We start from the raw sequence: 57,671 nt of genomic DNA, 5'->3' as shown, positions 1-57,671 counted from the left end.
TTGGGTCTTATGAATGAGTTTGTAGCCGTAGATTGCGATAATAATCGAGATTAATGAAAATAAGATAACGACCCAGTTGCTTGAAATTGGGACCACACTTTGTAGTGTTTGGGTCATGAGTAATGTGTTGGCGACACCGAATCCCAGATAGACGCACATGACAAAAGCCATTGGAATGATCGCACCGAATACGCCAAATTGTGCGCGACTCTGGATCATCTGCGGAATGCCTAATTGAGGGCCTTGTACTGAATGGGATGCAACAAATATTGTTCCAATGAGTGTACCGACAATAATTGCAATCAGGCTCCAGACTAAATTAAGCCCCATTGCGACCATGACGGCCCCGGTAACAATGGTTGTTAAATTTAAGTTAGCCCCGAACCAGACGGCAAATAAATCTTTTGGTTTTCCATAGCGTTGTGATTCAGGAATATAATTAATACTGTTTTGCTCGATAGCCATTGACCACCTCCATTTGATTAGCCAGAGTAATAAACAATTTATTTTTAGATATTATGTGATGTTGTGTTTTTATGGTTACCACTAAGATAGTAACCCCTGTTTATTTTTTGTCAATATCCAGATTTTACAGAAAAATAAGATGATAGAATTATTTTTTGGAGAGCGTTAAATGATTGAAAAATTTGGTTTTTCTAAGAATGAAAGCCAGGTGTATGAGACCATCTTGGTTTCTGATGAGGCACTGGATGCAGCCGCTGTGGCTAAACATTCCGGGGTTCCTAAAGCAAAGGTGTATGAGGTGATCACTAAATTGCTCGATAAGGGGATGTTGTTAGATTCAATGGTTGAGAAGAAGAAGCTTTATCGAGCTATTTCTATTGAACAGGTGGTACAAAAGTTAACGACGCAGTTTGAGTCAGATATTGAGCAATTAAAACAAACACAATGGAAAAAAGCGAAACCCGACAATCGGGTTTGGAATTTAAATACTGGAAATTCGATTCATGCGTATGGCATGACATTGTTGGATAATGCGCAGCATTCTATTCAAATATCGACTTGGAGCGATATCTTTTTTTCGTATTTGCCCATGTTAGAACACAAAGAACAGCAAGGTGTTCAGGTTGAAGCTCATGTGGTAGGCGCCGTTGAATCGAATTTGAAACAGATGAAGTTTTTTATTCCGGCTGAGAGCCAGACGAAACTCAAAAAATATCAAAATATTATTGTCGATGGGAAAGAGTTATTGTTTGCCGTAGAAAATGAGGAAGAGTCGAACTCAATTATTACACAATCGGAACAATTGATTGATGTATTTAGGGACTTCTTTTATCGGGACTTGATCCTTACTTATTTGGATGAGAATTATCATGATACTCTCTATAACGATCGGGCTTATGTCGAGTTAATCAACAACCTGAGTTATTAATTATTAGCGCATATTGAATGGGATTGCGTCCTGCTTGCTTAATCGATTAAGTATCACAGGTCGCATCATCCGCAAGTGAGTTTAATTTGTACAGTGCAACCATGAACGATCGGCCATCGCTAAGATCTGAATCGGTTGCCACATCACGTTGAATAAATTAACAATTTTCCAAGTTGAATAAAGATTCAACTTTCTGTACAGCTTGCTCCGGTTGACTGGTTTTAATTCCAAGCATGGGAATGACAATGTTTTCTTGTTGCAGTCGTGTTATCAATTGCTGCATAAATACCCCTTGCCCCGATTGTTCCTGATTTTCATCAGAGGTGGTTTCCACACCACAACTAGGGGAGCGATTTACACCGATAATACCGATAATCATGAATCCATTATTTAAATACTCGCGGATTTGATACATAAGAGAGTCAATTAAATTTGAGATCTTATTTTGGCTGTGATGGGTCAATAGCTGATGTCGGATCCGGGTATTTTCAACGATTACTTCTCGTGTGCAGCCTTGTTGATCGCCACGATCTAAACCCAGGCAGATTAATTCCGGACACGGTAATTGAATAATTCCAACGTTATATTTCATCAATACCTGAATGACATCAGAAAACGTTCCCGGGAGATCCGCTGTGCCATCTGAGATTGCGTTCTGATTTAATAGGCAATGGGAAACAAGAACTAATTTTTTACTGCGGTGATCTTCAAACATAAATGGATATCCATTATTCATTGAATATTGGCTAACAACCAATAATCCCGAAATTAAATTTAGATTTAAACGATTGATAAAATAATTTTAAATTAATTCAAATAGGCTGATATGACTCATCAGGCGGTATCCCGGATGACTAATGTATGGCTGATCGTTTTGATTTGAACATTCTCACCGTTGATCCGATGGATCAACATTTTCATAGCTTTCTGGCCGATTTCAAAAGAGGGTTGTGCGATCGTTGTGAGCGATGGTTCAAACATATTCGCAATAGGAATATCATCAAATCCAATCACGGCAATATCTTCCGGAATGCGAAGTTTGGCTCGGAAAATAGCTTTCATGACGCCGATGGCTAAGGTATCGGATACGGCAAAAATAGCCGTGGGTGGCTCATTCAACGTTAGCAAACGATGAGCGCCAAGTTCTCCTAGAGGATAGTCCAGACCGCCTACCGCCTGAATATAATCCGGACGAATCGCTATTCCAGCGCTTCGCAGCGCGTCTTCATATCCGGCGCGTCGACGTTGTGCGTAAAGATAGCTTTCATCGGAGGTGACAAAGGCAATTTTTTTATGTCCCTGAGAAATAAGATAAAGCACGGCATCTTTAGCGGCCTGATGGTGATCAATACTGACATAGGCCATCGGGGAATGCGGCACATATTCTGAACAGGCAATCCAAGGGAGCAGCGCAATATCCTGAGGGAGCGTTGATTGAGCCGTCATTGGATCGAGACTAATCACGCCACAGATTTGATGTTGTTGCAACTGCTGTAAATAACGTTGCATCGAGTCATTTGTCCCCTGAGTATTGGTGAGCATGACCGAAAAATTCTGTTCTTTCGCTGTATTTTCGATGCCGTGGACGACACCGCTATAGAAGGGGTTCTCGATGTCTGGAACGAGGATCATGACCGTTTTGGTCAGCTTGTCTTTTTCTGCAGAGTTTGAGACGGGCAGTTGATATCCCAAGGTCTGAATGGCTTGTTGAACTCGGTTACGAGTCGACGGGCGCAGCGAAGCACTACCATTTAATACTCGGGAAACAGTTGCAGTAGAAACTCCTGCTAGTTTAGCAACATCAGCTACAGATGGACGCATTTTACCTATCTAATCAATTATATGAAATACAGTTTCAGCCTAACATGCCAGCATTTTTTATCTATTAACGGTGATCAAGCAAATTTGAAAGAGAACCGACTTAATAAAAATCATTAATGTGATTTAGCTCGTAATTATAACCAAAATCTGACGGCATTTCTTTTCAATATTCTTCGCTAAGCGTACGTTAATGTAATTATAAATGTAACGTTACATTTTTTGTTACATCAAGTCGTAGGAGTAAATATGCGTAAGAACATAAATGCCGCCATTATCGGAACAGGCATGATCGCTCAGGTACATTGTCGGGCGATTAAAGCAGTGGGTGGCCGGGTATTGGGCGTTGTGGATACGAGTCCGGAGCGGGCCAAACAGATGGCCGATCACTGGCAGGTCGGTGTGTTTGAAAGTGCAGAACAGGCGCTTTCAGATCCTGAAGTCGATGTCATTCATGTTTGCACGCCCAATGCGTTTCATGCGGATTTAGCTCGAAAAGCGTTATTGGCCAATAAGCATGTGATTTGCGAAAAACCACTGGCTACGACCCTTGCCGATGCGACGGAATTAAGTGAATTAGCACGTCAGCGTGGGTTAATTGCGGCGGTGCCATTTGTGTATCGCTACCATCCGATGGTGCGAGAAGCTAAAGCATTGATTGAAGCTGGCGATCTGGGACCTTTACATTTAATTCACGGCAGTTATTTACAGGATTGGTTGCTGGGAATGTCGGATAACAATTGGCGAGTCGATCCGAAACAGGGCGGGGCATCGCGGGCCTTTGCTGATATCGGCTCACATTGGTGTGACTTGATTGAATGGCTGGCGGGTGAACGATTTGTAGAACTGATCGCGCGTTTTTCTACAGCACAAAAAGAGCGTTCGGCCGATGCGGCAGAAACCTTTAGTGAACACAGTGCCGTTGTCACCAACAAAGTCGCTGTGACTACGGAAGATATTGCTACGGTGATGTTTTCGACGCAGTCAGATATCCCGGTTTCTTTAACGATCAGTCAGGTTTCGGCAGGCCGTAAAAATCGGTTGTGGTTTGAAATCGACGGTGAACAAAAGAGCGTGGTATTTGATCAAGAACTGCCTGAACAGCTTTGGCTTAATAGCCGAGATGCTCAGACTTTATTGGTGCGGGATCCCAGCCGCGGTAGTGCGGAGCAAAAACGGTTATCTATCACACCAGCCGGGCATGCTCAAGGATTTAGCCACTGTTTTGAGGCTTTCGTGGGGGATGTCTATCAGGCCATACAGGGAGCACAGCCTATCGGATTACCGACATTTAGCGATGGTCTGCGGGCCGCTCAGATTATCGATGCTGTTTTGAAATCCAAAGAGAGCAAAACATGGATGCCGATTGAAACACTATAGGTGCAAGGTTCGGCAATAGGTTAACTCAGAGAACACGACAGGATCGCTGTCACCCTACACAACTATAAAATGGACACTAACGATGAATAGTAAACGATTAATCATTCCGCGTTTAAGTATCATGATGTTCCTTCAATTCTTTATCTGGGGGGCTTGGTATACCTCAATTGCGGTGTATATGTCAGAAGTAGGTATGGGTTCTTTGACCCATTGGCCTTTTACCGTAAACCCAATCGCGGCAGTCATTGCCCCATTTTTTGTGGGGCTGATTGCCGATAAATATTTCGCAACTCAGAAAGTTCTAGGCATTTTACATTTGGTTGGTGCGGTGATCTTATTTATTACGCCAATGACCACATCCAATCATGCTGGATTTATTGTCTTGTTATTGATTTATAACTTATGTTACATGCCTACGTTAGCACTCTCGAATTCGCTGGCTTTCCGTAATATTGCCGATCAAGAAAAACAGTTCCCGATGATCCGCGTGTGTGGCACCGTGGGCTGGATTGTCGCTGGGTTATTCATCAGTTTTGTCCTGAGTAATATGTTCCACATTGTTGCAGAAAAAACAGCGATGCCAATGTATGCAGCAGCGATAGCCAGTGTCATTCTAGGATTCTACTGCTTTAGCTTGCCGGATACCCGTCCGGATGCTGCGAACATGAAAGTGAGCTGGCGTGAGATTTCCGGGATTAGTGTGATTCGCGAATTAGCGAGCCCAGCGTTTATCATATTTATTGTCTGTTCTTTCTTGATCTGTATCCCTTTGGCCGCTTATTACAACTTTACCCAATTATTCCTTAACTTTGAGCAGGTTAAAAATATTGCCGGGATCCAAACGATTGGGCAATGTTCTGAATTCTTCTTCATGCTGATGATGCCTATTTTCTTCCGGCGCTTGGGCGTGAAATGGATGCTGTTGGTAGGTATGTTGGCATGGGTGGCTCGCTATGCATTGTTTGCGATGAGTGTGCCTGATTCGGTGATGTGGATGATTATTGCCGGGATTGCTTTACACGGTATCTGTTATGACTTCTTCTTTGTTACCGGTCAGATTTATGTAGATAAACAGTGTAATGATCAGAACCGAGGCCAAGCTCAAGGGCTGTTAGTTCTGATTACCTATGGTATCGGGATGTTGGTCGGTGCTCAGATCGCGGGTGTTCTTTATGACCGTTTGTTGGCCGGTGCGCCTTCATTGACTGCCGAAAACTGGGTCAAATTCTGGTGGATCCCTTCGATTTTCGCGCTGGTGATTGCCGTGATCTTCTTCCTTCTTTTCAAAGAGAAAAAATCAGCCGCAACACTCAATCAAACTCAAGTCTCACAATCACATTGATGTATCGGGGCTGCGGCCCCGAATAAATGGAGTCCAAAATGAATTTAATGAAAGGTCCAGCCATCTTTTTGGCGCAGTTTATTAGTGACCAGGCGCCGTTCAACAGTTTAGCCGGCATTGCCCAGTGGGCAAGTGATAAAGGCTATAAAGCCGTGCAGATCCCGACCTTAAATCCAGAGATCTTTGATCTGGAAAAAGCAGCGGAAAGCCCAGATTACTGCCAAGAGGTGATCGATACGCTAGCGGCCTATGGCGTTGAGATTAGCGAATTGTCAACGCATATCCAGGGGCAGTTAGTGGCAGTACACCCCGCTTATGATTTATTGATGGATCAATTTGCTCCGGAATCCGTCCAGGGCGATAGTCGTGCACGCAGTGAATGGGCGACGCAGCAGCTGTATTTAGCCGCACGTGCCAGTGCTAATTTAGGGTTAACAACCCACGTTAGTTTTTCCGGTTCTTTGCTTTGGCCTTATATGTATCCGTGGCCACAACGCCCCCAGAATCTGGTGGAAGATGGGGTTGCTGAGTTGGCCAGCCGATGGTTACCAATTTTAGATGAATTTGATCGCTATGGCATCGATGTCTGTTATGAGCTCCATCCGGGAGAGGATTTATTTGACGGCGCGACATTTGAACGATTCTTAGCCGCAGTTCACGATCATCCCCGGGCGAACATTCTCTATGATCCAAGCCATATGGTTCTGCAAGGGATGGATTACTTAGGGTTTATCGATCGTTACCACACCCGCATCAAAGCCTTCCATGTCAAGGATGCTGAATTTCGCCCCAGTGCTTCACAAGGCGTTTATAGCGGTTATTCCGGTTGGAAAGAGCGCGCCGGACGGTTTCGTTCTCTTGGCGATGGACAAATCGATTTTACCCAGATTTTTAGCAAGTTAACTCAATATGGCTTTGATGGTTGGGCAGTACTTGAATGGGAATGTTGTCTGAAACATCCCGAACAAGGCGCCAGCGAAGGCAGTGTATTTATTCAGAATCATTTAATTCAAACTACTGAAAAAGCATTTGATGATTTTGCGGCGGGCTCTCAAGTGGTGGACTTAAACGCAAAATTATTAGGCTTGATGAACCCCTGATATAAGGATACTCAAATATGCTGAAACTCCTCAAACAAATGATCTGGTTACCTTTATTGGTAAGTTGTCTATTTACCGTACAGGCTAATCCGAATCCATTTTTTAACCACCATAAACCGGGGGCCAGCCCGGTTACGATTGCCGTGCAAATGTTTACACTGCGTAATGTTGGAAGTTTAGATGAACAGTTGGCGATGGCACATGAAGGCGGATACAACGCTGTGGAATTAGTGGGAACACATGGTGTAGATGCACAACAGATGAATCAGTTATTGGCAAAATATCAGATTAAAGCGATCTCTGATCATGTGCAGTTGGTTGATCTGGAAAATAATTTGGATTCGGTGATCAGTTTTAACCGGGCCATCGGAAATCATGTGATCGTGATGCCTTATTTAGCACCGGAAGCTCGGCCGACGAATGCGCGGGGGTGGATGGCATTGGGACAGGAGTTAAATGGCATCGGTGCTAAATTACGGGCGGCCGGGATGACTCTGGCGTACCACAATCATAACTTCGAGATGAAAAAATATAATGGACATCTGGCGTTAGATTGGATTGCTAAAGGCGCTTCGGCCAATAATCTGAAATTTGAGTTTGATGTGGCCTGGATTTCACGTGGGGGGCAAGATCCGGCTCATTTATTAAACCGTTTTGGTAAACGTGTGATCGCTATTCATGTGAAAGATAATGCTGGAGTTGGTGTTCATAGTGATGAAGGGGACTTTGCAGTTGCCGGGCAAGGGTTACTCGCTTGGAATGAAATTATGCCAGCGGCGCAGCATGATGATATCGATCTTTATATTGTAGAGCATGATGCAGCGTTGGACCCGCTTACAATTATTACTCAGGCCCATGAATTTTTAGATAATTATTTTTCATCCGAACGTCTTTTCCCTGCTCCTCGATAACGTTATCTGCCGTTTCACTACGGGTTATAACGATGTCCGTTTCGTCTGGAAATCTAGGACTGATTTCCAGACGCTTTTTGAGTTTTGGGTATAGCCTTAATCAGATGAAGATCTTTAAGTCGGCCCTCACTACATCTTAAGATCATGGACCCGTGTTCATTGATGAGGCGCGTGGGTGCTAACCGAATCTCACTCTGAAAATTTTTTCATATCTATTCGCGATCGTGTTAACACTTGATATAGCGGTGTTATTCAGTGTCACAATCTGATCCAGATATTCTTTTCCCGCTATGCCGTTGCGGTTCTTTACGGTTGTCAGGTCGAAGGGAGTACACTGAAGTGATAAGCCGGATATGTGAGTACGACAGGCGTCAAGCCAGGAGGGCCACGAACCATGAATGATCTGATGCAGTTATATAATCAGCATGAGCGCATCCAGTTGAATTTACCTGATTTTCAAAAAATCGAATCGCCTGAAATTGTAAAGTTTGTATCTTCGCAAGGCGGGGGGAGCTTTATTAGTTATTATAATTTTCCGAAAGTAAAAGCCGAGACATTGATTGCTGAAGAGGTTCGTTTTTTTAAGCGGTTAGCCCAGCCTTTTGAATGGAAAGTCTATAGCAATGAACCCCCGGTTGGTCTTGCTGGTGAGCTCCTGCATTTTGGTTTTCGAGCGGGTACGGCAGAAACATTGATGGTCTGCGATTTGAGCAACTATTCCATCGAGCCGAAAAATGATAACCCGCATGTGGTTAATATTCGAGACTCGCAAGGTATCCGGCTCATGTTTTCGCTGTTATCACAGGTTTGGCATGTGAATTTTGAGCATCAGCAGGCTCAGCTTATTCAGGCAAAACGGACCCATCCTGAAGATGTTCAAATTTATGTGGCGTATGCCGCGCATGTCCCGGCTGCTTGTGGCTGGATAGTGTTTAATCGAGAGAGTGCATTTGCCTCGTTATGGGGAGGTACTACGCTCCCTCAATACCGTGGGCGCGGTTTATACCGGGCGATTTTGCGACAGCGTCTTCATGATGCGGCTATTCGGGGGATTCGTTATGTGGCTATTGAAGCTTCAGCAATGAGCCGACCGATAGTTGAAGATTTTGGATTTAAACCACTGTCATTTGTAACCCCTTATTTTTTCTATGCTTAATGAGTTATCTTGGTATTTATGATGCCAGTCGCAGGCGCGACGGCATAGCTATGTCTGCCCCATCATCATGATTTCGATCATGATGATGGATGCTCCTATCATTGATATACCGCCTTTAACGAGATGTCGTTAAGGCGCAACTCTACTTAATTTCTTCATATGGCCCGGTGTGATGGCGTTTCTGGAATGCATATCGTCATCAGGGCGTTCGACGTCATAGGGTTATTTTAGCCTTTTATTCGATTCGATCGGTTTGAAGATCCCGGAACGAAAGCTTCTTTAGATGGCTCATTTAATAAAAACACGAATGATCTGAATCAGATAGATACATCCACTGCGTAGCTTAAACATTAACGATGAGGCCCGAGTCAGTGCCTATTGTGATTGTTTTGAATGCTAAGAATGACTGGCGTGTCGCAAATCGACATTACCGGGGCGTTGCCAAGCATCATGGCCAGCGGCACAGCCGATACCATCATATTAAAGTCGTTTCGGTTTGCTGAGGACTGATTCGCAATCAGTTGCAACAGGAGAAGAGAATGTTTGCACAGGATGACAAGATACAAGGTTTTGATGATGAACTGTGGCATGCCATGGAGCATGAACAGACTCGCCAGCAGCAGCATATTGAGCTGATTGCTTCTGAAAATTATACCAGCCCTCGGGTGATGCAGGCACAAGGTAGTGTACTGACCAATAAATATGCCGAAGGCTATCCGGGCAAACGCTATTACGGCGGTTGCGAATATGTGGATATTGTTGAAAAACTGGCCATAGAACGCGCTTGCCAACTGTTTTCCGCTGATTACGCCAATGTCCAACCGCATTCCGGTTCGCAGGCCAACGCCGCTGTTTACATGGCGCTTTGTGAACCGGGCGACACCATCCTCGGTATGAGTTTGGCTCACGGTGGGCATTTGACCCATGGGGCTCATGTCAGCTTTTCCGGCAAAATGTACCATGCCGTGCAGTATGGCCTCAATGAGCAAACGGGGGAAATCGACTATGAACAGGTTGAAGCGCTGGCACTGGAACATCATCCCAAGATGATCGTAGCTGGTTTCTCGGCTTATTCACGTGTTGTGGATTGGGCTCGTTTTCGTCAGATCGCCGATCAAGTTGGAGCTTATCTATTCGTTGACATGGCGCATGTGGCTGGTTTGGTTGCGGCTGGACTCTATCCGAATCCGCTGCCTTGGGCCGATGTCGTCACCACCACCACGCATAAAACACTGCGTGGTCCTCGGGGCGGTTTGATCCTAGCACGTAGTAATCCTGAGTTAGAGAAAAAACTGAACTCGGCGGTTTTCCCCGGAGGTCAAGGTGGACCATTGATGCATGTGATCGCGGCGAAAGCGGTTGCCTTTAAAGAAGCACTGGATCCAGCTTTTACTGATTATCAAACGCAGGTGCTGAAAAATGCTCAGGCAATGGCTCGGGTCTTTATCGAACGCGGTTATGACGTTGTTTCCGGAGGCACCGATAACCATCTATTCCTGCTCAGCCTGATCAAGCAGGGGTTGACCGGTAAAGAAGCCGATGCCGCATTAGGGCAAGCCAACATTACTGTGAACAAAAATGCCGTTCCAAATGATCCGCAATCACCTTTTGTAACTTCCGGGTTGCGGATTGGATCACCGGTCGTCACTACGCGCGGTTTTGGCGAATATGAATGTAGCCAGTTGGCTGGCTGGATTGCCGATATCCTCGATGTGCTGGGTGAACCGACCCGACTGAAAGTGAGAATTGCTGAAGTGAAAGAGAAGGTGCTTGGTCTTTGCGCTGAACACCCGGTCTATCGTTAATGGTTTATTTTAACCCGCGCAAGCGGCTACTGTGGAGCTGATGTTATGCAGCGTTATTCAGGATTTGGACTGTTCAAACACAGCCTGAGCTATCATGAAAATTGGCAGCGGGCGTGGCGCAGCCCGCAACCGAAAAAGAAATATGACGTCATCATTATTGGTGGCGGCGGCCATGGACTGGCGACTGCCTACTATCTGGCCAAAGAACACGGCATCACCAATGTCGCCGTGTTGGAAAAAGGCCGATTAGGCGGCGGTAACGCTTGTCGTAACACCACCATCGTGCGTTCGAATTACTTGTGGGATGAGTCAGCAAATCTGTTCGAACATTCACTCAAATTATGGGAAGGATTGTCGCAGGATCTGAACTATAACGTGATGTTCTCCCAGCGAGGTTGTTATCACCTTTGCCATACCTTACAGGATCTGCGTGATGGTGAGCGGCTGGTCAACGCCAATCGTCTTAATGGGATCGACAACGAACTGATCGATGCTGCGCAGTTGAGCCGCGAGATCCCGATCCTTGATTGTGGTAACCAGACCCGTTATCCAGTCTTTGGGGCAACAGTACAACGCCGAGCAGGTAATGCTCGCCATGATGCGGTTGCTTGGGGATATGCCCGTGGCGCCGATAGCTTGGGGGTTGATCTGATCCAAAACTGTGAGGTCATCGATTTAATCATCAATGACAACCGGATCACGGGCGTAAAAACCAAACAGCACGGCAATATCATGGCTGACCGAGTCGGTTGCGTGGTCGCGGGGCATTCCGGCGTGCTGGCGAAAATGGCTGGCTTTGAACTGCCGGTTGAATCTCATCCTTTGCAGGCATACGTTTCCGAGCCGATTAAACCGGTGCTGGATACGGTCGTGATGTCCAACCATGTACACGGCTATATGAGCCAGTCGGATAAAGGGGACTTGGTCATCGGTGCCGGGATTGACGGTTATATTGGTTATGGTCAGCGCGGTTCTTACCCGATCATTGAACATACCATGCAGGCGATTGTAGAGATGTTCCCGGTGGTTAGCCGAGTACGGATGAACCGCCAGTGGGGTGGGATCGTGGATACCACACCGGATGCCAGCCCGATCATTTCCGATACCCCGGTCAAAGAATTGTTCTTTAACTGTGGTTGGGGAACCGGGGGTTTCAAAGGGACTCCAGGCTCAGGTCATCTGTTTGCAGCGACCTTGGCTAATGGTAAGGCCCATCCGATTGCTGAACCGTTTTCTATGTTCCGCTTCCATAGCGGTAAATTGATCGATGAGCACGGCGCTGCTGCCGTCGCCCACTGAGGAGATAATCCATGTTACACATTTATTGTCCGCATTGTGGCGAATATCGTGAAGAGGATGAATTTCACTGCAAAGGGCAGGCCCATATTCAGCGTCCGCTCGACCCGGATAATTGCAGCGATGAAGAGTGGGGAAATTATATGTATTTTCGTAGTAATCCTCGCGGGCTGCATCATGAGATCTGGTTTCATTCGGCGGGGTGTCACAAATTTTTTAATGTGACTCGCGATACCGTCAGCTATCAGATCAAAGAAGTTTACAAAATGGGAGAGCAGCCATCGCTGGCTGCTATCAAGGGGTAAGGAGTGTTGCCCATGAGCCAGAAAAATCGTCTTCGTTCAGGCGGTCGCATCGACCGCTCTAAACAGTTTTCATTTCGCTTTAATAACCGTCAGTATCAAGGCTATCAGGGCGATACCATCGCCTCTGCGCTGCTTGCTAACGGCGTTTCTATCCTCGGTCGTAGTTTCAAATACAGCCGAGTACGCGGCATTGTGGCTAGTGGTGCCGAAGAACCCAATGCGGTACTACAGATCGGCAGTCACCCGGCGACGCAGGTCCCGAACGTGCGGGCCACTCAACAGAGCCTTTATGATGGGCTGGTTTGCCGTTCCACCAACGGTTGGCCGAGTGTCGATACTGATATTATGGGAATTATTGGTAAAGTCGGCGGTAAAATGATGCCTCCGGGTTTTTACTATAAAACCTTCATGTTTCCACAATCAATGTGGAAAACCTATGAGAAATTTATCCGTAAAGCGGCGGGTCTTGGCGCTGCACCAGAAGAACACGATCCAGATAAATATGACAAAATGAATCAGCACTGTGATCTGTTGGTCGTCGGTGCCGGTCCCGCTGGGTTAGTGGCGGCCTTGACCGCAGCACGTAGTGGGGCTCGGGTGATTCTGGCTGATGAGCAAAACGAATTCGGCGGTCACCTACTGGATACTCAGCAACAACTTGACGGAAAACCAGCCAGCGAATGGGTGGCTAACGTTGTGGCTGAATTGGCGACTTATCCGGAAGTGACTTTGCTCTCGTATGCGACGGTCAACGGTTATCACGATCAAAACTTCCTGACGATTCATCAGCAATTAACTGACCATCTAGGTGAAACCGGGAACGGTCAGATCCGTGCTCGGTTGCATCGTGTACGAGCCCGTTGGGTCGTATTGGCGACTGGGGCGCATGAGCGGCCATTGGTATTTTCTAATAACGATCTGCCGGGTTGTATGTTGCCTTCGGCAATCTCTGCTTATATCAACCGCTATGCGGTGACTCCAGGCCAGAAATTGGTGTTAATGACGACCAATGATGATGCTTATCAGTGTGCTTTAGACTGGCATGGCAGTGGCCGTGAAGTAGTGGCTATTGTTGATACGCGAGCCAATCCACAGGGAACCTTGATCGAGAAGGCTCACCAACAGGGGATCCGAATCATCACCGGTAGTGCAGTCATCGAGGCCAAAGGCAGCAAATGCATCGATGGTGTGTGGGTCTCGAGTATTGATGCCAAAGGTGAACAACTGACCGGTCGTGCGAAATTTTTAACCTGTGATACGGTGGCGAGCTCTGGGGGATGGAGTCCTGTGGTTCATCTTTCCTGTCATACCGGCTGCCTGCCTGTATGGAACGATGAAGTGATTGGTTTTCTTCCTGGCAAAACGCAGCAGAACCAACTAACCGCTGGGGGCATTAACGGCACTTATTCTCTCAAGGAAGTATTGCTAGAAGGGGCGCAGGCCGCACAGCAAGCCTTGACTGATTTAGGTCTGTCGCATGAGGCCATTGAACTACCGAAAACGGAAAACATCGTGAGTGGTCAGCCGATGGCGCTGTTCCATATTCCCCACACCAAACCGACGTCACGGGCACCGAAGCAGTTTGTGGATTTGCAGAACGATGTGACTGCGGCGGCGATTGAACTGGCAGTGCGTGAAGGCTTCGAAGCGATCGAACACGTTAAACGTTATACCGCGCTGGGCTTTGGAACTGATCAGGGCAAATTGGGTAACATCAACGGGATGGCTATTGCCGCGAAAGCACAGGGGAAAACGATTCCTGAAACCGGCACTACGGTATTTCGTCCTAACTATACTCCGGTGACCTTTGGTGCGGTGGTCGGACGGGATTGTGGTGAACTGTTTGATCCGAAACGATTAACGGCGATGCATCGCTGGCATGAGGCGCACGGAGCCAAATTTGAAGATGTTGGTCAGTGGAAACGTCCTTGGTATTACCCTAAAGGGGGCGAATCGATGCGCGATGCCACCAATCGGGAATGTCAGGCGGCTCGCAATGGTGTGGCGATTCTGGATGCATCGACCCTTGGTAAGATTGATATTCAGGGTAAAGATGCCCGCGAATTTATCAGCCGTATTTATACCAATGCTTGGGCTAAATTAGGTGTAGGCAAATGTCGTTATGGCTTGATGTGTCATGAAGACGGCATGGTCTTTGATGATGGGGTGACCTCTTGTCTGGGCGAAAATCACTTCTTAATGACCACCACCACCGGTGGGGCCGCTGGCGTGCTGGAATGGTTGGAACTGTATCATCAGACCGAATGGCCAGAGCTGGAAGTCTATTTCACCAGTGTCACCGATCAGTGGGCAACATTGACCTTGAGTGGTCCGAAGAGTCGTCAATTGCTAAGTGAGCTGACCGATATGGATCTCAGCCATGAGAACTTCAGCTTTATGAGCTGGCAGCAGGGCGTGATCGCTGGGGTCCCGGCACGGATCTTCCGGATCTCCTTCACGGGTGAGTTGTCGTTTGAAATCAATGTTCAGGCCAACTATGGCATGTACTTGTGGGAAAAACTGTTTGAACACGGTGCTAAATACGATCTGACTCCGTATGGCACTGAAACTATGCACATTCTGCGGGCAGAAAAAGGCTTTGTGATTACCGGACAGGATACCGATGGTACTGTCACCCCGCATGACTTAGGCATGAGTTGGTGTGTCTCGAATGCTAAGCCGTTTAGCTATGTGGGTAAACGCGGCATGATGCGTGAGGATAACCAACGCGCCGCCCGTAAACAGTTGGTTGGATTAAAAACCCGTGATCCGCAGGTGATTTTGCCGGAAGGCGCGCAGGCGGTCAAAGATCCGAAGCAACCGTTACCGATGACCATGTTAGGACATGTCAGCTCCAGTTATTGGAGTCACACCTTAGGTCGTAGTATCGCCCTTGGCTTTATCCGTGGCGGACACGATCGCAGCGGCGAAACTGTCTATTATCCACTGGCCGATGGCCGGGTGATCGAGGCCGAAATTTGCAGCCCGATCTTCTTCGATCCTAAAGGAGAACGTCAGAATGTCTGAGACTCTAGTTATGCAAGAAAGTACCGAGAGCGCAGTTAAACGAGTTGCCTTTATGGATCAACTAGCGGATGGCTCCGTGCGCATTGAATCACCGCTGTATAACGCAGGTGTCTATCGCAAAAACGTCAGCTCTGCAGCCAGTGCCGGTGTGGTTTTATGCGAGAAGCCGTTGATGGGGCATCTGACCCTGCGCGGCTCGCAGCAAGATGACTCATTTCTGAGTGGCGCCGCTGAAGTTTTGGGAGGGCCATTGCCGACCCAACCGTTGACTTCGGCCAACTATGAGGATGTGACGATCCGTTGGATCAGCCCTGACCAATGGTTGCTGCTGGTTGACTTTAAACGCGCTAGTGAAGTGGAACAGCAGTTACACCAAAGCTTGAGCGGCCATTATAGTGTGGTGAATGTCAGTGGCGGTCAGACTCTGCTTGAGTTATCGGGGAGCCATGCCAGTGATGTGCTGAAAAAAGGCACGTCATTGGATATTCACCCCAGCCACTTCCCGGTGGGCAAAGTGGCTGGCTCGACGCTGGCTAAAAGTAGTGCACTATTTTGCCGTACCGGCGAGCAGAGCTGGGAGTTGGTGGTCAGACGCAGTTTTGCCGATTACCTCTGGTTGTGGTTGCAAGATGCCGCGGAAGAATATGGCCTTGTTGTTCAGCGTTAGTCGTGGAGGCGTACCGATGCGGTACGCCTTTTTCATTTGTTTACAGGAGTTTTTATGAGTCGTCAGCCCGATGCCTGGATCTTTACCGCCAGTTGCCCCAGTAAAGTGGGCACCGTTGATGTCGTGACCCGATTTATGGCGCAATCGCAGCACTATATTAATGAACTCCATTCGTTTGATGACCGATTTAGTCAACGATTTTTTATTCGTATCGAATTTTTGCCCGGTAGTGATCCGTTTGATCCAGAGCAGTTCGCTAAGCAGTTTGTCACTCGTGCTGAGCCATTCGGCATGCAATGGCAGCTAACCTCGCCACTGCATCGGGAGCGAATTGCCATTTTGGTCTCTAAATTTGACCATTGCCTCAATGACTTGTTGTTTCGCCATCGTACCGGGCAGTTGTTGATTGATGTGCCGGTGATCATCTCCAATCATCCCGATCTGGAACAGCTGGCTAACTGGCATAACATTCCTTATTACCATCTGCCGATTACCGCCGAGACTAAACCGCAGCAGGAAGCACAGATCCTTGCCTTGTTAGACCAATATCAAATTGATCTGGTGGTGTTAGCGCGCTACATGCAAATCCTTTCCCCCGAGATGAGCAAACAGCTTAGTGGTCGGGCGATCAATATTCATCACTCGTTATTGCCCGGTTTTAAAGGGGCTCGGCCCTATCATCAAGCATGGGCAAAAGGGGTGAAAATGGTTGGTGCCACGGCGCATTATGTGAATGATGATCTGGATGAAGGACCGATTATTACCCAAGGGATCCAGACCGTGGATCATGCTTGTTATCCAGAAGATTTGGTGGCTAAGGGCCAGGATATCGAACGGGTGACTTTATTTAATGCGGTGCGTTATCACGTTGAAAAGCGCGTGTTCTTAAATGGCAACCGCACGGTCGTTTTTAGCAACTAAACAAATATTCTAGATAGCACTCTCAATATAGGTTAGGGAAGGCGTAGGTCGCTTTCTCTACTGTTTTTAATTCCGTCATCAGTGCCATTTTACCCTCCAATCAAAGTCGTCAGACGGCGAAGGAATATCGGTAGATGTCGTTTCATGACATGCGAGCCATTTTAGTTAACCCGATAATGAATCCATATCTACCTTGGAGAGCATTATGGGTATCAGTATTTTTGATCTGTTTAAAGTCGGCATTGGCCCTTCTAGTTCCCATACAGTTGGACCGATGCGGGCTGCAAAAATGTTTGCCACAGAACTAACTGACATCGGGATCCGCACCGCTGTTGAACGGATTCAGATCGAGTTGTTCGGCTCGCTCAGCGCCACAGGGGTCGGCCACGGCACCGATAAATCGGTGGTGGTCGGTTTGATGGGCGAATCTCCTGATACCGTGGACCCACGTTCTATCGATCCCGCCGTCAAGGCCATCTGCGAAACCGGTTATCTGGCGCTGGCTGGCGGCCCGGGAATTGCTTTTGACTGGAATCACGATCTGCAGTTTATCGATGAAGTGTTGCCCTATCATCCTAATGCCATGCGCCTGAGTGCTTTTGGTAAGGAGACATTGCTACACAGCAATTGCTATTACTCCATTGGTGGTGGTTTTGTGCTTGATGAAAGCGAAGCGACTGCCGGAGCTCATCTGGTGCCCCAGCATGACCTGCCTTATGATTTCAATACGGCCAAGCAATTGCTCGACCTCTGTGTTGAGAATAAATTTCGGATCAGTGATCTGATGTTAGCGAATGAGCGCGTTTGGCGGAGTGAGGCTGCGATTCATAGTGGTGTGGATGAGATCTGGCGAGTGATGCAGGAGTGCATTGCCAATGGCTTGGAAAGTGAGGGCATTTTACCCGGAGGGCTGCGAGTACAGCGGCGGGCGCCTTCACTGTATCGTTCATTAGTTCAGGTGTCATCGGAGAATGTCATTTGTGCCACTTTAAGTGGCATGGATTGGGTCAATCTCTATGCGCTGGCCGTTAATGAAGAAAACGCCGCCGGAGGGCGGATGGTGACCGCACCGACCAACGGTGCCGCCGGGATCGTACCAGCCGTGTTGATGTATTACATGCGCTTTGGCAAGGACACCGGCAGTAACGATGTGCTGCGCTTTTTGCTGGCGGCCGGAGCCATTGGAGCTTTGTGTAAAAAGAATGCTTCTATCTCCGGTGCTGAAGTAGGGTGCCAGGGAGAAGTCGGTTCCGCTTGTGCCATGGCGGCGGCCGGATTGGCCGAAGTGATGGGCGCGACCCCGGAACAGGTCGAGAATGCAGCTGAAATTGCCTTGGAACATAATCTGGGCCTCACCTGTGATCCGGTCGGTGGGTTGGTGCAGGTGCCTTGCATCGAACGTAATGCCATCGCGGCGATGAAGGCCATCAATGCGGCGCAGATGGCACTGCGCGGTAACGGCACCCATTTTGTCACTTTGGATCAGGTGATTATGACCATGCGGGATACCGGGCGAGATATGCAGGATAAATATAAAGAAACCTCTCGGGGTGGTCTGGCGGTCAATACTATCGAATGTTAATGCGGTGTGCTGATGTCAAAGGTCGTTCAGAGAACCGTCTATTCAGTTGATTTACCGACATCAGCAGCCCTGTGATCCGCAATGAAGCAATCATGTAGCAAGAGCCCTGATGCATGATTTGCTGGCATTGACCGGTATTTATGGGTCTTTTGGGTTACTTTTCTGGACTCTGACACGGGTTAAAATCATGACAACTGATTACAAAATCTCCAAGACAGGGCAAACATGTTAAAAAATGGGGCAAACTTGTAAAAAAACTGAAAATAAAATTTCAAATTAATGAATAAAATATGTGCTAAGTTCCGCTTTTTCATTTTTTCCCTAGTGTAGACTCGCTTCAACTATCGTAAATCAGGCATCGACATGTCTATTTGCGCCATTCTTAACTATTAATTTTATTAATATCAATATGAGGCATAGAAGTTGCTGTTGTAAATGTTGCCAAGTTGATAAATATCTGTTTGTTTTGGGATCGGCCCTTTGGTGTTTTCTTGTATAGATATGTGCCGTGTAATCATGAGAAAGATAAGCTCATACCGATACCCAAATGACTTTAAATCTTGCTTTTAAGACCGTCAGTAAAGGATGTGTGAGAAGAGCGAGTCACTAAAGTTTCAGAAAATCCTTGGCGATACATAACATTAATATTACGCCAAAATTTGGAAACAAATTGGAAACGCGTTTGTGAAGTGCAGGAACATATTGCTTGTCCAATGGTTTTGGAGCGAGCCATAATACATGAGGTTAGCGCAATGTCTGAATTTAACATTTCACTTCAAGAGAATGCAGTAAGAGGCAAGACCCATCGCATTGGCTTCTTGTTACTCAATAATTTTACCATGATCGCGTTGGCATCCGCTGTCGATCCGCTACGAATGGCTAATCAGTTAAGCGGCAAAGAACTCTATGACTGGTACACGATTAGTGAAGATGGTGAGGCGATTAAAGCCAGTGACGGGATCAATATCGTCCCCGATTGTTCGATCAAAAACGTGCCGGAATTGGACGCTTTAATTGTTGTGGGGGGCGTCAATATTACGCGTAGTTATAGTCGGGCTCAGGTGTCTTGGTTGAAATCGCTGGCTCGTAAACAGATCCAACTGGGTGGGGTGTGTACGGGCCCTTATCTATTGGCGGAAGCCGGGCTGTTGGATGGTTATGATTGTAGTGCTCATTGGGAGTGTATTGCCTCGCTGCAGGAAGCTTATCCGAAAGTGCGTTGCACCAATCATCTGTTCGTTGTTGATCGGGATCGAATGACTTGTAGTGGTGGTTCGGTACCGATGGATATGATGCTGTATATGATCAAACGTGATTTTGGCTATCAGTTAACCGCTAGTATTTCCGAGATGTTTATTTGTGACCGAGTGCGTAATGAATCGGACTATCAGCGGATCCCGCTACGCCATGTGCTCGGCACTGCGCAACCCAAACTGGTAGAAGCGATTACGTTAATGGAAGCGAACATCGAAGAGACCATCGAATTGGATGAATTGGCGAGTTATGTCGATTTGTCACGGCGTCAATTAGAACGCTTGTTCCAAAAATATCTGCAGTGTTCACCCTCGAAATATTATCTGAAACTACGTTTGTTCCGCGCTCGGCAGTTGTTGAAACAAACTTCAATGTCGATCATTGAGATCGCTACCGCCTGCGGTTTTGTATCATCCCCTCATTTTAGCAAATGTTATCGGGTTCATATCGGGATTCCCCCTCGGGAAGAACGCAGCGGTATGCGCGATAGTCTGAGTTTGCAAGAACAAACCGTGGTGCCATTAAACGTCAACAACAAAGTGATGTCGGAATTAAACTATCAGAGTAGTTACGTCAATCCGATACAACAACAATCGATTCGGGCGTTGGCAAACGCTCAATACGAACCGACTTACGGCTCGGTCGCCCTTTAGATTGCCTTCTTTCTGAATGCCGCTGTAGCCTTGAATTGGGCTCGGCGGCATGCATATTCATCTGCTTTTTACCTCTGTTTATCTTTTGGATCTTAGTCAACATTTTTCATGAAGCTGCGTTTTCGGGGGAGTGTACCCTCGATTAAAAGGGCTTGTTACTTGAGGATTGGCACGGCCTGAACTCGTACTGCGCTCAGGGTCTTTTGGGTGACGTTTTCAGAACAATGTGAGTGACCGATTCTTCCTATTCTGGAGTAACTCGAAAATCTTTAGATAGGTGAAATAATGAATTCAGTCCAACTGCATGATGATGCCATTGTTATCGACGGTTTGGTCATCGCCAAATGGGATCGCGATCTGTTTGAGGATATGCGTCGTGGTGGTTTGACGGCTGTCAACTGTACAGTATCAGTCTGGGAAGGGTTTCAAAACACCGTCAACAATATTGTGGCGATGAAAGCGCTGATCGAACAAAACGCCGATTTAGTGATGCAAGTCCGCACCACGGCCGATATCCGCCGCGCCAAAGAGCTGGGTAAAACCGGTATTTTAATGGGGTTTCAGAATGCCCATGCCTTTGAAGACCAGCTGGGTTATGTGCAGATTTTTAAAGAACTGGGCGTTGGGGTGGTGCAGATGTGCTACAACACTCAGAATCTGGTCGGGACCGGCTGTTATGAACGGGATGGCGGGTTGTCCGACTTTGGCCGTGAAATTATCGCTAAGATGAATCAGCATGGGGTGATGTGCGACCTATCTCATGTCGGCGGTAAAACCTCCGAAGAGGTTATTTTAGAATCGAAAAAACCGGTCTGTTATTCCCACTGTTTACCTAGCGGTCTGAAAGATCATCCGCGCAATAAGTCCGATGAAGAACTGAAGTTTATCGCCGATCATGGCGGCTTTGTCGGAGTGACCATGTTTGCGCCATTCCTGAAAAACGGCATTCATTCCACTATCGAGGATTATGTCGAAGCGATCCAATACATCTTCAACCTGGTGGGCGAGGACCAGATCGGTATCGGTACCGACTTCACTCAAGGTCATGGTCAACCATTCTTTGAATGGCTCACTCACGATAAAGGCTATGCCCGCCGTCTGACTAACTTTGGCGAGATCATTAACCCGGAAGGGATCCGTACCCTTGGGGAATTCCCTAATCTGACCGATGCACTACTGCGCAACGGCTTCAGTGAAACTCAGGTTCGTAAAATTATGGGTGAAAACTGGATGCGCGTGTTGGCGGATGTTTGGGGCGAATAATTACAATTTTTAAAATTTTTATGGAGTAAAGACTATGGGCGTACATGCACCCGAACTGCCGATCAATGTGGACGATGAGACCGGCGTATGGACTACCGACGCACTTCCTATGCTGTATGTGCCACGGCATTTTTTTGTCAACAATCACATGGCTATCGAAGAAGAGATCGGAGCTGAACGTTATGCCGAAATCCTCTATAAGGCGGGTTATAAATCGGCACATTACTGGTGTGAAAAAGAAGCCGAAGCCCACGGTATTAGCGGGGCGGCGGTATTCGAACACTATCTGAACCGACTGTCACAACGGGGTTGGGGACTGTTTATCATTGAACATCTCGATCTGGAAAGTGGCCGGGCACGGATCCGTTTAGAACATTCGTGTTTTGTCTATCAGTACGGCCAGGTAGAACGCAAAGTCGATTACATGTTTACCGGCTGGTTTGCCGGTGCGATGGATCAGATTGCCGAAAGTCTGGGTTACTCGGTACGGACCCAATCGCAGCAGTTGCAAAGTGAGGCGCAGGCCGGTTGCGACTATGGCATTTTTGAAGTATCGCCACTTTAGCTAAGCATGAGCCAATAAGTTTTATTGCACAGTATTGCCGAATTAGATTGATTGAGGTGACCTATGTCGCAGTTCGATATCCTGTTTCAGCCGTTGAAGATCAACAAGCTGACAATCCGTAACCGCATCGTGAGTACGGCCCATGCCGAAGTCTACGCCACCGATGGTGGGATGACGACGGATCGTTACGTTAAATATTATGAAGAAAAAGCCAAAGGCGGATGTGGCCTTTGTATTTGTGGGGGATCTAGCGTGGTGTCGATCGACAGTCCACAAAGCTGGTGGAGTTCGGTGAATTTATCGACGGATCGGATCATCCCTCACTTTCAAAATCTTGCGGATGCAGTTCACAAACATGGGGGCCGGATCATGATCCAAATTACCCACATGGGACGGCGTTCTCGTTGGGATGGTGAGAACTGGCCAAACCTGATGTCACCATCAGGGCTTCGTGAGCCGGTGCATCGGGCCACCTGTAAAATCATAGAAGAGGAAGAGATCTGGCGCGTGATCGGTGACTTTGCCAAAGCGGCGGTTCGCGCTAAAGAGGGCGGTCTGGATGGCGTTGAAATTTCGGCCGTGCATCAGCATTTGATTGACCAGTTTTGGTCACCACGCGTCAACAAACGGACCGACCAATGGGGCGGCAGCTTTGAAAATCGGATGCGCTTCGGGATGGAAGCGTTGAAAGCGGTACGCGCAGCCGTCGGTCCAGATTTTGTGGTTGGCATGCGTATTACCGGTGATGAATTCCATCCGGATGGTCTCTCTCATGAAGACATGAAACAGATCGCAGCCTATTACGATGCCACGTCAATGGTCGATTATTTCGGGGTCGTGGGTTCCGGTTGTGATACCCACAATACGCTGGCGAATGTGATCCCCAACATGAGTTACCCACCGGAGCCGTTCCTGCATTTGGCGGCAGGTATTAAAGAAGTGGTCAGTGTGCCGGTGATCCATGCTCAGAACATTAAAGATCCTAATCAGGCGAAACGAATCCTTGAGGCAGGGTATGTTGACTTTGTCGGCATGACCCGAGCGCATATTGCCGATCCGCATTTTATAGCCAAGATTAAAATGAATCAGGTCGATCAGATCCGGCAGTGCGTCGGAGCTAACTATTGCATCGACCGCCAATATATGGGGCTGGATGTGCTCTGTATCCAGAATGCTGCAACCTCCCGCGAATACATGGGAATGCCGCATATTATTGAAAAAACTACCGGTCCTATTCGCAACGTGGTCATTATCGGTGGTGGGCCGGGTGGTATGGAAGCGGCACGCGTGTCGGCCGAACGTGGCCATAAGGTCACACTGCTGGAGAAAGCCGAGCAGCTCGGCGGTCAGGTCAATATTGCTGCCAAAGCCCCGCAACGTGATCAGATGGCTGGGATCACCCGCTGGCTGGCGATGGAACTGGATCGGTTAGGTGTTGAAGTGTTACTCGGTCAAGAGGCAAGCGCCGAGATGATCCGGGAACTGAAGCCGGATGTGTGTATTCTGGCCACCGGTGGTCGGCCTTTCTTAGAGCAAAACCCAGCTTGGGGTGCTGAAGAGGGATTAGTGGTTTCCACTTGGGATATTCTTAACGGTACGGTTGAACCGGGTAAAAACGTGCTGATTTTTGACACGATTTGTGAATTCTCGGGGATGTCGGCTGCAGATTATTTGACTTCGAAAGGGTCATTGGTTGAGTTGGTCACAGACGATATCAAACCGGGGGTGGGTATCGGAGGTACTACCTTCCCAACCTATTACCGCAGCCTGTATGAGAAAGAGGTGATCATGACCTCCGATCTCAGTCTGGAAAAAGTCTACCGCGAAGGAGACAAGTTGGTTGCAGTATTGGAAAACGAATACACCGGGCAAAAAGAGGAGCGGGTAGTCGATCAGGTTGTCGTCGAAAATGGTACCCGGCCGAACGAAGCGCTTTACTATGAACTCAAAGCTGAATCGGTGAACAAAGGGCAAATCGATGTCGAAACCCTGTTTGCTGCCAAAGCGCAACCCGTGCTGAGTGAAGCGGCGGATGGCATGATCCTGTGGCGCTTAGGGGATTGTGTGTCGCAACGGAATACCCATGCAGCCATTTATGATGCATTACGCCTGTGTAAAGATCTGTAGGAGGTCATGATGATCCTCGATTGGCTCCTGCCGTTATTACTGGGGATAGTTTTGGTGCTATCCCTAGTTGGCATGTTGAAACGGGTCCGCTTGTGGCGGGCCGGACAGCCGGAATCGGTCCATTTGATTCGAGGCATGTTGGCAATGCCGCGCCGCTATCTGGTGGATTTGCACCATGTGGCTTCTCGCGACAAATACATGGCTCATACCCATATTGCCACGGCGGGTGGCTTTGTGTTGTCAATGGTATTGATTCTGGCGGTCCATTTGTTTGGCTTTCATAATCGAATCCTCGCTTGGGGGCTGTTGGCCGCTTTAGTGTTGATGTTCAGTGGTGCGGTGCTGGTTTGGAAACGGCGCCGCAACCCACCGGCTCGGTTATCTAAAGGGCCGTGGATGCGCTTGCCGAAGAGTTTGCTGGCGTTTACCGTCAGTTTCATTCTGGTGACACTTCCCGCCGCGGGGATCTTACCCGCTGGGACCGGCGGGTGGTTACTGGCCACGCTGTTGACGCTGGGCATCATCTGGGGTTTAGGTGAACTGGTGTTCGGGATGGCTTGGGGCGGACCGATGAAACATGCTTTTGCTGGCGCGTTGCATCTGGCCTTCCATCGCCGTCCGGAACGTTTTGGCGGGGGGCGTTCGACCGGTTTGAAATTGCTGGATCTGGATGCACCTAAGTTGGGCGTTGAGAAACCGGTCGATTTTAAATGGAATCAACTGTTAGGTTTTGATGCTTGTGTCCAATGTGGCCGCTGTGAAGCGGTTTGTCCGGCTTTTGCTGCCGGTCAGCCACTTAACCCGAAAAAATTAATTCAGGATATGGTGGTCGGTTTAGCCGGTGGCAGCGATGCTGGTTATCACGGAAGCCCTTATCCGGGCAAAACGGCTGGACAGGCGCAAGGTGCCCCCACACAACCGATTGTCGGGGCGCTCCTGAATACCGATACCTTGTGGTCCTGTACGACTTGCCGCGCCTGCGTGGAAGAGTGTCCAATGATGATCGAGCACGTCGATGCCATCGTCGATATGCGCCGTTTTCAAACGTTGGAAAAAGGCCAGACCCCCAATAAAGGGGCCGAAGTGCTGGATAATTTGATCGTTACCGATAACCCCAATGGCTTTAATCCACAGCATCGAACCAACTGGGCCGCAGACCAGAATTTGCAATTCATGCGTGACGTGAAGCAGGCTGATGTGTTGTTCTGGGTGTCGGATGGTGCCTTTGATATGCGCAGTCAGCGGATCCTCAAGTCTTTGGTTAAGATCCTGAAAACCGCCGGGGTGAATTTCGCCATCCTCGGTGATGAGGAACTCGATAGCGGTGATCTGGCCCGGCGCTTGGGGGATGATGCCACCTTCCAACGTTTGGCTAAACGCAATATCGCAACCTTGCAAAAATATCAGTTCAATACCATCGTCACTACCGACCCGCATGCTTTTCATTGCCTGAAAAATGAGTATCCGGATCTCTATCCGGCGGATGCCCGTCCTGATTATCAGGTCATGCATCACAGCACTTTCATCAACGAATTGGTGAAAAAAGGCAAGCTGAGCTTCAAAGCCTATCAGGGTAGTGACACGGTGACCTATCACGATCCGTGCTATCTGGGCCGCTATAACGGTGAATATGAAGCGCCACGTGAAGTCTTGGCGGCATTGGGGATTACCGTCGTCGAGATGGAACGTTCGAAGTTCCGTTCTCGTTGCTGTGGCGGTGGCGGTGGTGCGCCAATCACCGATATTCCCGGTGAACGACGCATCGCTGATATGCGCATGGACGATATTCGCGAAACTGGAGCTGAGCTGGTTGCTGTCGGCTGTCAACAGTGTACGGCAATGCTGGAAGGGGTCGTGGGTGAGCGCGCCGAAGTGAAAGATATTGGTGAACTGGTGGCCGAAGCACTGATCGAACAGCCTCAAACCAGCGCTCCGGCCGCAGATGATTCAGTCAAAATAGTACAACCGGAGGTAGCCTGATGAGTGATTCGATTATTCGCCGTGATCCTCGTTTAGAGTGGATTGCCCGCAATCGATTGCATCCGCTGCATCAGTCGATGACCGAGACCGGTCCGGTACGTGGACCGAGCGGATTGATTCGGCGTAATCCGCATCAGGTCGGTTTCATCGGCCCCAATGGGATTAAACGGATTGATAGATTAGGTGGCAATGGAACCATTGCTATGAGTGGTCGTCGTCAGAGTCAGGCTACGAAAGAGGCCGTGTTGCCGCTGCACCGAGTCGAACAGCCGGATTACTACATCGCGGTGGTGCCGGATATGGTCGGTGGTCAGTTAAGCTCCCATGATCGGGATGTACTCGGTATGGCGCATCAACTGATCCGTGAACTTGGCGGCAGTGGCGCGGTGTTGGCCATTGTCTTTGGTGAACACCGTGAGAGCGCCTTTGACCGGGCCGGAGTCGACCGGTTGCTACAGCTTGAGGATGATATTTTCGCTCACTACACGCCTGAGGTTAAGATCCATGCCTTAGCGCAGGTGGACGAGCAGTTTGCGCCGCGCCATTGGTTATTGCCCGACAGCATGGCCGGTGGGTTCGAGCTAGGACGACGCTTGGCGGCGCGGTTGGGACAACGTCCGGCGACTCAGGCTTGGCAAGTGTCGCCCGATGAGAGCCTCTGCCGTGGTGGTGGCGGTGCATTCGATCTGCGCCGTAGCACACCGAAGCTGCTATTACTTGCCGAAGAGTGTGCTGAACCGATTGATGAAACACGCCATGAGGTGTTGCCGCTCACCCTTGACGGGAATCTCGACAGCGCAACCACGATCGCCGATGAAGGTCAGGTGGCGGTCGATCCGAATGCGATTGCGCTGGGTGAAGCCGAGTTCATTCTTTCGGCCGGTAATGGGGTACACGATTGGTCGCTGTTCCATCAGGCCGCTGAGCAGTTGGGGGCTACGGAAGGCGCAAGCCGAGTTGCGGTTGATAATGGGGATATGCCGCGCGAGCGTCAGGTTGGTGCTACCGGTACTTGGGTGACCGCTCGGGTGTATGTGGCGGTCGGGATCTCAGGGGCTATTCAGCATCTGCAAGGGATTGAAAAGTGTGACAAGGTGATTGCCATTAATACCGATATCGGTTGTGACATGGTGAAACGAGCCGCTTTGAGTGTGATTGCTGATAGCGGGGAAGTGTTGGCCGAACTGATCCGTTTGATTGACGTTTATCGCCAGAAGGAGATGGATGATGCCGCATAAATTAAATTTGGCGAGTCTGCGGATTAGCGCACTGGTGGGAATGGGCCGTCATCCGCTTTCGGGGCGGGAGCGCCGTGCTCCAACCGATGCTCGCGCCGTTGAATTGGGGCTGAGGTTAGCCCCGCAAGCCCTAGAGGTATTGCATGTTGGCGATCCGCAGCATCCGGGGCTGAATAGTTATGCTGGGATGGGGCTTGCTACCTTGCGGGTGCTTAGCCAAAGTGAAGACGCGGATGCGGTCCCTGCGTTGGTTGACTATCTGCGAGAACAGTCACGGGATATTATCCTGACCGGCATGCAGGCCGAACGCGGGGAATCTTCAGGGATGTTGCCCTATCTGTTGGCTGAACAACTCGGCTGCCCGGTAGTGACTGGGATCACCGAGATCCGTGGGGTTGCAGACGGGGTGGCTGAAGTGCTGCAAGCTCAACCTCGAGGACAACGACGCCTATTAAAAGTGACGTTGCCTTTCGTGGCCAGTGTCGATCTGGCAGCCGCTCCTCCTCGCCAATATGCCTATGGTGTCGCGCGACGGGTTAAGATTGAAGTCTTGCCGGTGAGTGAGCCGGTATTGGACCAAGTACGTGCTGATTGGCAAGCATCTCCGGCTAAGCCGCGACCGAAACGACTCAAGGTCATCAAAGCGAAAACGGCAGCTGAACGCTTTAAAGCAGCTACGGTTCGTTCGCAAAATGAGAGCGGTAAGGTGATGCGTGATGAAAGCATTGAGGCCAAGGCTCAAGCGGTCTTTGAGTTGTTACTCGAGGAAGGCGTACTGCGTTAAAATCCTCCCTAAGAATGTATTTTTCCCTTCAAAAGCCCAGTTTAGTGGGCTTTTTTTATGATGTCGCTTTTGAGTGGCTTTCTCACCTTGTTCTGTCGCTATCGGAATAGCGGAATCATGCGTGTTCCGTAGTATGAATATCGAACAATTGTAATTTTGTGGGGAAATGTCGAACGTTACCCTGTACCGACACGTTGTTCTACTTTGCGTTCGCAGTAAAAACTGGAATGTCGAACAGAAGGTCAATACGACCCATGGGTTAAATGTCTATTCGACATATGAGGAATTAACTAATGAAGGACACAAAATGTATGAAATCAGGAGAACAGATTTCGCTGGATCAATCTTCGCTGACGGTGAATGAATACGATACGGAATATGAAGTCGGGCAAGATAATGTACGACTTTTAGGATTGGATGTGCATAACCCTGTTTTTGGTGTAAGTGCTGGGCTGATCCTATTATTTATTGCCTTGGTATTGATCTTTCCTACCGCGGCCAAGACATCTCTTTCAGACGCTAAAAACTGGTCAATTGATAACTTTGACTGGCTGTTTATGATTGCTTGTAACTTGTTTGTGGTGTTCTGTTTGGCGTTGATCGTGCTGCCGGTCGGACGTATTCGACTTGGGGGGACCGACGCCAAACCGAAATTTTCCACACTCTCCTGGTTTTCGATGTTGTTTGCCGCGGGGATGGGGATTGGGCTGATGTTCTGGAGTGTCGCTGAGCCGGTGGCCTATTATACCGATTGGTATGGCACACCACTGAGCACTCCGGCTAGAACACCGGCGGCCGCAGACATGGCACTGGGTGCAACCATGTATCACTGGGGTCTACATCCGTGGGCGATCTATGCGGTGGTCGGTTTGGCATTGGCCTTTTTTGCTTACAATAAGGGATTGCCACTCACAGTTCGTTCGGCATTCTATCCATTGTTGGGTGATCGCTGTTGGGGGTTCTTTGGCCATTTGGTGGATGTGCTGGCGGTACTGGCGACCATTTTTGGTCTGGCAACTTCATTAGGGCTAGGTGCACAACAAGCGGCCGGGGGGCTGGATTACCTGTTTGGTATTCCAAACGGTTTGCCGACACAGTTAGGTTTTATTGTGGTCGTCACGGCAATTGCGATGTTTTCGGTGGCTCGTGGCCTCGATGGTGGGGTGAAACTATTAAGTAATATCAATATGTTTATTGCCGCTGGTATGATCGCGATGATCATTGTGGTTGGTCCGACTCTGGCGATCTTTGAGTCGATGAAAACCATTGCGGTCAGCTATGCTGAAAATATCATTCCTCTGTCCAACTGGGTTGGCCGTAGTGATGAAAGCTGGTTCCATGGTTGGACAGTCTTCTACTGGGCGTGGTGGATCTCTTGGTCACCTTTCGTCGGTTCATTCATTGCGCGTGTCTCGTATGGTCGTAGTGTCCGCGAATTTATTATCGCTGTGTTGCTGGTTCCAACTCTGGTTTCTCTCATCTGGATGAGTGTGATGGGGGGCACTGCAATTGAACAGGCTACGCATGGCATTGGCGAGCTGTCCAAAGGGATCACCGATGTGTCTAAAGCGATGTTTGAAATGTTTGAACATCTGCCGATGTCATCCGTGTTATCCGTCGTTGGGATTGTGCTGGTGCTGGTCTTCTTTGTGACCTCATCGGATTCCGGTTCGCTGGTCATCGACAGCATTACTGCCGGTGGTAAGACCCACGTGCCGATGTCGCAGCGTTTATTCTGGGCGGCGCTGGAAGGTGTTATTGCTGCAACCTTGTTGGTCGGTGGTGGCTCTAAAGCGTTGACGGCGTTGCAGGCCGGGGCGGTGACGACCGGACTACCGTTTACTGTGGTGTTGATTCTGATGTGCTTTAGCCTTTATAAAGGTTTGCGCTCTGAACTTCACCTCTATAAATAAATAGTTAATTGAAACCGGCCCGACGAGGCCGGTTGGAGAAAGCTTATGATGTATGCCGATTTGATCGATCTGGAAGACTTTACCGAGCGTTTGATCCAACTAGGGTTAAGTTTACCTGCGGGGGCCGATGAGCAACGGGTAAAAAGTGAGTTGGATTGCTGGTTACATGTGGCATCCGATGATGAACTGGCGGCATTTTTGCAGCTCAGTGCGGATCTGTCGACTCATTATGAACTGCTTCCTGCCGTTGCCTCGTTGTTACATTCCGTGCAATAAATCCTACCTCATTGGGGCTCCGTTTGGGGCCCAGTTCTATTGATTTTTAGTGTTATTATTTGTTGGAAGACCGTAAACGCCGACATGCATAAATTATCCTTGGGGTTCCACCACATTGTCCTTAACGCGTAGGGGCGACTGATTGAATAGCGCCTTTCTCTGGCTGTTCTCGGTGATAACAGTAAATTAGGTCATGCTTTTTGCCTTATAAAACAAAAGGCTATCACCTGGTCTATTATACATCTCTATGCACCCGAACTTATCCATGTATCTCTATTGCATCGTTCCAACGTGGAGAGGCGATTAGTTGGTATGAACGCCGTTCTCTGGTTGTTCGAATAGAATGGCAATGTAGATAACATGTTCTTTAGCCATAAACATAGGTCACCGAGTTATTGCAAATTTCAACGCGCATGAAGTCATTTATATCGCTTCATTGAATCCTCTCTGATGCAGAAGTCTGATTTATTGGCATGGATCGGTGATGGTCTCGTGGCCAGCTGATTGAATAAGATGGGGTGGAATGAACACAAAAAAAGCAGCCAATGAGGCTGCTTATGCGAGGAAAGAGATGTTATTTCAGATTATCGATCACGGTATCGCCGTACCAATCGAGGAAATTGATCACCCCAAATTCGAAGGTTTTTGAGTAAGGGCCACTCTGATAACCGACGGAATTGATCCCGCGCTGGTTTTCTTCAGCGAGTACTCGGTCTTGATCATTGGTGGCATCCCAAACCTGACGCAGCCGTTCTGGATCGTAATCCACGCCTTCTTTCGCATCTTTATGCACAAACCATTTGGTGGTGACCAGTGATTCTTGAGCCGAGATCGGCAGAACTCGGAAGACGATGAAATGATCGCTTTGCATATGGTTCCAGGAGTTTGGCAGATGCAAGATCCGCATTGAACCCAGATTGCGATTCTGGATTCGACCAAGCAGTTTGCTACAGCCTTCGTTACCATCGATAGTCATCACCTGAGTGCCTTGTTTTAATGGCATACGGACGATACGGTTGCGGTTACCAAAACTGCAATGCTCATGAGGGATCCCTTCGGCATCCCAAGCTGCGGCCTGAGATGCATAGTAGTCAAGAAAATCCTGTGGTGCCCGAGGGTCATTGGTGTCATCCCATTCCAGCAATGTATTGAGAAGTTCGGGATGGCTGCCGTTACAGTGGTAACATTCACGGTTGTTTTCGATCACGAGTTTCCAGTTGGCCTGTTCACGGATGTTAGATTCTACCGCCAGTTTGGTGTTCTCGACGTCGTAGGGTTCCATGTAGGTATCGAGGGTTTGCAGAAATTCGTCGAAGTCTGATTCCGGGGGCTGTTCGGCAAGACAGATAAAGATGAAACCTCCGCCGGTTTTGCAATGCGCCGTTTTCAGACCATGTTTTTTCATATCGAACTCATCACCCATTTCGGTTCCGGCGAAGAGCAAATTGCCTTTAGGGTCGTAAGTCCATTGATGATATGGGCAAACCAAATTAGCGACCTTGCCACGATGTTTATTGCAAATACGAGAGCCACGGTGGCGGCAGGTATTATGGAAGGCATTGATTGAACCATCAGCCGCCCGCACAATAAGCACCGGGTTTTGGCCGATTTCGACGGTCACATAGTCACCTTTGGTTGGGATCTCGCTGGTCATACCAACGAACAGCCATTCTTTTTGAAAGATCTCTTCCATGTCGATGCGAAACATATGGGGATCGTTATAAAGCGGCCGGGGCAATGAATAATCACGGCGACGTTCTTTGAGCAGTCCGGACATCTCTTCGCGAGCTTGATCCAGGCTGGAGTAGGTGATGTTCAACAAATCATTCTGAGTCATGGTGCAGCCTTCTCCATAGGAAGTGGGTAATTGTCCCGACAATGCTGTCGAGGCCTTTGTTGTGTTGATGTTTCAATCCGCCATGTAGCGCATGCATGACGGCGGCACCTTGAGACATCAATGTGTTTAAGCACTGTGATTTTTACTAGTTAAATACCGATTGAATAATTTGTTTCATCTGAATCGCATTCAACTAACAAAGAGCAACAGCCCCTAGGCTTAATCCTGCCTTTTTGTGGGGAATTCAATATTCTGTTCACGACATCGACTGATGCTGTTTAAGACAATTCAACAAAAAATTTTTTGATTAAGTTGGTTTGAGATAATTTCGTGTCGTGAATGGATAAGCGGTGGTGCGGGGTTACTTTAACAATAACCCTAGGATCCCGTTGGGGGATAACCGCTTATATCGGTTACGAAAGAGGGCTGTCATGGACAATACAAGTGTTTCGACCGTGAATACGGATTCGTTTATTCCGGTTAATACTCAAACCTGGACCAACGGACGGCATGTCGTTCGCTGTGTGAAGATGATACAAGAGACCTGGAATGTAAAAACCTTCTGTTTTATGGCCGATCAGCCGACTATGTTTTTCTTTAAACCGGGGCAATTTGTTACACTTGAATTGAACATTCGTGGAGAGATATTGTATCGTTCCTATACGATCTCCAGTTCGCCTTCGGTGCCTTATAGTTTTTCTATCACGGTGAAACGGGTTGCGGGGGGGGTGGTGTCCAATTGGATCCACGACCATATAGAGGAAGGGGCTGAGCTTGCGGTACATGGCCCGGCTGGGCAATTCAATAGTATCGATTTTGCTTCTGATAAAGTGTTGTTTCTGTCTGGCGGAGTGGGAATTACGCCGGTGATGTCGATGGCTCGCTGGAACTACGATACTAATGCCGATGCAGATATGGTGTTTGTTCATAGTGCTCGTACGCCTCAAGATCTGATCTATCAGCACGAGCTGGAATGGATGTCATCACGGATCACTAATTTCCATCTTTATCTCATTTGTGAGCAAATTGAGTCCGGGCAGGTATGGTCTGGTTTCCGAGGCTATTTGGATGCCATTAAATTAAAAATGATGGCGCCTGACTTTTTAGAGCGAGAGATTTTCTGTTGTGGTCCGGCCATTTACATGAACGTGGTCAGAAAACTGTTGCAGGACAATGGTTTTGATATGTCGCACTATCATGAAGAGTCGTTTGGTGCTTCACCAGAAGTTGCCGATCCAGAGTTGCCAGAACCCGTCCCGGTTGGTGATCAAATTCAGGTGGTGTTTGCTAATGCCGATAAGACGGTGGATATTGCTCCGGGTGAAACGATCCATGCGGCGGCAGTGAAAGCAGGGCTCACTATCCCAAAAGCTTGTGGCATGGGGCTATGTGGCACTTGCAAGGTGAAACGTTTAGATGGTGAAGTAGAGATGTCACACAACGGCGGTATTACTGATGAGGATGTCGAAGAAGGCTATATTCTTTCTTGTTGTAGTGTTCCTAAAGGCAATGTAACGATTGAATTTTAGGATTGCTGTTTTCTGAAGCCCCGATGCGATTGAATTGCTAAATCCGGTGACGTGATGTCCCGGATTTTTTTATGGAGTAGGGATATAAAAGTGACTCTATTTATAGATAATTTGATTAGTAATGTGTAGAATCGCCTGAATTTGGTACGAAAGGATTAATTAAAAATGGCGAATGTAGCCTATTTAACGATAGAAGGACAAACTCAGGGAAATATCAGTCAGGGATGTAATACTCTGGATTCGATAGGAAATCATTATCAGAGTGCCCATCAGGATGAAATCACCGTTTTATCTTGGAATCATCAGATGAGTCGAGGGATGACCGCTCAATCACAGCAGCATCATCCATTGCAAATCGTGAAACGGATCGATAAATCATCGCCTATGTTGGCAATGGCTTGGAGCCGTGGTGAACGTTTAAATTGTACATTGAAGCTTTATCGTACGAATACCAGTGGTGTGAATGAGTGCTACTACACGATTGAGATGAAAAATGCAGAAATTTTTTCGATTAATCATTTGATGCCGCATGTGCAGATGAGTGATGCTGAAACTCAGGAAGTTATTTCATTCCGTTACCGTGATATTACTTGGAACCATAAAATTGCCGGAACCTCTGGATATGACGATTGGGATGATATGTCTTGGGCAACCCAGTAGCGAGCGCCTCAAAAATCACTCTCGGGCAGGGATTATAAAATTTTAGGATTATTTAATCTGGATATTTAGTCTTTTATATTAATAACTTTGTTTTATATAGTGATTTTATACAAATATTTAGCTTAATATTATTTTTATTAAAATTGCTATTGATTAAATTGATACTAGAAAGCAATATATAACACTATGTTACTTGTGATATTCATTTAAACAGAGTGCCCACATGATGATTCATATTGAAAAATTGTTGAGTAAATATGGGCTGGATTCCATTCGCTTTAACGATGACTATGAAAATAGTGATGCGTCTTTAAGCCTAGAAGAGCAGTTAGCTGCTGTAGGAATTATATGGGATCAATCATGTGCTGGATTTTTGTTGCTTCTCATTCAGCATCGTTCTCAACACTATGCATTAACAGACTTAATGCATTTAGTTTTTCAGCAGGCTGCTCAGCAGCTTGCTGATGAGTGGCATGGATTTTATCCTCAGCAAGCCGTTTCTGCGTTGAGTTTGGCTGCTGTGAAAATCGTTATTCAGTCTCACACAGCGGCTTGTCAGCACTGTTCAAAAGATATTGCACAAAGTTATTTAGATGATGGGAAGTCGACCTGTGAGGGTTGTATTCATGCGTCGACTTTTTCAAATGAGGCTAAGTTTCAGATTTTTAGTCAGCAGCTTCCAATGAGTCGAGCTTGTTTTGTGCAATATAATGCGCAACTGGATCGGTTAATCCGATGGCTTTATGAGCAACGAGATTCAGCCGTCTTAGCTCTAGATGAGAAAGCCGGGCGAGATAGAGGCTCTATTTCTGCTACCTTAGTGGCTTAGTTTATCCTTTTTCAATTCTCCCCAAGGGATATGATATTTCACCGATTGTAGATCACTTGTTTTAATTAAAATGGCGTGAAATAGCTTCAAATGTAATAAAATTTGAATCATGCACTGTCTTCTACTCAATTCTTATATTTTCTTGTTATCGTATTTTTTAGGCAATATATCCTCTCAATTTGTCAATATATATTTTTGAAGATCGGCATGAGATATATCTTTTAATGGTTGTCCTTCAGCGACTAGCGTATTTTGAGGTGAATATTCAAGTGCAGTGTCATCTAAACGATGTAATACTGAAACGTGAAGCCACTGATTTGGATACTGGGGATCTAAAATTTGACGGGTTACCGGTTTTCCAGCAATTTCAGCACCGTATTGCCTAACAAAAGTTTCATAAGAATTTTCGATGGGATCGGCATAGGCATTGATCGCAGCATGATAAGGGCTACTGAATTCTAATCCGACCTTTTGAGCTTTTAGATACATCCAAGCTAATGCTTCATCGGAAAGATGATTTCCAGGGTATCCACCCCCAATATTACAGTGACATCCGGCAAACCATACTTGTTCCATTTGGGTATTGGTTGGACAGTTATTCCATAATGTGGGTAAAAAAGCATACCGATGTTCATCAATAGCCAAAGCCTGATAGGCGTAATGTACGTTGTCCGATAATTTGGTATCAAAAAATTGCAGTAGATTGTGATCCAGCTGATGCATAAATTTTTCGAGTAATGTTTGATCCTGTTCAATGGGTATCCCAAGGGCACCAACCGTATCAAATACCCCTAAAAATTCAATAGGGATAGGTGTGATACAATTTTGCTGAATAAACTGTTCGGCTTCTTGTCGATAGTGGCTATTCTGTTGGATTTGATAGTAGTGAAAAGCTCTTTGTGTGAGTTGGTGAAATTTTTCTTGATCGGCTACCGCTGAAATAAGCCCACAATAGCTGATTAACCCTACTAAGCTGCGGGCCTCAAATGAACCGCGACTAAAACCAAAAATAAATAATTGGTCACCAGGCTGGTAATTTTGACAGATATATCGATAGCTCCTTAAAATTTTATGCGATACCGAGGTGCCGGTTCCACCTTCGATAGCATTGATTAATTTATTCCAGAATGTATGTCCCGGATGCGTTCCGATCCCTTTGACATAATGAATCTGTTGTGAGGGAGACTGGCCGATGAGTTGCGAAAATTTAAATATATTACTGTCACTTTCGGGGTCATCCCATGTTCCATCCAAAAGTAGTGCGATTCGTTTTGTCATTGGTATTCCTTTGAGGGTTTGAACGATCCTTGCTGTAAAGTAGATTATAGATAATGATGAAAATAATATTAATGAATTTTAAAACACTTATTCACTGATTTTCATAAAGTTATTGGATTAAGTATAGGAGCGTTTTTCGTTTTAATCATGAAGAGTGTTAAATATATCAATATATATGTTCGAGAGCGCTACCGGAGCGAATGAGGTAGCGCTATAAATTGTGCCAATAAAACACTCGAAAACTCTACTGAGTTAAGTGCAGATAAAAACTCTGACAACTCCCATTTAGGCCTTCTGTCATCGAAAGGGGGGCATTATCGGCCAGACTACAATCGGTATTTGTTAACAGCCGTTGCGCTAGCGTATTTTGAACAGCAAATCCTCCGGAAAGTTGGGGTATGAGTAGCCACTGACTTGAGCTTGCTCCGCAGTTAGATATTGCAAAATTAGAACCATTTGCAATTAAACAACGTTGATTTTCAACAGATTTTATGCTCAATGCACCATTACTACCGGCCTTTAAGCTCCATTTCTGTGAATTACTATTGTTCCACGGTTGTTGCTGGGGCTGTGAATGATTCAGTGTAAGTACTTTCCCACTATGACGATTGACGATGGCAAGATCTTTTTCAAATGATAAGCGCCATTGAGAGCACTGATTGGAACCACACAAGGTGAGGGGAGTCTGAGTTTTTACATTTATCAATTGGTAAGTATGTGCGGTGGTTGTTGCAAGCGTCCATTTTTGGCAATCGCTGTTTTGCCATTGACTCCATTGGTCTAATCCACATTGAGGATTGGTGAGGACTAATCCACTGGAGTTGGTAAAACGGAATTGATTTTGGGGCAAAAAATCTAATGTGGCGGTCAATGTCGTTGTATTTTGCGCGACGGCGGTAAGTTTAATATTAACGCCATTGGGATGGATCGGCATCGGACCATTTTCTCCGGAAGGAACTGAAAGTACCTGGCTTGATGCAACGGGTTCTCCGAAATTTGGGATCCCATCGGACGTCCATGTAAAGGGTTGAGCTCGCAGTGCTCTCAAACTTCCACAACCATCACCCGGATGAGCATTGCCATGATAAGCCAGCCAGTCTTCACTGCCATCGGGTGATTTAAAAAAGCTGTTGTGTCCCGGGCCATACACGCCATTGGCTTGGCTGAAAACAGGTTGAGTAAACTTCGTCCATGATCCGGTTGCTAGCGGATTAGTGCCGGTTAACTCCAACATGCCTAATTTGTAATCATCGCTTTCACAGTAACTTGCTGAATAGACGACAAAGACATGTCCGTGACTGACTAAGCTTTCCGGTCCTTCATTCACATACCGACCTACGCGCTCCCAATCATATTGGGGACGGGTGAGTACAACGGGACTACTGCTAAGTGTCCAGGGATTACTCATTTCTGCGATAAAATTAGTTTGTTCGTTTCCGACCCACTGCGAATAAAGTAAATACAGTTTGCCATTATAACTGAGATAGTCGCCATCAATATTCCAAGTATCAGGCATCGGAGAGCCCTTGTATTGGTAAGGCCCCATAGGATCATCTCCGGCACTTTCCAATACTGAAAGGTGCTGATGATCTAGATTTACGTTATCTCCGGAGGTAAATAGCATATACCATCGCCAACCATTCGGACCATTTAAGCGATGAAATTCAAATGCCCAAAAATTACAGCAACGTTCTGGATTTGTTTCTGACCAAACCGTAATTGGGTCTGCCTGAGCCAGCCCTGCTAAAGTGGGGGATTTTCGCATAATTAATTGCGAACTCCAGGTGGTAGTCGCTGCATAATAGTTTCCGTGATAATAGGTAATCCAAGGATCCGCTCCATTTTCATAAACAGGATTTTGAAAGGTGGTTGCTGCCTGAGCATAGATAATGAATAACCCTAAGCCTAATACAACAGTATGTCGTATTTTTTTTAACCAATTTTTCATACGCTCTCCTGATTAAATGATGTGATAACCGCTTATCGAAAAGAATACTAATTGATTGATTTATCAGAAATGGTGATCATTCTCTTGTTTGTAATGATTTATTTATAAAATTACTAATAATATTAAATTGGTGCTTGGCGGGAGTTTAAATAATTATTCGCTTGATTTATCAATATATTATCGGTAGAAAAAGAATTTTCATGGGAGTAGATAGATGGAATGTCGGATTTAACGCATCTCTATATAGGCTTACCAATGTGGTCGCATGATTCGTGGCAAACGGGTATTTATGGTGACGGATGTCCAACTTCAGAACGATTGCGCCGCTATGGCAAAATATTTAATACGGTTGAAGGAAATACGACGTTTTATGCGATACCTTCTCCCGCTATTGTTCGCCGATGGGCCAATACGGTTCCTGATTCATTTAAATATACGTTTAAACTTCCACAGACTATAACTCACCGAGATAAGCTCAGACACTGTGCGGCTGAATTAACGTCGTTTTTAAATGTAATGGAGCCCCTATTTGCGGCAACGGGGCAGTGGATGATCCAGCTGCCACCCTCTTTTTCAGCTGAATCATTACCTGTCCTAGAGACTTTCTTAAATCAAATTCCACAGGCTCTCACTGTGGCTGTCGAAGTTCGTCATCCTATGTTTTATTCAAAAGGTGGGGAGGAATTACGGTTAAATCAAATGTTGCATCAATATCATGCTAACCGGGTGATGTTCGATAGCCGAGCTTTATTTAGTACGATACCTGCTAGTGCTGTCGTTGCCGATGCGCAGCAGAAAAAACCTAAGTTACCCGTTCATGTCGTGGCAACTGCTCAGCAACCTTTGATCCGATTTATAGGTACTGCAGATTTGCAGGCCAATCAGCGTTTTTTCCATCCCTGGCTGATTCAACTAACGACTTGGATTGAACAAGGAATAACACCTTATGTAATGGTCCATACGCCTGATAACGCTCTAGCTCCGCAATTGGCCATCATGATTTATCAGTGGTTAAATAGTTATTGGCTTGGATCTCATGATTTCTCGTTGCGGCCTCAGCCATCATTATTACCGATATTAGAAGATCCACAATTGGGTTTTTTCTGACATGAGCCTAACGGTCTTTTTATATGATGTTATGGCCGAAACGAGTATCGCTTCGAGGTATGGTGAGACGATATTATTGAGCTGTTATGATGACAAGGGAACATGCGAAATCGGATTGATAACAAAAAGGAAAATTGTACAGAAAGCTCAATTTTCCTTGATCGGTATAAAGTAAAAGTTAACCGGAATTACTCGTCAATTAATGCACTTTCAATGGCTTGTGTGATTCGCTCATCCAGAGGAGTGATATCCGGTGCAAATCGGCTAATGACTTCACCTTGTTCACTAATGAGAAATTTTTCAAAATTCCATTGAATATCATTTTCTTGGCCACTGATGAGGCCTTTATCATGGAGCAGTTTTTCGAAATCACTATCAGGGTTACGAACCGCATGAGGTTGTGCCGTGATTAATGCTGAATAGAGGGGGTGAATGTCATCACCTTTAACTGAAATTTTAGCGGCCATAGGAAAATCAACGCCGTAGGTGGCGCTACAAAAGGTTGCAATATCCTGATTTGTTCCAGGTTCTTGTCCTAAAAAATTGTTGGCAGGAAAGCCCAATATGGTGAAGCCTCGATCTTTATACTGATCATATAGTTTCACAAGTTCTTCATATTGAGCGGTTAAACCACATTTGGATGCAACATTTACAATGAGAACAACTTTTCCGGCATAGTCTGCCAGAGAGCTTTGTTGACCGGTGATAGTGTCAAAGGTGATCGTTTGAAGAGCTGGATACATGAATAATCCTACCCGTTTAAAAGATGAAATGAAGCTTAAACATAGCATGTAATGGATGTTAAGTTAAATATAAGTAAAAATTTTTAGCATCAATTGTTTTGTAATGAATTAATTTGTGTTGATTTTATATAAAAGATCATTTTGTATCATCTTGGTGAATATTTTTAACAACATATTCTTGACCCTACTCATTTCAGGGAGTAATTTTACGCTCCATCAAATGGAGTGAGTACTCCTTCTCGTGATCTGCATGATATAAACTTCGAATTTTTAAACTATTAATCATTATCTTGATTGAGATTGTAGCGAATCACTGGCTATTGAATTTATTATTTGTGCTCGCAGTTTTCGTCATAGATGTTAACTAACATAATAAATTTTATTACAAGGTATTTACAATATGCCAGCGCGGATTGATACTTCAGAAACTGAAATGTTGAGTTCTTTAGCTCGTCAGCGATTTTCACTGGAAAGTGGAATTACGCTTGAGACTGATTATCTCGCGGTTGAAGAACCTCTTCAGATCAGTTTGCAGTGGGATGAAGATTCATTGCAGCAACAAAGAGAATGGAGTTTAACTATGCGAACTCCTGGGGATGATAAAGCTTTGATTAAAGGCTTGTTGCTGACTCAACAGGTGATTGAACAACTGGAGTGTATTGAATCCATCGAACCTTTTGATTGCCAGCGGCGTCATGAGGAAAACCACATGTTGGTTAGTTTAAAGTCAGGCTGTATTCCTAAATTGGAAGATAACCAGCGCAGCTATATGAGTCAGTCAAGTTGTGGTATCTGTGGTTTAACGTCGCTTCGGGCATTGAGCCTGCAATGCGAAGTTCATCTTGATCAGGCCACGCACTGGCTTGAGCCAGCTCTGGTTTTAAGCTATCCCGAACAATTACGCCAACAGCAATCATTGTTTAAGCAAACCGGAGCTGTGCATGGTGCCGGATATGCGGTTGATGGACAAATTATTGCTATCGCTGAAGATGTGGGTCGTCATAATGCCGTCGATAAATTGATTGGTCATATTAAAACCGATGGCTGGCATCCTCAGGGGGTTTTAGTGCTGAGTGGTCGGGTTAGCTTTGAGTTGATTCAGAAAGCCGTGATCGCTGGAATATCGACCATTGTTGCGGTCGGTGCTCCTTCTAATTTAGCGGTAACGATGGCAAAACAGTTTGGCGTAACCCTGATTGGTTTTACGAAGGTTCGCCAATTTAATATTTATCATGGGCATTGGCGCTTAAAAAGCGAATAGAAAAATTAGGTCGTACGATTATATGAGCATCAAACAGTATAACGGTTCAGCCGGTGGGTGGGGCGCATTGCGCGCTACTACAGAGCATCTTTTTAAAAGTCAGAATGTTGCTAAAAATATTTCTAACTTGCTAAGGACCAATCAGGATCACGGATTTGACTGTCCGGGATGTGCTTGGGGGGAAAAAGGTGTGCCCGGGCGATTTCGTTTCTGTGAAAATGGTGCTAAAGCGGTGAACTGGGAAGCGACAACTCGGCGTGTGGACGGGAGTTTTTTTGCTGAACATAGTGTCAGCTGGCTGAATCAGCAAACCGATTACTTTTTAGAGTTTCAAGGGCGTTTAGCTGAACCAGTTCGCTATAATCCGAAAACAGATCATTATGAGCCCATCAGTTGGGATGACGCGTTTGCATTGATTGCACGTGAATTAAATCAGTTAGATGATCCTAGTCAGGCTGAATTCTATACGTCGGGACGCGCGAGCAATGAAGCGGCTTTTTTATATCAGCTTTTTGCGCGGCGATTTGGGACCAATAATTTCCCGGATTGTTCCAACATGTGCCACGAAGCCACTAGCCACGCACTCGTGGAATCGATAGGAATTGGTAAAGGCACGGTAACAATTCATGATTTTGAAAAAGCCGATGCCATTTTTTTATTTGGACAAAACCCTGGAACGAATCATCCGCGAATGCTGGAAACACTAAGCCACTGTTATAAACGGGGGGCTCGAGTTGTTGCATTCAATAATCTGAAAGAACGAGGATTGCAGCGTTTTACCAATCCACAAAAGCCATTGGAAATGTTGCGTAATGGCTATACCCCTACCACCAGCGATTACTTCACTCCGAAGCTAGGGGGCGATATGGCGGCAGTTCGGGGGATGGTTAAGATTTTATACGAACGTCATCAGCAAGCGGTGCAACAGGGCGGTTCAGTATTTGATCTGGCTTTTATTCAGCAGCATACACAGGGAATGAATGAGTATTTAGCGCAAGTCGAAGCCACTTCATGGGAACAAATAACATCCCAATCGGGTTTGAGTTACGAGCAAATTGAAAAAGCCGCCGATATTTATCAAAACGCGGATCGTGTGATCGTGACTTGGGCTATGGGAGTAACTCAGCATAAGCATTCTGTGGCAACCATCCAGGAATTAGTTAATTTACAGTTGTTGTTTGGTCAAATTGGTAAAGAAGGCGCGGGTGTCTGTCCTGTTCGTGGGCATTCTAATGTTCAAGGCGATCGGACGGTAGGCATTAATGAAAAACCAAATCAGGCGTTTTTGGATAAAATTGAGCAGGTGTTTGGGTTCAAGCCGCCCCAAGCTCACGGTCATAATGTGGTTCAGGCATTAGAAGCGCTAGGGCAGGGAAGTAGTAAGATTTTTATCGGACTGGGTGGCAATATGGTTGCCGCGGCACCGGATACACAACGGGTTGCCGACGCTATGCATCGAGCTCGTTTAACAGTAAATATCGCCACCAAACTGAACCGTACTCATGTTAATCCGGGACAGGAATCAATTATTTTACCTTGCCTAGGTCGAACTGATATTGATATGCAGGCTTTTGGTCCTCAAAAAGTAACGGTGGAAGATTCGTTTTCGATGGTTCATGCTTCTTCCGGGCGTGTAGATATGAGTCGGGAACAAATTCTTTCAGAACCCGCGATTGTGGCTCGTATGGCTCATGCCACATTAGGTGAACATAATCCAGTAGATTGGCTGTCGTTAATTGATAATTATGATCGGATCCGTGATCTTATTGAGCAAACTTTTGCTGGTTTTGATGATTTTAACCAGCGTTTGGATCTTCCCGGCGGGTTCTATCTTGGAAATTCCGCACGCGATTTAAACTGGAAAACCACATCCGGTAAAGCTCAGTTGAAGGCTCATGCGCTTCCCGAGATGATTGTTCCTGTTGATGTGTCTAAAACCTCAGAAAGAGTGTTTGTGATGCAAACGTTACGTTCCCATGATCAATATAATACGACCGTATATGGCTATGATGATCGCTACCGTGGGGTTTTTGGGGAACGGAAGGTTGTATTTTTAAATGCTCGTGATATAGCGGCTTTGGGACTGGTTGATGGTGACCTTGTCGATCTAGAAACAATTTGGCATGATGGCATTAAACGAGAAATCAATGCGTTTAAACTGGTTTCTTATGATATTCCTGAAGGCAATGTGGCAGCCTATTTTCCTGAAGCGAATGCACTTATTCCACTGAGCAGTAAGGGTGATTATAGTGACACCCCTACCTCTAAATCAGTGGCCGTTGTGATTCGCAAGGCGGCTGGTACTGAATTGAAGATCAAATCAGCCTAACCACTATGTACAGCCCTTTGAATCCTATTGAAGGGCTGTTAGTTTCCATCCAAATTATCGCTGATTGATTTATTAAGCTTCGTTAATAAATCGGCTAATGATACTTTTTCCTCATCATCCCAATCTGAAAAGATTTTTTCAGTATTGGCACAACGTTGTTTTTTCATTATCTCAAATTTTTCCTGACCTAGAGCGGTGGCATTAATCAAGCATCCGCGGCGATCGGAAGGATCCGGGAGTCGATCGATTAGCTGCTGTTCCATCATGGCTTTTAGCTGCCGAGTGACTGTGGATGAATCCAAACCTAACTGTACCGCTAATATACCTGACGATTGTGGTGATTCCTGAGTGAGTAGTCGAAGGATAAGGTAGTGCGCTCGCTCCAATGGATAATTCCGTCTTCGATGATTGGCTTCAAGCCATCGAACAAGATATGACAAATTCAATTCAATTCGATGAATAGATGAATCATGATTGGTATCACTCACGACTGGGATTCCCCTATAATATTAATTTATGTCCATGTTTGATATCTGACACGCTAACTGCAGGCAAGCCTTTGCCTAAGATGACAGATACATTTTGCTTGTTAAATGCTAGTTCAAAATAACTATAGCCAGCCTGGTCATAGCCGAATTTACTTAGCACGGCGAATTGTAACCAACAATACTTAATAAAGTAACATTTTTTGCAAAATTGTGTGTTTTTACTTTTATTTGACAGTCTTGTCTATTATCTAAATTGTAACTTATGATCAGGAATGAAGTAGTACTAAAAAACTTTTATTGGAATATGTGTGGCGGTAAGAGCTCTATTTTGTTGAGTTTCATTTTAAAAATTATTTAAAAACAATATATTATGTTTTTAAATTAAAATAAATGACCAGCAATTTATTCCTAAGTGGAAACTATAGTTTACGAACCTGCTTCAGTTGTATTTTACATGGTTGCGTTTAGTGGGATTGCACGATTAAATAGGCCATCACATCAATATCCTTATAGTGATTATGATCGAGATCCCATATTTCTGCCCATTGTTGGGTCTCGTGATTTTGCGTAGCTCGTATTCGCAGCATTTGGGATGGAATTGAGCATCGGTTGATTCCATCCTGCTTTCTTCTTTAGTGGCACACCTTGTTTTTCTGATGTTTATCTCTCATCAATTCGATGACGTTTGGCTTTTCATTTTCATGTAAATTGATAGTGTGTCAATTTAGGAAATTCATATCGACTTTAGCTTTCGGGATGGATTTTATGTCAAGCAAACGCGTATTGAACAAAACGTTCTCGGTGAAGCTTAATCTTAATGAATTAAGTACACTGGATGCACATCGTTCCAATAGCTTAAGTGAACCCGAAAGGGTGTTTGAGTTTGCTTTATGTCATGTTAGACGTCATTGTAGAGAATAATGACACTGAGCAACGTTTGTTTTGTCTAAATCAGCGTCAGAAGGCGGCAAAATAATCACGGTTGATCAACAGTTCATCGCCTTGGTAATTGTATCTCCGACTTGAGAAATAAGTCGTCTAAGTGTACATTCTACGGCTTTCCAGAACATTATTGTTGAGAAAGGACTAGCGTTATGCGCATTATTTTACTGGGTGCACCTGGTGCGGGAAAAGGGACTCAAGCCCAATTCATTATGGAGCGTTATGGGATCCCTCAGATTTCTACCGGGGATATGTTACGGGCTGCTGTGAAAGCTGGAACTGAATTAGGTAAGCAAGCTAAAGCAGTGATGGATGCAGGCCAGTTAGTTAGTGATGAATTAATTATCGCATTGGTAAAAGAACGGGTTGCACAAGATGATTGTGCAAAAGGCTTTTTATTGGATGGCTTTCCCCGGACCATTCCACAAGCTGATGCAATGAAAGAAAACAATATCGATGTTGATGTTGTATTAGAATTTGATGTCCCTGATGATGAAATCGTGCAGCGTATGAGTGGTCGTCGTGTTCATCCGGGTTCAGGTCGTGTTTATCATATCGTGTATAATCCGCCTAAAGTTGAAGGTAAAGATGATGTGACTGGCGAAGATTTAATGGTCCGTCCAGATGATGAAGAAACAACCGTTCGTAAACGGTTGACCATCTATCATGAAACGACTCAACCATTAGTTGATTATTACAGTCATGATGCGAAGCAAGGTTTAAATAAATATTATCGTATTGATGGTACATTACCAGTTGCTGATGTGAGTAAACAATTAGCAGATTTACTGGATTAGTCTAAAATATCATAAGGTTGATTGGCTTCAGCCTTATGCATCATGCATGACAAGCGAGTTGCTTTAAATAGCATTTAATACCGTAATAAATGGCAAACGTTGACGTTATGATTCAGTATCAGGACCAACCGTCTATGGATAAATCCTCTGTTGTGGCGATTTTAGTCAATTTGGGAACTCCTGAACAACCTACCTCATCGGCTGTTAGAGCTTTTTTAAATCGATTCTTATCGGATCCACGGGTTGTCCCTATATCACCTTGGCTATGGCAGCCTTTGTTGAAAGGCGTTATTTTGCCGTTGCGGAGTCCTAAAGTAGCCCGACTGTACCAGCAAATTTGGATGGATGGTGGATCTCCGCTGCAGGTGTATTCTGAAAAATTAGCGGAAAAAGTTTCTTCATGTATTCAAGGTCGATGTCGTGTTCGTCTAGCGATGAATTATAGTCATCCTTCTCTTGAAACGGTGATCCATGAAGAGATTGAACAGGGCGTTGAGACGCTCATTGTTTTACCTCTTTATCCCCAATATTCCGTTTCAACGAGTGCTTCTGTTTTTGATGCGTGTGCTCGAGCCCTTCAATCAGAATATACATTACCCAATGTGCAGTTTATTCGACAATATTATGATTGGCCCGGATATTGTGAGCTTTTGGCAGAACAGATTCAAAAACGCCATATTCAGTATAGTGCCTCTTACCCATTAATTTTTTCTTATCATGGTATTCCAGAACGTTATGTACAGGCGGGAGATCCATATGCGAGGCAATGTGAGCAAACAACGCGGCGGATCGTCGACTTATTGGCATTGCCGGATGATGCATGGAAAATGAGCTATCAAAGTCGTTTTGGACGAGAACCGTGGGTTCAGCCCTATACCGATGAACTTTTAACATCGCTGGCTGCTGATGGTGTTAAAGCCGTTGACATTATTAGCCCTGCATTTTCCGTAGATTGTTTGGAAACTTTGGAGGAAATTAGTTGCCAATTAAAATTGCTATTTTTCCGTCAGGGTGGGGTAGAATTTAATTATATTCCTGCCCTTAATGCTCAGGACCAGCATGCACAAATATTAAGTGAAATTATTTTAGAGCATATTCGTTAGGCATTTATGCTGTATTATAAGATGAATAGAATATTTATTCTACATATTGATGATTTATTATACGAATTTGTGTGGAACTTTATATAGCAACAGTATTCGTTATCGTTGGGAAAATAGTTGTATTACGAAGAGTCGGTTATTATCACTAGAGAGTGAATAACCGCTGGATATTGAACCCAGCGGTTTATTTTAACTTTCTGTTTTGGCGTTTTTGATTTTACGGGCAAGTTCCCGGCGTTCTTTTGATAATTCAGCATTGGTAATCGTATATTCATCTACACGATCTTCATAATCACCGCGCATATTTTCAATGATTGCCATAATTTCACGCACAGACATACCTTCTTGAATATAATCAGATAAATTGCTGAGTAACTCTACGCGTTTACGGTTATCACGAATTTTTTTCGCAACGTCAATCATTTCTCGTTTTAATTTATTGCGACGACGAGCAATTGACACTAGCTCTAAAACTTGGGCCATATGTTGTTGGGTGTTTGGTTTTTCCATGAGAACTCCAATACAAAATAAAAAGTCGGTCATTAGACGCTGATGTCATAATGTACCTTTTCTTGCCCCTCAGGCAAAGCGTTGATGGAATATTTTATTGATATTGAACAATTCTCAACAAAATTATTACCCAGGTGATTCTGTTTCAATGAAATAGCTAATACGCCAATTGGCGAGCAACATGGTGACGGATTCGGGGAGTTGTTCTGATGGTACAGAATGGTGGATCGATAGCTCTAACATGGATAGGTCTTCAAAAGATAAATCATCGATAAATCGGTCACTTCCAAAGCGTTTGATATAGGGTTTTAAGCGGTTTTGGGGATTGCTTCCGGCTACGATTGCTAATTGTTGGTTGGACAGTTCAACGATTGTTCCCGGAGGATAAATTCCGAGAGCGTTGGCCAATGCTTCCACAATAACCTGATTAAATTTATCCGGGGAATTTTTTAATAAAAAAGCAATCGCAAGTTGTGGTGACAACGGCTTTTGCCAGGGGAATGGATTGATAAGCCAGTCATAATAGTCTGCGACCTGGAGAATTTGAGCGGCTCTGGGAAATTCATCTTTAGTTAGACCTTTTGGATAACCACTCCCATCTCTTCGTTCATGATGCACGGCAACAAGTGTTAATACTTCGTTCGGAATGGATTGAGCTTTACGGAGTTGGTCAATGCTATATCCCACATGAGCCTGAAGGAAGCTGAGTTCTGCCTTAGTAAGCGGCTGAGATTTAGAGCGAATTTGGTGGGGGATCCGTAGTAAACCAATATCGGAGATCATAGCGGCTAGCGCTAAGGTCTCCGTTTCTTTTTGTGAATAGTGAAGAATTTTGGCCATTAACAATACGAGCCCCATGACATTCATTGAATGCGAAAAGAGTACGTCACTGCCTTTATCATTGAGAATGAGATATACCTGAGGGATTTGATTTGTCTGGTTAAATACGGCTTGACTGACATGAGTAATCAGATCCTTAAGTAGCCCATATATGGCTCCTGGATCAGAATTAAATTGGGCAAAAGTATCCCGATACTGGCTAATGCATTGGTAGTAGGATGACTCGGATTTTCGTTGACTGTTTTTCTGTTGTGTCTGAAATAAAGCTTCGGGTGTTGCCGTTCGTTTCAGGGTTGCACTCGGCTGTCCGTAGTTTTTGGGTGTGGAGGGACGGCCTCCCGATAAATCTGATTTTTCAGGATCAATATCAATCCATTCGAGCGATAATGTTTTTAATACAGTTAACTCATCACTGCTGCGAATTTTAAAGTTATTTCGTAGAAACGGATGGCTTTTCCATTCTATAGGAAGACAGACATAGTGCCCTAATCGGAGTTCTCTCAGCGGTATTTTTAATAGTGACATTACCACTCCAGTTATTCACGAGTATCCTCGATTTCTCGTAACGACAGCCAGATTTTTGATTTAAGTATGTTCATATATGTTAAATTAAATGATAATTGATTAAATTTTAGTAGAAAAATCATCGTTTTTCTAAGCTTATAGATACATCATTTGATGACAAATTATTGATATTGTCTTCATAATACCGAGATTTAAAGGGATAGCGATATCTATATGAATAATAATCCTCAGCAATCACCGTTATCTGGAATTACCTTGGCCATTACCGGAGCTTCCGGAGCCCCTTATGCACTTCGATTATTAGAGACACTTATCGCCACGGGACGCCCTATTTTTTTATTGATATCAGGGGCGGCTAAAGTTGTTTTAGCCACTGAAACTGAACAAAATTGGCCCGCTTGCGAGCAAGCATTTGATGCGTATATGGTTCAGCATTATGCAGCTCAACCCGGGCAAGTGGTTCGGTTGGGGCGGGAACAGTGGTTTTCGCCGGTTGCTTCAGGATCCTCTGCGCCCAAGCAAATGGTCATTTGCCCTTGTAGTATGGGGACATTAGCAGCCATTCGCCACGGGCTTTCTGACAATCTGATCGAAAGGGCTGCTGATGTGGTGATTAAAGAAAAAGGGCAGTTGATTATTGTGCCAAGGGAGATGCCATTTTCGGTGATTCATTTAGAAAATATGCTGGAATTGGCTCGTCTCGGAGTCGATATCATGCCGGCTGCACCTGGGTTCTATCATCATCCGACAACAATTCAGGATCTATTGGATCAAGTGGTGGGTCGTATATTGGATCATTTAGGGATTGAACAATCGATTATGCCCGCCTGGGGCTATACTGGATGTAGTCGTTTCTAAATTGATCAGAGGTTACATGGTTGAATCGCTTCCCGAAATGTTATATCCGCCTATTCGCTTGGGGGTGAGTGCATGTACGATTGGCGAGAAAGTTAGGTTTGATGGTGGGCATAAGCGATCTGCTTTTTTGTTGGATGAATTATCACCTTGGGTTGAGTTTGTTCCTGTTTGTCCTGAAGTTTCGGCTGGTTTAGGGATCCCCAGACCGGCTATTCGGCTGGTGCTTGTTGATGAACAATTAAAAGTTATAGAAAGTGGTGGCTTACAACGTGACCATACTTCAGCATTGAAGGCTTCGGTACAACAGTTGACACTACAAAATGATCAGTTAACAGGGTTTGTTTTTTGTGCGAAGTCACCCAGTTGCGGAATGGAGCGGGTGAAGGTTTATACGGCGGCTGGACATCCTTTGCCTCAAATGAGTTCGGGAATTTTTGCCGAATCATTGATGACTCAGTATCCCTATTTACCTTGTGAAGAGACTGGACGCCTTCACGATCGATTGATTCGAGAAAGTTTTTTAGTCCGACTTTTTTGTTATGCTCGTTGGCAGCAATTATGTCAGGATGGATTAACATTTCATCGGATTATTGAGTTTCATAGCCGGTATAAATTGTTATTAATGGCTCATTCTCCTGAATGTTACCGTAATTTGGGGCAAATGCTTGCTCAGACTAAAGGTTGTGATGTAACGATATTTGCAAATGACTATATTCGCAAATTGATGGCTGGATTAGCTCAGGTGGCTACCCGAAAAAAACATACAAATGTTTTGATGCATATTCAAGGGTATTTTAAACGCCAGTTAGCTGCTTCAGATAAAGCGGCATTAACACAACTCATCCTTCGTTATCAGCAGAAAATGTTACCCCTAGCGACGCCCCTTGAAATGTTATTGCATTATTTACGGCATTATCCAGATCAGTATTTACAAGTGCAGTATTATTTTCAACCTTATCCGGAGAGCTTATCTGTCAAGAGTGTCATTTGAGTTCTGAAGATGCAACCTGTATCTGTGTTTCCACAGGTTGCAGTGGCGGGGGATTTAATCTTTATTATGATCGGGGCAACTTTCATCAGTGCAATTACCATACAGATACAAACTGTGGTTGGTTAGCTTGATATGGTATTGTTCAGCAATAGCACGTTGCCGTTCTTCGATGATTTCGTCACGAAATTCAATGACTTTCCCGCAATCTAAACAGACCAAGTGATCATGATGATGCTGACTGTTTAACTCAAACACAGATTTACCGCCTTCAAAGTGATGACGTGTGACGATCCCGGCATCATCAAACTGGTTGAGCACACGATAAACTGTAGCCAAGCCAATTTCTTCACCTTGGTCAATCAGTTTTTTGTAGAGTTCTTCAGCACTAATGTGAGCTGACTCTGGTTGCTGCATTAAATCGAGAATTTTAATCCGAGGTAATGTAACTTTAAGCCCGGCTTTTTTAAGTGCTTGATTGTTATCTGGCATATTTGAACTTTTCACTTATTTTAATGAAACGATCAGGTACTGAATGCTAGCATTATAATACTTACCTGAGTTTTATGTTGATGGCTTTTCTCTATCAACTAAAACGATTTAACCAATTTAACACGAAATTTCATGAATACCTATCAATTTTCCTGAATACATCGGTAGCACGAATAATGGATTAAATAGATCGGAGGCATGATTAATTCAGTAATGCCATGACTTTGTCTATATATTGACGTGTTTCTGAATAGGGGGGAATACCTTGATAACGACGGACCGCGTTTTCACCAGCATTATAGGCCGCTAAAGCTAATTTAACAGAATGGAATTCATTGAGTAATGTTTTCAGATATCGGCTTCCGGCATCGATATTTTCCGCAGGTTCAAAGGGATCTTCAACATTAAATCGTCTGGCGGTACTTGGCATCAGTTGCATCAACCCCATTGCGCCGGCTTTGGATACTGCATGATGTTGATAACTTGATTCAACTTGTATCACGGCATCGACTAGCTTAACCGGAAGATCATAGCGTTGGGCAACCTGGCGGATTAAATGTTCAAATCGACGTGATTGCAGCTTCTGAGCTGATGATGTATTCAACCGGCTTCGGGCGATAAATTGACTATCAATGGTGTATTGAGAAGGGGAATTTTTAATTTGAAAGCGCTTGGGTAATTGGCTTTGGCCGTATGTTTGAAGTAAGAGCTTCCAGTTAGGATTCATCTGAGTTTTGGCAAAGTGCATTTCGCCTTGAGCATCTTGAAAGAACCAGATGTCAGCATGGGCCGGTAGTGAATTAAAACCGATCCCTATTAGGAATAAGAAAAATAAGACTTTAGCCTGCACTTTATAATCGTTGCCTTAACTCATCAATCATGTTTATAAGTTAACGGCCACTGCTTTGAAAAATTGAGTCGATTGTATCAATGAGGCGCCCATAAAAAACCCCAATGATTGATAATTCAACAATTGGGGCAGTTTTCATTATGTTTTGATGACAAACTTTTATCAATCTTCTAATTCGGAAAGGTACATTTCCTCGTGAATTTGTTTGCACCAGTCTTTAACACGCTGTTCAGTTAGTTCAGGTTGGCGATCTTCATCGATACCTAAGCCTACAAAGTGGTTTTCATCAACTAATGCTTTAGAGGCTTCAAATTCATAACCTTCGGTCGACCAGTTGCCCACAATGGTTGCTCCACGAGCTTCGATGATGTCTCGAACGGTGCCCATTGCATCCAGAAAATATTCGGCATAATCTTCTTGGTCTCCACAACCAAAAATAGCTACGAGTTTTTCTGAAAAATCAATTTTTTCTAACTCAGGATAAAAATCATCCCAATCACACTGAGATTCTCCATAATACCAAGTAGGAATACCAATCAGAATGAGTGAGTAATTCTCAATATCTTCACGTGTCGATTTGGCGATATCATATACATCGACCATATCTTTGCCCAATTCTTTCTGGATCATCTGGGCGACTGCTTCGGTATTACCGGTATCACTACCGAAGAACAATCCTACACTTGCCATAACTTTACCTGTTTCTATCGTTGCGGTTCTGTAGTTGAAACTGTCAAGTACTCTCTGAGTACTTGTTCGATTAGTTCGCTGCGACTGACGCCTTTCCCCGACGCAAGTTCATTAAGGGCTTCAAACAATGAACTCTCCACTTTCAGCTCAACACGCTTTAAACCTTTCTGACGGTCTCTGCGGAGCTGATTCCGTTTATTAACCCGGAGCTGCTCTTTTCGAGGTAGAGGATTCGTTTTAGGCCTGCCAGCACGCTTTTCAGTTGCAAACAGATCGATCGTTGTCCGATCCGTATTTTGTTTTGCCATAAACCTACATACTAGCAATTATCCAAAACCTGAGAGTTCTCAGGTGAAATTACATGACCCCAGTAACCACGATCCCAGCTTGGGGATATCTAACAAATGGTTAGGGTGTTTAAAACACTGCGGACTATAGCACAAAGGCTGGCATCGTGTTAATTATCCTGTATCAAATATTCTACGACAATCCGATTGAATAAGCGGGGTTTTTCTGCATGCAGCCAGTGCCCACAGTCAGCAATGATCTTGAGTGAAGCTGAAGGAAACTGTTGCTGAATAGCCTGTTGGTATTGTGTGGATATATAATCAGAGCGTTGGGCTTTGATAAATAGGGTTGGATGATTGAACTGCATGGCTTCAAAAGGCCAGTCAACAATATCCGGATAATTATCTTCCAGTTCCTTGAGTGCGAATTTCCAATGCCAGCCCGTTTGATCTTTGAGCAGTGATTTGAGTAGAAACTGGCGAATTTGCTCCACTTTAATATATTTAGATAACTGATGATCGGCTTCTCGTCGGGAGTTTATTCGGGTCAATTCAACATGATTCAACCCTTGAAATTCAGCATGATGTCCGTGTGAATAACGCACTGGAGCCATATCAGCAACGACCAGATTTTCGACCCGTTCCGGGGCTATCAACGCAGTTGCCATCGCAATTTTCCCACCCATAGAATGGCCGAGAATCGATGCTTTGACGATGCCTAGAGCATTCATAGTTTCGATGAGTGACTGAGCTTGAAGCATATAGTTCATACTATCAATATGAGGGGAGTTGCCATGATTGAGTGCATCAACCAGATAGACATGCGCGTATTGGCTTAATTCTTTCCCAAGGGACGTTAAATTATCAGCACTTCCAAATAAACCGTGAATTAAAAAAATAGTGGCAGCAGTCGGCTTAGCCTGAGACGGTAGGGCAATGGTGCTTAAAATAGGCATAATAAAACCATATTGAGGGCCAAGTTGTCATTTTGCAATTAAAGATGGAGCTTCTCAAGAGTCAGTCGCGTGGATAGCCCGTTGTAAAATCACTGCTAATCAGCAGTCGAGAATTTTCTGTCGATATGTATAATAAATGAAGTATTTAATGGTAATGTGGTTAATGATTAAAAGATGAAGTCCATCGAAATCGACGACGAACTTTATCACTATATTGCAAGTCAAACGCAATATATTGGTGAAAGCGCATCAGAAATTTTACGTAGATTGTTAAAATTTGAACAATCGGAATTAGTGGCTAGCTCTGATGAAAACCGGTCAAGTGCAGTGGTTGAACAAATTCTAACCAGTCAGGAGTTTATGCGGCAATCCAGGGCTGTAAAACGGTTTATGGTATTACTAAGCCATTTATATCAGCATAGCCCGGATGCATTTACACAGGCTAGTCGTATTAAAGGCAGTAAACGTGTTTATTTTGCAACCAGTAGAGATGCATTATTAGCCAGTGGAAAAACGACCAAACCACAGGCGATTCCGAATACCCCTTTTTGGGTGATTACGAATACGAATACCGGGCGGAAACGACTTATTATTTCTCAGTTGATGGAGACAATGGGATATTCTCAACACGACATATCCCTCGTTTCGGAAGCAATATAAGTTCTATACTTAGTGTCTGTTCATTTATTTTACGTTAGATCATGATATAGATATAGTGATTGTACTCATGATCTTATTATTTAAATAAACGGCAAACGGCTGTAGAAGTATCATCAATGATCAACAGCCCCTGGTAATTTGCTGTACGAATACATTAATGTGGAGAAATTTTTATTATGGCTTTACATCCTCGAGCAGGACAGCCCGCAACCCCGCAGGATTTAACCAATATTCCTCGATTAGTTTCTGATTACTATTTACTTCAGCCCGATCCAGACAATAGTTCTCAGCAGGTTAGTTTTGGAACGTCGGGTCATAGGGGATGTGCCAGCGATGGCTCATTTAATGAACAGCATATTTTAGCAATTAGTCAGGCAATTGCCGAATATCGTATGCAACAAGGCTATCAGGGGCCCTTGTTTATCGGTAAAGATACGCATGCCTTATCTGAAAGTGCTTTTTGTTCTGCAATTGAAGTTTTCGCCGCTCATGGTATTGACGTTCGGTATCAGTCTGGCTTGGGATATACTCCCACACCAGTAATTTCTCATGCGATTCTAACCTATAATGCGGTCCATTCTGATTTAGCTGATGGAGTCGTGATTACACCTTCGCATAATCCACCTCGGGATGGCGGATTTAAATATAATCCACCCAATGGTGGGCCAGCTGATACGAGTGTTACACAAATTATTCAGGATCGAGCCAATGCAATTTTGGCTGATGGTTTGAAAGATGTTAAACGAATTGCCTATTCGCAAGCGATGCAACTGCCGAGTGTGCAAGCGTATGACTACATTAAACCGTATGTGGATGATCTGAAAAACGTCATTGATTTTAATGCAATAGCTAAAGCGAAAGTCAAAATAGGCGTGGATACTCTTGGGGGTTCCGGTGTGGCCTATTGGCCGGTTATCGCTGAAACTTATGGATTAGATATTAACGTAGTGAACGATAAGATCGATCCAACGTTCTCATTTATGAGTTTGGATAAAGATGGAAAAATCCGAATGGATTGTTCATCACCTTATGCGATGGCTGGGTTGATCCAATATAAAGATCAGTTTGATATTGCTGTAGGGAATGATCCTGATTATGACCGACATGGTATCGTGACCAAAACCGCTGGGTTGATGAATCCCAATCATTATTTGGCGGTCGCTATTGAGTACCTGTTTACACATCGAACTCAATGGCCTGCATCGGCTGCGATCGGTAAAACGTTGGTATCCAGTTCCATGATTGATCATGTCGCTAAGCAACTTAGTCGCAAATTAAATGAAGTTCCTGTCGGCTTTAAATGGTTTGTTGATGGTCTTTATGATGGCTCTTTTGGTTTTGGCGGTGAAGAGAGTGCCGGGGCTTCATTTTTAAGATTTGACGGGACGGTTTGGAGTACCGATAAAGACGGTATTATTTTAGCGTTATTGGCGGCTGAAATCTTAGCTGTGACTGGACATGATCCTGCTTGGCATTATCAACAATTGGTGGCTCAATATGGTGATCCTATTTATCGCCGTATTGAAGCACCTGCGAATAAGCAACAGAAATCGGTATTGAAAAAGCTCGATTCTCAGTTGGTTGAAGCGGATACGTTGGCTGGAGATCCCATATTAGCCAAACTCACTCGGGCACCAGGAAATGATGCCGAAATTGGGGGCTTAAAAGTTGTGACAGCTAATGGATGGTTTGCTGCTCGTCCTTCCGGAACTGAAGATATCTATAAAATTTATCTGGAAAGTTTTAAAGGTGAAGCGCATCTGGCTCAAATCGAGCAAGAAGCACAGCAGATCGTTTCTGCGGCATTTAAAAAAGCGGGCTTGTAATTTTTACATTGACTTATTGTTTATAGAAACCCGCTTTATGCCTGTCTCTTGATCACAAGTCCTGTTCAAGAGACAAAGCGAGTTCATAGCCTTCAAGGATGGCTTGTAGTTTGAGCCATCCTTCCCAGAGCGTTTTAACTGCCGCTCTTCCATTTCTTTTACTGTCTTTCCAACCGCCAAGCCGTGCGAGATGTTCATAAGCCCATTTTGCTGTGGGAACTTCCTCTGGAAGCGGCGTCTTTATCCTTTTCACCCAAAGCAGCTTCCAGGCTCTTGAGGACAAGATTTTCTCACAGCTGATATCTTCGACTTGCTCATTGGCAAATTTTAACTGGAAGATCCTTACGGCTAAAAAGGCAAAAATAGTCGCTAATCTATCTAAGTTGCCTTTACTCTGTACCCGAAGCCCTTCAACTCCGGTTCCTTCACTCTTCCAGACCTTGTGATATTCCTCTATCAGCCAACGTTTCTCGTAATACGTGATAATTTTTAAAGCCTCTTCCGCACTGTTTACGGGTTCATTCGTCAGAATGTGCCAATTCAGTTTCTTGTCCTCATCTCCGACCTCAGAGCAACCTACAT

General features: G+C 45.4%; 50 protein-coding genes (1 of these 50 running past the window's edge). 34 read left to right on the top strand and 16 right to left on the bottom strand.

The features are described 5' to 3' along the window. Positions 1-465: the start of a purine-cytosine permease family protein gene (locus ABUE20_RS00250; protein ID WP_408617788.1), read on the bottom strand. The gene continues 903 nt to the left of window position 1, outside the view; the window shows 465 of its 1,368 coding nt (coding positions 1-465); its start codon is at positions 463-465; its stop codon lies beyond the left edge, outside the window. A 169-nt stretch (positions 466-634) separates the two neighbouring features. Between ABUE20_RS00250 and ABUE20_RS00245 the strand changes: the two genes are divergently transcribed. Then, complete coding sequence (locus tag ABUE20_RS00245; RefSeq protein WP_408617787.1) at positions 635-1,393, top strand: TrmB family transcriptional regulator; 759 nt, start codon at positions 635-637, stop codon at positions 1,391-1,393. Between the two features lie 157 nt (positions 1,394-1,550). Here ABUE20_RS00245 and ABUE20_RS00240 read toward each other — a convergent pair whose 3' ends face one another. Further along, a complete protein-coding gene (locus ABUE20_RS00240; RefSeq protein ID WP_408617786.1) occupies positions 1,551-2,108 on the bottom strand; it encodes a CD3072 family TudS-related putative desulfidase in 558 nt (185 codons plus the stop codon). Positions 2,109-2,227: 119 nt separating this feature from the next. After that, positions 2,228-3,214, bottom strand: a complete 987-nt coding sequence (locus ABUE20_RS00235) for a LacI family DNA-binding transcriptional regulator (protein ID WP_408617785.1) — start codon at positions 3,212-3,214, stop codon at positions 2,228-2,230. A 246-nt stretch (positions 3,215-3,460) separates the two neighbouring features. On the opposite strand from ABUE20_RS00235, the gene ABUE20_RS00230 reads away from it, so the two are divergent. From ABUE20_RS00230 to ABUE20_RS00130, 21 genes are all read left to right on the top strand, one after another. After that, positions 3,461-4,591: a Gfo/Idh/MocA family protein gene (locus tag ABUE20_RS00230; protein WP_408617784.1), complete on the top strand. Its 1,131-nt coding sequence runs from the start codon at positions 3,461-3,463 to the stop codon at positions 4,589-4,591. A gap of 82 nt (positions 4,592-4,673) precedes the next feature. Then, complete coding sequence (locus ABUE20_RS00225; protein WP_408617783.1) at positions 4,674-5,933, top strand: MFS transporter; 1,260 nt, start codon at positions 4,674-4,676, stop codon at positions 5,931-5,933. 38 nt (positions 5,934-5,971) lie between these two features. After that, positions 5,972-7,033 carry a sugar phosphate isomerase/epimerase family protein gene (locus ABUE20_RS00220; protein WP_408617782.1) on the top strand — a complete coding sequence of 354 codons (1,062 nt, stop codon included), beginning with the start codon at positions 5,972-5,974 and terminating at the stop codon, positions 7,031-7,033. Positions 7,034-7,050: 17 nt separating this feature from the next. Continuing rightward, positions 7,051-7,944, top strand: a complete 894-nt coding sequence (locus ABUE20_RS00215) for a sugar phosphate isomerase/epimerase family protein (protein ID WP_408617781.1) — start codon at positions 7,051-7,053, stop codon at positions 7,942-7,944. Between the two features lie 394 nt (positions 7,945-8,338). Then, entirely contained in the window at positions 8,339-9,100 is a 762-nt protein-coding gene (locus tag ABUE20_RS00210; RefSeq protein ID WP_408617780.1) for a GNAT family N-acetyltransferase, read from the top strand. A gap of 539 nt (positions 9,101-9,639) precedes the next feature. Beyond that, positions 9,640-10,905 carry a serine hydroxymethyltransferase gene (gene glyA, locus ABUE20_RS00205; RefSeq protein ID WP_408617779.1) on the top strand — a complete coding sequence of 422 codons (1,266 nt, stop codon included), beginning with the start codon at positions 9,640-9,642 and terminating at the stop codon, positions 10,903-10,905. Positions 10,906-10,950: 45 nt separating this feature from the next. Continuing rightward, positions 10,951-12,204 (top strand): sarcosine oxidase subunit beta family protein, encoded by a 1,254-nt coding sequence (locus tag ABUE20_RS00200; RefSeq protein ID WP_408617778.1) that lies wholly within the window; start codon positions 10,951-10,953, stop codon positions 12,202-12,204. 11 nt (positions 12,205-12,215) lie between these two features. Then, positions 12,216-12,506 carry a sarcosine oxidase subunit delta gene (locus tag ABUE20_RS00195; RefSeq protein WP_408617777.1) on the top strand — a complete coding sequence of 97 codons (291 nt, stop codon included), beginning with the start codon at positions 12,216-12,218 and terminating at the stop codon, positions 12,504-12,506. 12 nt (positions 12,507-12,518) lie between these two features. After that, a complete protein-coding gene (locus ABUE20_RS00190) occupies positions 12,519-15,533 on the top strand; it encodes a sarcosine oxidase subunit alpha (RefSeq protein WP_408617776.1) in 3,015 nt (1,004 codons plus the stop codon). A gap of 52 nt (positions 15,534-15,585) precedes the next feature. Next, the gene (locus tag ABUE20_RS00185) at positions 15,586-16,200 is read left to right on the top strand and encodes a sarcosine oxidase subunit gamma (protein ID WP_408618218.1); all 615 of its coding nucleotides are present in this window, start codon (positions 15,586-15,588) and stop codon (positions 16,198-16,200) included. A gap of 54 nt (positions 16,201-16,254) precedes the next feature. Then, positions 16,255-17,121 (top strand): formyltetrahydrofolate deformylase, encoded by an 867-nt coding sequence (purU, locus tag ABUE20_RS00180; RefSeq protein WP_408617775.1) that lies wholly within the window; start codon positions 16,255-16,257, stop codon positions 17,119-17,121. Between the two features lie 205 nt (positions 17,122-17,326). Beyond that, complete coding sequence (locus ABUE20_RS00175) at positions 17,327-18,703, top strand: L-serine ammonia-lyase (protein ID WP_408617774.1); 1,377 nt, start codon at positions 17,327-17,329, stop codon at positions 18,701-18,703. Positions 18,704-19,455: 752 nt separating this feature from the next. Beyond that, positions 19,456-20,610 (top strand): choline metabolism transcriptional regulator GbdR, encoded by a 1,155-nt coding sequence (gene gbdR, locus ABUE20_RS00170; RefSeq protein WP_408617773.1) that lies wholly within the window; start codon positions 19,456-19,458, stop codon positions 20,608-20,610. Positions 20,611-20,895: 285 nt separating this feature from the next. Then, positions 20,896-21,873, top strand: coding sequence for a dipeptidase (locus tag ABUE20_RS00165; RefSeq protein ID WP_408617772.1), 978 nt, complete (start codon positions 20,896-20,898; stop codon positions 21,871-21,873). Between the two features lie 34 nt (positions 21,874-21,907). Next, entirely contained in the window at positions 21,908-22,438 is a 531-nt protein-coding gene (locus tag ABUE20_RS00160; protein ID WP_408617771.1) for a DUF5943 domain-containing protein, read from the top strand. Positions 22,439-22,501: 63 nt separating this feature from the next. Next, positions 22,502-24,565 carry a dimethylglycine demethylation protein DgcA gene (gene dgcA / locus ABUE20_RS00155; RefSeq protein ID WP_408617770.1) on the top strand — a complete coding sequence of 688 codons (2,064 nt, stop codon included), beginning with the start codon at positions 22,502-22,504 and terminating at the stop codon, positions 24,563-24,565. A gap of 12 nt (positions 24,566-24,577) precedes the next feature. Next, positions 24,578-26,545 carry a (Fe-S)-binding protein gene (locus ABUE20_RS00150; protein WP_408618217.1) on the top strand — a complete coding sequence of 656 codons (1,968 nt, stop codon included), beginning with the start codon at positions 24,578-24,580 and terminating at the stop codon, positions 26,543-26,545. Next, positions 26,545-27,783, top strand: coding sequence for an electron transfer flavoprotein subunit alpha (gene etfA, locus ABUE20_RS00145; protein ID WP_408617769.1), 1,239 nt, complete (start codon positions 26,545-26,547; stop codon positions 27,781-27,783). Before ABUE20_RS00150 ends, etfA begins: the two co-directional genes overlap by 1 nt. Continuing rightward, positions 27,773-28,567 (top strand): electron transfer flavoprotein subunit beta, encoded by a 795-nt coding sequence (gene etfB, locus ABUE20_RS00140; RefSeq protein ID WP_408618216.1) that lies wholly within the window; start codon positions 27,773-27,775, stop codon positions 28,565-28,567. The genes etfA and etfB overlap by 11 nt, the downstream gene beginning before the upstream one ends. 311 nt (positions 28,568-28,878) lie before the next feature. After that, positions 28,879-30,480, top strand: a complete 1,602-nt coding sequence (locus ABUE20_RS00135) for a BCCT family transporter (RefSeq protein ID WP_408618215.1) — start codon at positions 28,879-28,881, stop codon at positions 30,478-30,480. Positions 30,481-30,525: 45 nt separating this feature from the next. Further along, the gene (locus tag ABUE20_RS00130; protein ID WP_408617768.1) at positions 30,526-30,756 is read left to right on the top strand and encodes a hypothetical protein; all 231 of its coding nucleotides are present in this window, start codon (positions 30,526-30,528) and stop codon (positions 30,754-30,756) included. Positions 30,757-31,330: 574 nt separating this feature from the next. Here the strand turns inward: ABUE20_RS00130 and gbca are convergent. After that, positions 31,331-32,593 carry a glycine betaine monooxygenase oxygenase subunit gene (gbca, locus tag ABUE20_RS00125; protein ID WP_408617767.1) on the bottom strand — a complete coding sequence of 421 codons (1,263 nt, stop codon included), beginning with the start codon at positions 32,591-32,593 and terminating at the stop codon, positions 31,331-31,333. Positions 32,594-33,024: 431 nt separating this feature from the next. Here gbca and gbcB point away from each other — a divergent pair, with 431 nt between their 5' ends. The 3 genes from gbcB to ABUE20_RS00110 all read left to right on the top strand — a co-directional run bounded on the left by gbcB (position 33,025) and on the right by ABUE20_RS00110 (position 35,611). Next, positions 33,025-34,122, top strand: coding sequence for a glycine betaine monooxygenase reductase subunit (gene gbcB, locus ABUE20_RS00120; protein WP_408617766.1), 1,098 nt, complete (start codon positions 33,025-33,027; stop codon positions 34,120-34,122). Between the two features lie 165 nt (positions 34,123-34,287). Next, positions 34,288-34,782 carry an Hcp family type VI secretion system effector gene (locus tag ABUE20_RS00115; RefSeq protein ID WP_408617765.1) on the top strand — a complete coding sequence of 165 codons (495 nt, stop codon included), beginning with the start codon at positions 34,288-34,290 and terminating at the stop codon, positions 34,780-34,782. A 223-nt stretch (positions 34,783-35,005) separates the two neighbouring features. After that, positions 35,006-35,611, top strand: coding sequence for a hypothetical protein (locus tag ABUE20_RS00110; RefSeq protein WP_408617764.1), 606 nt, complete (start codon positions 35,006-35,008; stop codon positions 35,609-35,611). 174 nt (positions 35,612-35,785) lie between these two features. Here the strand turns inward: ABUE20_RS00110 and ABUE20_RS00105 are convergent, their stop codons facing one another. Both ABUE20_RS00105 and ABUE20_RS00100 read right to left on the bottom strand, forming a co-directional pair. Further along, complete coding sequence (locus ABUE20_RS00105; protein ID WP_408617763.1) at positions 35,786-36,889, bottom strand: T6SS phospholipase effector Tle1-like catalytic domain-containing protein; 1,104 nt, start codon at positions 36,887-36,889, stop codon at positions 35,786-35,788. 244 nt (positions 36,890-37,133) lie between these two features. After that, on the bottom strand, positions 37,134-38,837 hold the full coding sequence (locus ABUE20_RS00100) for a family 43 glycosylhydrolase (RefSeq protein ID WP_408617762.1): 1,704 nt from the start codon (positions 38,835-38,837) through the stop codon (positions 37,134-37,136). Between the two features lie 219 nt (positions 38,838-39,056). Between ABUE20_RS00100 and ABUE20_RS00095 the strand changes: the two genes are divergently transcribed. After that, entirely contained in the window at positions 39,057-39,944 is an 888-nt protein-coding gene (locus ABUE20_RS00095) for a DUF72 domain-containing protein (protein ID WP_408617761.1), read from the top strand. A 188-nt stretch (positions 39,945-40,132) separates the two neighbouring features. Here the strand turns inward: ABUE20_RS00095 and ABUE20_RS00090 are convergent, their stop codons facing one another. Beyond that, positions 40,133-40,687 (bottom strand): glutathione peroxidase, encoded by a 555-nt coding sequence (locus tag ABUE20_RS00090; RefSeq protein WP_408617760.1) that lies wholly within the window; start codon positions 40,685-40,687, stop codon positions 40,133-40,135. Positions 40,688-41,087: 400 nt separating this feature from the next. On the opposite strand from ABUE20_RS00090, the gene ABUE20_RS00085 reads away from it, so the two are divergent. Together ABUE20_RS00085 and ABUE20_RS00080 are read left to right on the top strand one after the other, a co-directional pair. Next, positions 41,088-41,948, top strand: coding sequence for a formate dehydrogenase accessory sulfurtransferase FdhD (locus ABUE20_RS00085; RefSeq protein WP_408617759.1), 861 nt, complete (start codon positions 41,088-41,090; stop codon positions 41,946-41,948). 22 nt (positions 41,949-41,970) lie between these two features. Beyond that, the gene (locus tag ABUE20_RS00080) at positions 41,971-44,277 is read left to right on the top strand and encodes an FdhF/YdeP family oxidoreductase (RefSeq protein WP_408617758.1); all 2,307 of its coding nucleotides are present in this window, start codon (positions 41,971-41,973) and stop codon (positions 44,275-44,277) included. A 38-nt stretch (positions 44,278-44,315) separates the two neighbouring features. Here the strand turns inward: ABUE20_RS00080 and ABUE20_RS00075 are convergent, their stop codons facing one another. Beyond that, positions 44,316-44,765, bottom strand: a complete 450-nt coding sequence (locus tag ABUE20_RS00075; RefSeq protein WP_408617757.1) for a MarR family winged helix-turn-helix transcriptional regulator — start codon at positions 44,763-44,765, stop codon at positions 44,316-44,318. A 1,094-nt stretch (positions 44,766-45,859) separates the two neighbouring features. Here ABUE20_RS00075 and adk point away from each other — a divergent pair. Further along, a complete protein-coding gene (gene adk / locus ABUE20_RS00070; protein ID WP_408617756.1) occupies positions 45,860-46,504 on the top strand; it encodes an adenylate kinase in 645 nt (214 codons plus the stop codon). A 134-nt stretch (positions 46,505-46,638) separates the two neighbouring features. After that, a complete protein-coding gene (gene hemH / locus ABUE20_RS00065; protein WP_408617755.1) occupies positions 46,639-47,607 on the top strand; it encodes a ferrochelatase in 969 nt (322 codons plus the stop codon). 189 nt (positions 47,608-47,796) lie between these two features. Here hemH and ABUE20_RS00060 read toward each other — a convergent pair whose 3' ends face one another. Further along, a complete protein-coding gene (locus ABUE20_RS00060) occupies positions 47,797-48,117 on the bottom strand; it encodes a DUF496 family protein (RefSeq protein WP_408617754.1) in 321 nt (106 codons plus the stop codon). A 126-nt stretch (positions 48,118-48,243) separates the two neighbouring features. Beyond that, positions 48,244-49,482 (bottom strand): cyclic di-GMP phosphodiesterase, encoded by a 1,239-nt coding sequence (locus ABUE20_RS00055; RefSeq protein ID WP_408617753.1) that lies wholly within the window; start codon positions 49,480-49,482, stop codon positions 48,244-48,246. Between the two features lie 213 nt (positions 49,483-49,695). Here ABUE20_RS00055 and ABUE20_RS00050 point away from each other — a divergent pair, with 213 nt between their 5' ends. Further along, positions 49,696-50,340, top strand: coding sequence for a flavin prenyltransferase UbiX (locus ABUE20_RS00050; protein WP_408617752.1), 645 nt, complete (start codon positions 49,696-49,698; stop codon positions 50,338-50,340). A gap of 16 nt (positions 50,341-50,356) precedes the next feature. Then, complete coding sequence (locus ABUE20_RS00045; RefSeq protein ID WP_408617751.1) at positions 50,357-51,331, top strand: YbgA family protein; 975 nt, start codon at positions 50,357-50,359, stop codon at positions 51,329-51,331. Between the two features lie 54 nt (positions 51,332-51,385). On the opposite strand, the gene fur is transcribed toward ABUE20_RS00045, so the two are convergent. From fur to ABUE20_RS00020, 5 genes are all read right to left on the bottom strand, one after another. Continuing rightward, a complete protein-coding gene (fur, locus tag ABUE20_RS00040) occupies positions 51,386-51,820 on the bottom strand; it encodes a ferric iron uptake transcriptional regulator (RefSeq protein ID WP_408617750.1) in 435 nt (144 codons plus the stop codon). Between the two features lie 202 nt (positions 51,821-52,022). After that, positions 52,023-52,670: a lytic transglycosylase domain-containing protein gene (locus tag ABUE20_RS00035; RefSeq protein WP_408617749.1), complete on the bottom strand. Its 648-nt coding sequence runs from the start codon at positions 52,668-52,670 to the stop codon at positions 52,023-52,025. A 162-nt stretch (positions 52,671-52,832) separates the two neighbouring features. After that, on the bottom strand, positions 52,833-53,360 hold the full coding sequence (gene fldA, locus ABUE20_RS00030; protein ID WP_408617748.1) for a flavodoxin FldA: 528 nt from the start codon (positions 53,358-53,360) through the stop codon (positions 52,833-52,835). A gap of 14 nt (positions 53,361-53,374) precedes the next feature. After that, complete coding sequence (gene ybfE / locus ABUE20_RS00025) at positions 53,375-53,668, bottom strand: LexA regulated protein (protein ID WP_408617747.1); 294 nt, start codon at positions 53,666-53,668, stop codon at positions 53,375-53,377. A 149-nt stretch (positions 53,669-53,817) separates the two neighbouring features. Then, the gene (locus tag ABUE20_RS00020) at positions 53,818-54,603 is read right to left on the bottom strand and encodes an alpha/beta fold hydrolase (protein WP_408617746.1); all 786 of its coding nucleotides are present in this window, start codon (positions 54,601-54,603) and stop codon (positions 53,818-53,820) included. Between the two features lie 174 nt (positions 54,604-54,777). Between ABUE20_RS00020 and ABUE20_RS00015 the strand changes: the two genes are divergently transcribed. Together ABUE20_RS00015 and pgm are read left to right on the top strand one after the other, a co-directional pair. After that, the gene (locus ABUE20_RS00015; RefSeq protein WP_408617745.1) at positions 54,778-55,263 is read left to right on the top strand and encodes a replication initiation regulator SeqA; all 486 of its coding nucleotides are present in this window, start codon (positions 54,778-54,780) and stop codon (positions 55,261-55,263) included. Positions 55,264-55,439: 176 nt separating this feature from the next. Further along, a complete protein-coding gene (pgm, locus tag ABUE20_RS00010) occupies positions 55,440-57,089 on the top strand; it encodes a phosphoglucomutase (alpha-D-glucose-1,6-bisphosphate-dependent) (protein ID WP_408617744.1) in 1,650 nt (549 codons plus the stop codon). 52 nt (positions 57,090-57,141) lie between these two features. Here the strand turns inward: pgm and ABUE20_RS00005 are convergent. Further along, a partial coding sequence (locus ABUE20_RS00005) for an IS4 family transposase (protein ID WP_408617743.1) occupies positions 57,142-57,671 on the bottom strand: 530 nt, incomplete at its 5' end.

It is taken from the genome of Celerinatantimonas marina (assembly GCF_046054165.1).
Lineage (GTDB): Bacteria > Pseudomonadota > Gammaproteobacteria > Enterobacterales > Celerinatantimonadaceae > Celerinatantimonas.
Note: the sequence above shows the minus strand (reverse complement) of the source record. Positions and strands in the feature narration are given on the sequence as shown.

Excerpts from the sequence above, each read along its gene's own strand:
- ABUE20_RS00185 (WP_408618218.1), top strand. The coding sequence starts at position 15,586 with ATGGATCAACTAGCGGATGGCTCCGTGCGCATTGAATCACCGCTGTAT.
- ABUE20_RS00015 (WP_408617745.1), top strand. The coding sequence starts at position 54,778 with ATGAAGTCCATCGAAATCGACGACGAACTTTATCACTATATTGCAAGT.
- ABUE20_RS00085 (WP_408617759.1), top strand. The coding sequence starts at position 41,088 with ATGCCAGCGCGGATTGATACTTCAGAAACTGAAATGTTGAGTTCTTTA.
- ABUE20_RS00240 (WP_408617786.1), bottom strand. The coding sequence starts at position 2,108 with ATGTTTGAAGATCACCGCAGTAAAAAATTAGTTCTTGTTTCCCATTGC.
- glyA (WP_408617779.1), top strand. The coding sequence starts at position 9,640 with ATGTTTGCACAGGATGACAAGATACAAGGTTTTGATGATGAACTGTGG.
- dgcA (WP_408617770.1), top strand. The coding sequence starts at position 22,502 with ATGTCGCAGTTCGATATCCTGTTTCAGCCGTTGAAGATCAACAAGCTG.
- ybfE (WP_408617747.1), bottom strand. The coding sequence starts at position 53,668 with ATGGCAAAACAAAATACGGATCGGACAACGATCGATCTGTTTGCAACT.
- etfA (WP_408617769.1), top strand. The coding sequence starts at position 26,545 with ATGAGTGATTCGATTATTCGCCGTGATCCTCGTTTAGAGTGGATTGCC.
- fldA (WP_408617748.1), bottom strand. The coding sequence starts at position 53,360 with ATGGCAAGTGTAGGATTGTTCTTCGGTAGTGATACCGGTAATACCGAA.
- ABUE20_RS00045 (WP_408617751.1), top strand. The coding sequence starts at position 50,357 with ATGGTTGAATCGCTTCCCGAAATGTTATATCCGCCTATTCGCTTGGGG.
- fur (WP_408617750.1), bottom strand. The coding sequence starts at position 51,820 with ATGCCAGATAACAATCAAGCACTTAAAAAAGCCGGGCTTAAAGTTACA.
- ABUE20_RS00195 (WP_408617777.1), top strand. The coding sequence starts at position 12,216 with ATGTTACACATTTATTGTCCGCATTGTGGCGAATATCGTGAAGAGGAT.
- ABUE20_RS00110 (WP_408617764.1), top strand. The coding sequence starts at position 35,006 with ATGATGATTCATATTGAAAAATTGTTGAGTAAATATGGGCTGGATTCC.
- gbdR (WP_408617773.1), top strand. The coding sequence starts at position 19,456 with ATGTCTGAATTTAACATTTCACTTCAAGAGAATGCAGTAAGAGGCAAG.
- ABUE20_RS00215 (WP_408617781.1), top strand. The coding sequence starts at position 7,051 with ATGCTGAAACTCCTCAAACAAATGATCTGGTTACCTTTATTGGTAAGT.
- purU (WP_408617775.1), top strand. The coding sequence starts at position 16,255 with ATGAGTCGTCAGCCCGATGCCTGGATCTTTACCGCCAGTTGCCCCAGT.
- ABUE20_RS00190 (WP_408617776.1), top strand. The coding sequence starts at position 12,519 with ATGAGCCAGAAAAATCGTCTTCGTTCAGGCGGTCGCATCGACCGCTCT.
- ABUE20_RS00210 (WP_408617780.1), top strand. The coding sequence starts at position 8,339 with ATGAATGATCTGATGCAGTTATATAATCAGCATGAGCGCATCCAGTTG.
- ABUE20_RS00095 (WP_408617761.1), top strand. The coding sequence starts at position 39,057 with ATGTCGGATTTAACGCATCTCTATATAGGCTTACCAATGTGGTCGCAT.
- ABUE20_RS00135 (WP_408618215.1), top strand. The coding sequence starts at position 28,879 with ATGAAATCAGGAGAACAGATTTCGCTGGATCAATCTTCGCTGACGGTG.
- ABUE20_RS00050 (WP_408617752.1), top strand. The coding sequence starts at position 49,696 with ATGAATAATAATCCTCAGCAATCACCGTTATCTGGAATTACCTTGGCC.
- etfB (WP_408618216.1), top strand. The coding sequence starts at position 27,773 with ATGCCGCATAAATTAAATTTGGCGAGTCTGCGGATTAGCGCACTGGTG.
- ABUE20_RS00020 (WP_408617746.1), bottom strand. The coding sequence starts at position 54,603 with ATGCCTATTTTAAGCACCATTGCCCTACCGTCTCAGGCTAAGCCGACT.
- ABUE20_RS00200 (WP_408617778.1), top strand. The coding sequence starts at position 10,951 with ATGCAGCGTTATTCAGGATTTGGACTGTTCAAACACAGCCTGAGCTAT.
- hemH (WP_408617755.1), top strand. The coding sequence starts at position 46,639 with ATGGATAAATCCTCTGTTGTGGCGATTTTAGTCAATTTGGGAACTCCT.
- ABUE20_RS00080 (WP_408617758.1), top strand. The coding sequence starts at position 41,971 with ATGAGCATCAAACAGTATAACGGTTCAGCCGGTGGGTGGGGCGCATTG.
- ABUE20_RS00245 (WP_408617787.1), top strand. The coding sequence starts at position 635 with ATGATTGAAAAATTTGGTTTTTCTAAGAATGAAAGCCAGGTGTATGAG.
- ABUE20_RS00115 (WP_408617765.1), top strand. The coding sequence starts at position 34,288 with ATGGCGAATGTAGCCTATTTAACGATAGAAGGACAAACTCAGGGAAAT.
- ABUE20_RS00090 (WP_408617760.1), bottom strand. The coding sequence starts at position 40,687 with ATGTATCCAGCTCTTCAAACGATCACCTTTGACACTATCACCGGTCAA.
- ABUE20_RS00165 (WP_408617772.1), top strand. The coding sequence starts at position 20,896 with ATGAATTCAGTCCAACTGCATGATGATGCCATTGTTATCGACGGTTTG.
- ABUE20_RS00100 (WP_408617762.1), bottom strand. The coding sequence starts at position 38,837 with ATGAAAAATTGGTTAAAAAAAATACGACATACTGTTGTATTAGGCTTA.
- pgm (WP_408617744.1), top strand. The coding sequence starts at position 55,440 with ATGGCTTTACATCCTCGAGCAGGACAGCCCGCAACCCCGCAGGATTTA.
- gbca (WP_408617767.1), bottom strand. The coding sequence starts at position 32,593 with ATGACTCAGAATGATTTGTTGAACATCACCTACTCCAGCCTGGATCAA.
- ABUE20_RS00105 (WP_408617763.1), bottom strand. The coding sequence starts at position 36,889 with ATGACAAAACGAATCGCACTACTTTTGGATGGAACATGGGATGACCCC.
- ABUE20_RS00060 (WP_408617754.1), bottom strand. The coding sequence starts at position 48,117 with ATGGAAAAACCAAACACCCAACAACATATGGCCCAAGTTTTAGAGCTA.
- adk (WP_408617756.1), top strand. The coding sequence starts at position 45,860 with ATGCGCATTATTTTACTGGGTGCACCTGGTGCGGGAAAAGGGACTCAA.
- ABUE20_RS00225 (WP_408617783.1), top strand. The coding sequence starts at position 4,674 with ATGAATAGTAAACGATTAATCATTCCGCGTTTAAGTATCATGATGTTC.
- ABUE20_RS00160 (WP_408617771.1), top strand. The coding sequence starts at position 21,908 with ATGGGCGTACATGCACCCGAACTGCCGATCAATGTGGACGATGAGACC.
- ABUE20_RS00230 (WP_408617784.1), top strand. The coding sequence starts at position 3,461 with ATGCGTAAGAACATAAATGCCGCCATTATCGGAACAGGCATGATCGCT.
- ABUE20_RS00175 (WP_408617774.1), top strand. The coding sequence starts at position 17,327 with ATGGGTATCAGTATTTTTGATCTGTTTAAAGTCGGCATTGGCCCTTCT.
- ABUE20_RS00055 (WP_408617753.1), bottom strand. The coding sequence starts at position 49,482 with ATGTCACTATTAAAAATACCGCTGAGAGAACTCCGATTAGGGCACTAT.
- ABUE20_RS00235 (WP_408617785.1), bottom strand. The coding sequence starts at position 3,214 with ATGCGTCCATCTGTAGCTGATGTTGCTAAACTAGCAGGAGTTTCTACT.
- gbcB (WP_408617766.1), top strand. The coding sequence starts at position 33,025 with ATGGACAATACAAGTGTTTCGACCGTGAATACGGATTCGTTTATTCCG.
- ABUE20_RS00220 (WP_408617782.1), top strand. The coding sequence starts at position 5,972 with ATGAATTTAATGAAAGGTCCAGCCATCTTTTTGGCGCAGTTTATTAGT.
- ABUE20_RS00130 (WP_408617768.1), top strand. The coding sequence starts at position 30,526 with ATGATGTATGCCGATTTGATCGATCTGGAAGACTTTACCGAGCGTTTG.